At 40.9% G+C, this 55,372-nt stretch carries 68 protein-coding genes and 1 pseudogene (1 of these 69 cut by a window edge); 52 read left to right on the top strand and 17 right to left on the bottom strand.

What is annotated here, in order from left to right; genetic code table 11:
• The 7 genes from PCY07_RS08145 to PCY07_RS08115 form a co-directional block, all read right to left on the bottom strand.
• Positions 1-78: the 5' end (the start) of a site-specific integrase gene (locus PCY07_RS08145; RefSeq protein WP_301356139.1), read on the bottom strand. It extends 1,188 nt beyond the left edge of the window; 78 of the gene's 1,266 nt are visible here — the first part of the coding sequence; it begins with the start codon at positions 76-78; its stop codon lies beyond the left edge, outside the window.
• A gap of 86 nt (positions 79-164) precedes the next feature.
• Positions 165-416 carry a MerR family transcriptional regulator gene (locus tag PCY07_RS08140; RefSeq protein WP_301356137.1) on the bottom strand — a complete coding sequence of 84 codons (252 nt, stop codon included), beginning with the start codon at positions 414-416 and terminating at the stop codon, positions 165-167.
• Positions 403-1,017 carry a replication protein gene (locus PCY07_RS08135; RefSeq protein ID WP_301356136.1) on the bottom strand — a complete coding sequence of 205 codons (615 nt, stop codon included), beginning with the start codon at positions 1,015-1,017 and terminating at the stop codon, positions 403-405. The genes PCY07_RS08140 and PCY07_RS08135 overlap by 14 nt, the downstream gene beginning before the upstream one ends.
• 211 nt (positions 1,018-1,228) lie before the next feature.
• The gene (locus tag PCY07_RS08130) at positions 1,229-1,828 is read right to left on the bottom strand and encodes a hypothetical protein (RefSeq protein ID WP_301356135.1); all 600 of its coding nucleotides are present in this window, start codon (positions 1,826-1,828) and stop codon (positions 1,229-1,231) included.
• Positions 1,829-1,831: 3 nt separating this feature from the next.
• Positions 1,832-2,908: an AAA family ATPase gene (locus tag PCY07_RS08125; RefSeq protein WP_301356145.1), complete on the bottom strand. Its 1,077-nt coding sequence runs from the start codon at positions 2,906-2,908 to the stop codon at positions 1,832-1,834.
• Between the two features lie 11 nt (positions 2,909-2,919).
• Positions 2,920-3,234: a hypothetical protein gene (locus PCY07_RS08120; protein ID WP_187146213.1), complete on the bottom strand. Its 315-nt coding sequence runs from the start codon at positions 3,232-3,234 to the stop codon at positions 2,920-2,922.
• 263 nt (positions 3,235-3,497) lie between these two features.
• Positions 3,498-3,929, bottom strand: coding sequence for a hypothetical protein (locus PCY07_RS08115; protein WP_301356133.1), 432 nt, complete (start codon positions 3,927-3,929; stop codon positions 3,498-3,500).
• A 298-nt stretch (positions 3,930-4,227) separates the two neighbouring features.
• On the opposite strand from PCY07_RS08115, the gene PCY07_RS08110 reads away from it, so the two are divergent.
• Positions 4,228-5,382 carry a hypothetical protein gene (locus tag PCY07_RS08110; protein ID WP_301356131.1) on the top strand — a complete coding sequence of 385 codons (1,155 nt, stop codon included), beginning with the start codon at positions 4,228-4,230 and terminating at the stop codon, positions 5,380-5,382.
• Between the two features lie 98 nt (positions 5,383-5,480).
• Here PCY07_RS08110 and PCY07_RS08105 read toward each other — a convergent pair whose 3' ends face one another.
• Entirely contained in the window at positions 5,481-6,965 is a 1,485-nt protein-coding gene (locus PCY07_RS08105; protein WP_301356129.1) for an RNA-binding domain-containing protein, read from the bottom strand.
• Between the two features lie 707 nt (positions 6,966-7,672).
• On the bottom strand, positions 7,673-8,251 hold the full coding sequence (locus PCY07_RS08100; protein WP_301356128.1) for a TetR/AcrR family transcriptional regulator: 579 nt from the start codon (positions 8,249-8,251) through the stop codon (positions 7,673-7,675).
• A 229-nt stretch (positions 8,252-8,480) separates the two neighbouring features.
• Between PCY07_RS08100 and PCY07_RS08095 the strand changes: the two genes are divergently transcribed.
• Positions 8,481-9,215 (top strand): ABC transporter ATP-binding protein, encoded by a 735-nt coding sequence (locus tag PCY07_RS08095; RefSeq protein WP_301356127.1) that lies wholly within the window; start codon positions 8,481-8,483, stop codon positions 9,213-9,215.
• Positions 9,216-9,221: 6 nt separating this feature from the next.
• Entirely contained in the window at positions 9,222-10,568 is a 1,347-nt protein-coding gene (locus tag PCY07_RS08090) for a hypothetical protein (protein WP_301356125.1), read from the top strand.
• A gap of 411 nt (positions 10,569-10,979) precedes the next feature.
• Here PCY07_RS08090 and rpmG read toward each other — a convergent pair whose 3' ends face one another.
• The 4 genes from rpmG to PCY07_RS08070 form a co-directional block, all read right to left on the bottom strand.
• Positions 10,980-11,129 carry a 50S ribosomal protein L33 gene (gene rpmG, locus PCY07_RS08085; RefSeq protein WP_001265622.1) on the bottom strand — a complete coding sequence of 50 codons (150 nt, stop codon included), beginning with the start codon at positions 11,127-11,129 and terminating at the stop codon, positions 10,980-10,982.
• A gap of 15 nt (positions 11,130-11,144) precedes the next feature.
• The gene (gene rpmF / locus PCY07_RS08080) at positions 11,145-11,327 is read right to left on the bottom strand and encodes a 50S ribosomal protein L32 (RefSeq protein ID WP_003009516.1); all 183 of its coding nucleotides are present in this window, start codon (positions 11,325-11,327) and stop codon (positions 11,145-11,147) included.
• 150 nt (positions 11,328-11,477) lie between these two features.
• Complete coding sequence (locus PCY07_RS08075) at positions 11,478-11,678, bottom strand: PTS ascorbate transporter subunit IIC (protein WP_003011522.1); 201 nt, start codon at positions 11,676-11,678, stop codon at positions 11,478-11,480.
• A gap of 2 nt (positions 11,679-11,680) precedes the next feature.
• Complete coding sequence (locus PCY07_RS08070; protein ID WP_045764088.1) at positions 11,681-12,703, bottom strand: SPFH domain-containing protein; 1,023 nt, start codon at positions 12,701-12,703, stop codon at positions 11,681-11,683.
• A 187-nt stretch (positions 12,704-12,890) separates the two neighbouring features.
• Here PCY07_RS08070 and ilvD point away from each other — a divergent pair, with 187 nt between their 5' ends.
• Together ilvD and PCY07_RS08060 are read left to right on the top strand one after the other, a co-directional pair.
• The gene (gene ilvD / locus PCY07_RS08065; protein ID WP_301356123.1) at positions 12,891-14,594 is read left to right on the top strand and encodes a dihydroxy-acid dehydratase; all 1,704 of its coding nucleotides are present in this window, start codon (positions 12,891-12,893) and stop codon (positions 14,592-14,594) included.
• 586 nt (positions 14,595-15,180) lie between these two features.
• Entirely contained in the window at positions 15,181-16,455 is a 1,275-nt protein-coding gene (locus PCY07_RS08060; RefSeq protein WP_301356121.1) for a solute carrier family 23 protein, read from the top strand.
• Positions 16,456-16,618: 163 nt separating this feature from the next.
• On the opposite strand, the gene PCY07_RS08055 is transcribed toward PCY07_RS08060, so the two are convergent.
• Positions 16,619-16,960: a metal-sulfur cluster assembly factor gene (locus PCY07_RS08055; protein ID WP_013904437.1), complete on the bottom strand. Its 342-nt coding sequence runs from the start codon at positions 16,958-16,960 to the stop codon at positions 16,619-16,621.
• A gap of 170 nt (positions 16,961-17,130) precedes the next feature.
• Here PCY07_RS08055 and hisS point away from each other — a divergent pair, with 170 nt between their 5' ends.
• The 4 genes from hisS to PCY07_RS08035 all read left to right on the top strand — a co-directional run bounded on the left by hisS (position 17,131) and on the right by PCY07_RS08035 (position 22,036).
• The gene (gene hisS / locus PCY07_RS08050; protein WP_195228101.1) at positions 17,131-18,414 is read left to right on the top strand and encodes a histidine--tRNA ligase; all 1,284 of its coding nucleotides are present in this window, start codon (positions 17,131-17,133) and stop codon (positions 18,412-18,414) included.
• A 180-nt stretch (positions 18,415-18,594) separates the two neighbouring features.
• Entirely contained in the window at positions 18,595-20,079 is a 1,485-nt protein-coding gene (gene thrC / locus PCY07_RS08045; protein WP_014712664.1) for a threonine synthase, read from the top strand.
• A 50-nt stretch (positions 20,080-20,129) separates the two neighbouring features.
• On the top strand, positions 20,130-21,410 hold the full coding sequence (locus PCY07_RS08040) for an MATE family efflux transporter (protein WP_301356118.1): 1,281 nt from the start codon (positions 20,130-20,132) through the stop codon (positions 21,408-21,410).
• A complete protein-coding gene (locus PCY07_RS08035) occupies positions 21,407-22,036 on the top strand; it encodes an HAD-IA family hydrolase (protein ID WP_195228100.1) in 630 nt (209 codons plus the stop codon). Before PCY07_RS08040 ends, PCY07_RS08035 begins: the two co-directional genes overlap by 4 nt.
• A 241-nt stretch (positions 22,037-22,277) precedes the next feature.
• Here PCY07_RS08035 and PCY07_RS08030 read toward each other — a convergent pair whose 3' ends face one another.
• Both PCY07_RS08030 and PCY07_RS08025 read right to left on the bottom strand, forming a co-directional pair.
• The gene (locus PCY07_RS08030) at positions 22,278-22,706 is read right to left on the bottom strand and encodes a transposase (protein ID WP_301356143.1); all 429 of its coding nucleotides are present in this window, start codon (positions 22,704-22,706) and stop codon (positions 22,278-22,280) included.
• Positions 22,684-23,445, bottom strand: coding sequence for an IS110 family transposase (locus PCY07_RS08025; RefSeq protein WP_301356115.1), 762 nt, complete (start codon positions 23,443-23,445; stop codon positions 22,684-22,686). The genes PCY07_RS08030 and PCY07_RS08025 overlap by 23 nt, the downstream gene beginning before the upstream one ends.
• A 335-nt stretch (positions 23,446-23,780) precedes the next feature.
• On the opposite strand from PCY07_RS08025, the gene PCY07_RS08020 reads away from it, so the two are divergent.
• The 12 genes and pseudogenes from PCY07_RS08020 to PCY07_RS07965 all read left to right on the top strand — a co-directional run bounded on the left by PCY07_RS08020 (position 23,781) and on the right by PCY07_RS07965 (position 36,398).
• Positions 23,781-24,209: a MarR family winged helix-turn-helix transcriptional regulator gene (locus PCY07_RS08020; protein ID WP_003009542.1), complete on the top strand. Its 429-nt coding sequence runs from the start codon at positions 23,781-23,783 to the stop codon at positions 24,207-24,209.
• A 15-nt stretch (positions 24,210-24,224) separates the two neighbouring features.
• Entirely contained in the window at positions 24,225-24,587 is a 363-nt protein-coding gene (locus PCY07_RS08015) for a DUF1304 domain-containing protein (protein ID WP_049487568.1), read from the top strand.
• A 499-nt stretch (positions 24,588-25,086) separates the two neighbouring features.
• Positions 25,087-26,445 carry an anthranilate synthase component I gene (gene trpE / locus PCY07_RS08010; protein ID WP_195227903.1) on the top strand — a complete coding sequence of 453 codons (1,359 nt, stop codon included), beginning with the start codon at positions 25,087-25,089 and terminating at the stop codon, positions 26,443-26,445.
• Positions 26,442-27,002: pseudogene (locus PCY07_RS08005) on the top strand (aminodeoxychorismate/anthranilate synthase component II); the annotation flags it as partial. The gene trpE and the pseudogene PCY07_RS08005, both read left to right, overlap by 4 nt.
• A 9-nt stretch (positions 27,003-27,011) precedes the next feature.
• Positions 27,012-28,016, top strand: a complete 1,005-nt coding sequence (gene trpD, locus PCY07_RS08000; protein ID WP_301356142.1) for an anthranilate phosphoribosyltransferase — start codon at positions 27,012-27,014, stop codon at positions 28,014-28,016.
• Positions 28,013-28,780 (top strand): indole-3-glycerol phosphate synthase TrpC, encoded by a 768-nt coding sequence (trpC, locus tag PCY07_RS07995; RefSeq protein WP_156671963.1) that lies wholly within the window; start codon positions 28,013-28,015, stop codon positions 28,778-28,780. The genes trpD and trpC overlap by 4 nt, the downstream gene beginning before the upstream one ends.
• Complete coding sequence (locus tag PCY07_RS07990) at positions 28,767-29,354, top strand: phosphoribosylanthranilate isomerase (protein WP_301356114.1); 588 nt, start codon at positions 28,767-28,769, stop codon at positions 29,352-29,354. The genes trpC and PCY07_RS07990 overlap by 14 nt, the downstream gene beginning before the upstream one ends.
• On the top strand, positions 29,344-30,549 hold the full coding sequence (trpB, locus tag PCY07_RS07985; protein WP_156671965.1) for a tryptophan synthase subunit beta: 1,206 nt from the start codon (positions 29,344-29,346) through the stop codon (positions 30,547-30,549). Before PCY07_RS07990 ends, trpB begins: the two co-directional genes overlap by 11 nt.
• 1 nt (position 30,550) lies before the next feature.
• On the top strand, positions 30,551-31,327 hold the full coding sequence (trpA, locus tag PCY07_RS07980) for a tryptophan synthase subunit alpha (protein WP_156671966.1): 777 nt from the start codon (positions 30,551-30,553) through the stop codon (positions 31,325-31,327).
• A gap of 141 nt (positions 31,328-31,468) precedes the next feature.
• Complete coding sequence (locus tag PCY07_RS07975) at positions 31,469-32,932, top strand: alpha-L-fucosidase (protein WP_301356113.1); 1,464 nt, start codon at positions 31,469-31,471, stop codon at positions 32,930-32,932.
• Positions 32,933-33,189: 257 nt separating this feature from the next.
• Positions 33,190-35,835, top strand: a complete 2,646-nt coding sequence (gene polA, locus PCY07_RS07970; RefSeq protein WP_301356112.1) for a DNA polymerase I — start codon at positions 33,190-33,192, stop codon at positions 35,833-35,835.
• Positions 35,836-35,969: 134 nt separating this feature from the next.
• A complete protein-coding gene (locus PCY07_RS07965; RefSeq protein ID WP_195227895.1) occupies positions 35,970-36,398 on the top strand; it encodes a CoA-binding protein in 429 nt (142 codons plus the stop codon).
• Positions 36,399-36,491: 93 nt separating this feature from the next.
• Here the strand turns inward: PCY07_RS07965 and PCY07_RS07960 are convergent, their stop codons facing one another.
• Positions 36,492-37,361, bottom strand: coding sequence for a DUF975 family protein (locus PCY07_RS07960; RefSeq protein ID WP_003017057.1), 870 nt, complete (start codon positions 37,359-37,361; stop codon positions 36,492-36,494).
• A 150-nt stretch (positions 37,362-37,511) separates the two neighbouring features.
• Between PCY07_RS07960 and tgt the strand changes: the two genes are divergently transcribed.
• The 31 genes from tgt to PCY07_RS07805 all read left to right on the top strand — a co-directional run bounded on the left by tgt (position 37,512) and on the right by PCY07_RS07805 (position 55,152).
• A complete protein-coding gene (gene tgt, locus PCY07_RS07955; RefSeq protein ID WP_041826176.1) occupies positions 37,512-38,654 on the top strand; it encodes a tRNA guanosine(34) transglycosylase Tgt in 1,143 nt (380 codons plus the stop codon).
• A 430-nt stretch (positions 38,655-39,084) separates the two neighbouring features.
• On the top strand, positions 39,085-39,393 hold the full coding sequence (gene rpsJ, locus PCY07_RS07950) for a 30S ribosomal protein S10 (RefSeq protein ID WP_003009585.1): 309 nt from the start codon (positions 39,085-39,087) through the stop codon (positions 39,391-39,393).
• Between the two features lie 81 nt (positions 39,394-39,474).
• Entirely contained in the window at positions 39,475-40,101 is a 627-nt protein-coding gene (gene rplC, locus PCY07_RS07945; RefSeq protein ID WP_003010846.1) for a 50S ribosomal protein L3, read from the top strand.
• Positions 40,102-40,125: 24 nt separating this feature from the next.
• Positions 40,126-40,749 carry a 50S ribosomal protein L4 gene (gene rplD, locus PCY07_RS07940; RefSeq protein WP_003009591.1) on the top strand — a complete coding sequence of 208 codons (624 nt, stop codon included), beginning with the start codon at positions 40,126-40,128 and terminating at the stop codon, positions 40,747-40,749.
• On the top strand, positions 40,749-41,045 hold the full coding sequence (locus tag PCY07_RS07935; RefSeq protein WP_003009593.1) for a 50S ribosomal protein L23: 297 nt from the start codon (positions 40,749-40,751) through the stop codon (positions 41,043-41,045). The genes rplD and PCY07_RS07935 overlap by 1 nt, the downstream gene beginning before the upstream one ends.
• Positions 41,046-41,062: 17 nt before the next feature.
• Positions 41,063-41,896 (top strand): 50S ribosomal protein L2, encoded by an 834-nt coding sequence (gene rplB, locus PCY07_RS07930; RefSeq protein WP_000512900.1) that lies wholly within the window; start codon positions 41,063-41,065, stop codon positions 41,894-41,896.
• A gap of 96 nt (positions 41,897-41,992) precedes the next feature.
• A complete protein-coding gene (gene rpsS, locus PCY07_RS07925) occupies positions 41,993-42,274 on the top strand; it encodes a 30S ribosomal protein S19 (RefSeq protein WP_000533766.1) in 282 nt (93 codons plus the stop codon).
• A gap of 11 nt (positions 42,275-42,285) precedes the next feature.
• A complete protein-coding gene (gene rplV / locus PCY07_RS07920; protein WP_000818139.1) occupies positions 42,286-42,630 on the top strand; it encodes a 50S ribosomal protein L22 in 345 nt (114 codons plus the stop codon).
• Between the two features lie 12 nt (positions 42,631-42,642).
• Entirely contained in the window at positions 42,643-43,296 is a 654-nt protein-coding gene (gene rpsC / locus PCY07_RS07915; protein ID WP_003002336.1) for a 30S ribosomal protein S3, read from the top strand.
• A 3-nt stretch (positions 43,297-43,299) separates the two neighbouring features.
• Positions 43,300-43,713 (top strand): 50S ribosomal protein L16, encoded by a 414-nt coding sequence (gene rplP, locus PCY07_RS07910; protein WP_000960947.1) that lies wholly within the window; start codon positions 43,300-43,302, stop codon positions 43,711-43,713.
• Between the two features lie 9 nt (positions 43,714-43,722).
• A complete protein-coding gene (rpmC, locus tag PCY07_RS07905) occupies positions 43,723-43,929 on the top strand; it encodes a 50S ribosomal protein L29 (protein WP_003002350.1) in 207 nt (68 codons plus the stop codon).
• Between the two features lie 23 nt (positions 43,930-43,952).
• Positions 43,953-44,213, top strand: a complete 261-nt coding sequence (gene rpsQ / locus PCY07_RS07900) for a 30S ribosomal protein S17 (RefSeq protein ID WP_000440801.1) — start codon at positions 43,953-43,955, stop codon at positions 44,211-44,213.
• Between the two features lie 25 nt (positions 44,214-44,238).
• Complete coding sequence (gene rplN, locus PCY07_RS07895; RefSeq protein ID WP_003002384.1) at positions 44,239-44,607, top strand: 50S ribosomal protein L14; 369 nt, start codon at positions 44,239-44,241, stop codon at positions 44,605-44,607.
• 73 nt (positions 44,608-44,680) lie between these two features.
• Positions 44,681-44,986, top strand: coding sequence for a 50S ribosomal protein L24 (rplX, locus tag PCY07_RS07890; protein ID WP_003002315.1), 306 nt, complete (start codon positions 44,681-44,683; stop codon positions 44,984-44,986).
• Between the two features lie 23 nt (positions 44,987-45,009).
• The gene (gene rplE / locus PCY07_RS07885) at positions 45,010-45,552 is read left to right on the top strand and encodes a 50S ribosomal protein L5 (protein WP_003009606.1); all 543 of its coding nucleotides are present in this window, start codon (positions 45,010-45,012) and stop codon (positions 45,550-45,552) included.
• Positions 45,553-45,569: 17 nt separating this feature from the next.
• Positions 45,570-45,755: a type Z 30S ribosomal protein S14 gene (locus PCY07_RS07880; protein ID WP_001085699.1), complete on the top strand. Its 186-nt coding sequence runs from the start codon at positions 45,570-45,572 to the stop codon at positions 45,753-45,755.
• A 283-nt stretch (positions 45,756-46,038) separates the two neighbouring features.
• Positions 46,039-46,437 carry a 30S ribosomal protein S8 gene (gene rpsH / locus PCY07_RS07875; RefSeq protein ID WP_003010897.1) on the top strand — a complete coding sequence of 133 codons (399 nt, stop codon included), beginning with the start codon at positions 46,039-46,041 and terminating at the stop codon, positions 46,435-46,437.
• Positions 46,438-46,626: 189 nt separating this feature from the next.
• Positions 46,627-47,163, top strand: a complete 537-nt coding sequence (gene rplF / locus PCY07_RS07870) for a 50S ribosomal protein L6 (RefSeq protein WP_003017011.1) — start codon at positions 46,627-46,629, stop codon at positions 47,161-47,163.
• Between the two features lie 83 nt (positions 47,164-47,246).
• The gene (gene rplR / locus PCY07_RS07865) at positions 47,247-47,603 is read left to right on the top strand and encodes a 50S ribosomal protein L18 (RefSeq protein WP_003010871.1); all 357 of its coding nucleotides are present in this window, start codon (positions 47,247-47,249) and stop codon (positions 47,601-47,603) included.
• A gap of 17 nt (positions 47,604-47,620) precedes the next feature.
• Positions 47,621-48,115, top strand: a complete 495-nt coding sequence (gene rpsE, locus PCY07_RS07860; RefSeq protein ID WP_003016997.1) for a 30S ribosomal protein S5 — start codon at positions 47,621-47,623, stop codon at positions 48,113-48,115.
• Between the two features lie 14 nt (positions 48,116-48,129).
• Entirely contained in the window at positions 48,130-48,312 is a 183-nt protein-coding gene (rpmD, locus tag PCY07_RS07855; RefSeq protein WP_002894509.1) for a 50S ribosomal protein L30, read from the top strand.
• A 146-nt stretch (positions 48,313-48,458) separates the two neighbouring features.
• Complete coding sequence (rplO, locus tag PCY07_RS07850) at positions 48,459-48,899, top strand: 50S ribosomal protein L15 (protein ID WP_003002405.1); 441 nt, start codon at positions 48,459-48,461, stop codon at positions 48,897-48,899.
• A gap of 12 nt (positions 48,900-48,911) precedes the next feature.
• On the top strand, positions 48,912-50,222 hold the full coding sequence (gene secY, locus PCY07_RS07845; protein WP_003017005.1) for a preprotein translocase subunit SecY: 1,311 nt from the start codon (positions 48,912-48,914) through the stop codon (positions 50,220-50,222).
• Positions 50,223-50,318: 96 nt separating this feature from the next.
• Positions 50,319-50,975 (top strand): adenylate kinase, encoded by a 657-nt coding sequence (locus PCY07_RS07840; RefSeq protein WP_003017039.1) that lies wholly within the window; start codon positions 50,319-50,321, stop codon positions 50,973-50,975.
• 116 nt (positions 50,976-51,091) lie between these two features.
• Positions 51,092-51,310, top strand: coding sequence for a translation initiation factor IF-1 (infA, locus tag PCY07_RS07835; protein WP_001029883.1), 219 nt, complete (start codon positions 51,092-51,094; stop codon positions 51,308-51,310).
• Positions 51,311-51,333: 23 nt separating this feature from the next.
• On the top strand, positions 51,334-51,450 hold the full coding sequence (gene rpmJ / locus PCY07_RS07830) for a 50S ribosomal protein L36 (RefSeq protein ID WP_001808836.1): 117 nt from the start codon (positions 51,334-51,336) through the stop codon (positions 51,448-51,450).
• A 17-nt stretch (positions 51,451-51,467) separates the two neighbouring features.
• Positions 51,468-51,833 carry a 30S ribosomal protein S13 gene (rpsM, locus tag PCY07_RS07825; RefSeq protein ID WP_003009631.1) on the top strand — a complete coding sequence of 122 codons (366 nt, stop codon included), beginning with the start codon at positions 51,468-51,470 and terminating at the stop codon, positions 51,831-51,833.
• A gap of 23 nt (positions 51,834-51,856) precedes the next feature.
• Complete coding sequence (gene rpsK / locus PCY07_RS07820) at positions 51,857-52,240, top strand: 30S ribosomal protein S11 (RefSeq protein WP_003002390.1); 384 nt, start codon at positions 51,857-51,859, stop codon at positions 52,238-52,240.
• A 45-nt stretch (positions 52,241-52,285) separates the two neighbouring features.
• Complete coding sequence (locus PCY07_RS07815; protein ID WP_003009635.1) at positions 52,286-53,224, top strand: DNA-directed RNA polymerase subunit alpha; 939 nt, start codon at positions 52,286-52,288, stop codon at positions 53,222-53,224.
• 11 nt (positions 53,225-53,235) lie between these two features.
• Positions 53,236-53,622, top strand: coding sequence for a 50S ribosomal protein L17 (gene rplQ, locus PCY07_RS07810; protein WP_003002399.1), 387 nt, complete (start codon positions 53,236-53,238; stop codon positions 53,620-53,622).
• 258 nt (positions 53,623-53,880) lie between these two features.
• Positions 53,881-55,152: a gamma-glutamylcysteine synthetase gene (locus PCY07_RS07805; RefSeq protein ID WP_301356095.1), complete on the top strand. Its 1,272-nt coding sequence runs from the start codon at positions 53,881-53,883 to the stop codon at positions 55,150-55,152.
• Positions 55,153-55,372 lie beyond the last annotated feature (220 nt).

The following is a 55,372-nucleotide window of genomic DNA, read 5'->3' as shown; positions in this document are numbered from 1 at the left end:
GGAATAGCTGACATCACCATTTTGTTTGGTAACTTTTGTTATTTTTTTATTATTGTGTTGAATGATTTCTTTACTCATAGAGCCTCTTTCTTCGGACAATCAAAAGGCTAGAATAGAACCCTCACATTCTTTGTTTGATAATTCCATTCTATCACATTTTGGAGTTAAATAGTTAAAAATTCAATGACATCTTCCATCTTGTAATAAACAGTACGTGTTCCCTCTATTGGAGGTTCAAGACGTTTTAAACCTTTATTTTCCCATGATTTAAGTGTGTTTGGGGAAATTTGTAACAGTTTTAGAAGTTCTTTTTGCGTGATGATTCCATAAGAATTCTGTGTTTGTAATTCTTTCTGGATGATAGTAATAATTGTATTCAGTAATTCTTCAATTCGGTTTAATTTAATTGTCTCCATCAATATTTGCTCCTTGTTCTTTGATTGCTTTTTGTAGTCGCTTAGGGTTATGCCGACGGGAGTCCAGATAGCGAGAGAAAAAGTAGGTTCGTTCAATGATTAGTCCCAATAGAGCGGTGTCATTATCTCGCGCATACCATACAAGTTCCTCAAATTCTGTAATGTCATTTTGTTCAATGGTATCAATCACTTCTGTGATGAAGTCATCAGAGTTTTGCTGAACTAAAAATTGGGCAAGGTTAAACCCGCAGCCACATTCAATATCTTTAATATCGTAAGGGCTTTTCTCAGGATTCTCTGCATGAGTAAAATAGTCATACATTCCTTTCGGTGATATGACAGGTTCAACGTGGGCAGGACCGTTGAGTTTGTCTTTGATAAGTTCGGATACTTGCGCGTAACTTTTGAGGGAATCAAAATAGAATGCTCCATGCTTATGTGCTTTCTTAAACTCTCCTGTTTTTTTGTTTACGTCCTTATCATGCCACGGTGACAGAACAAATGGAACATGAATTTCTTCGAGAATTTCTAAATAGTTTTCGGGTGCACTTTCCTGATAGAATAGAAAAGCCCATTTATTTGAACGTTGTTCTTTTGCCATAGGTAAAATTCCTCGCTTTCAATTTTTTATTATTTCTATCTATTAGGAGATTGGAAGGGCATAAATCGGAGTTTTTGAGAAAATTTAATTTTTTTCTGATTATTGATTATTGGATTAAGTGGGGGTCGTAGTCACCCCACTTAATCCTAAACTTTGCAATTAAAAAACGGCGCTGTTTGGCTTCCACTACGTGGGCCACAGCGCCATTAAGCTATTCTCTCTTATTGCCAATAAGATAAGTCCATTTTTTTGCTGGTTTCTGAGGTGAAAAGAAATAGTCAGGGTTATATCTTGCCATTTCTTCTATAATCATCGTATCCATATCATTTAGGATCTTCTTGGCTTGTTGTGTCTTTGGGAGTCTAATCATCAAAATAACGTTATCTTCTCTAACATCTACAATAGATTGTCGTACTGCTCTATTGAAGTGTTTGTTAACGGGATTATATTGTTTCATTTTTGTTTGCTCAGTTGTAGCTAAGACTTCTGAGTGTTCACTTTGATGCAAAAAAATGCGGATAGCCAAAGTTTGCCTGATAGATTCCCATAGATTTGATAGATTATCTTCTTTTTGTCGCTTCTTAATTTCATAGCTAACGAGCAAGATGAAAATAATTGAACTGATAATTGAAATTGTTAAGCTAAGCCAGAAAATAATGCTAATAAAGCTAGTAACCACGGATAGATAGGTAAATTTTTGTAAGAAACCCACCATAAATCCTAAGAATACCGTACATAATGTACAGAGGATTACTGTAAGAAATACTGAAAAGCAGAAGTCGAAAAACTTCTGGAAATATGTTGTTTTCATAAGTTACAAGATTCCTTTCTTGGTATAGTATGTTGGACATAGTAGTGGCAAAACCTGATAAGGATGCTCGTTGTCAATGATTTGAATAAGCCCTGTTCCTTTTCCGATCGGAATAACAATACCTTCTGGATCTAGGTCTGGAAATAAGAACTGTACTGTTTTCTGGTTGATGTTACCAACCTGAAGCAATACATTAAATTGTTCACGGACTGATACAGGAATTGTACTATGATCAAAACGCTGACTTACAAGAAGCAAGTGAACCTTGGTTGATCGCCCTAATAAAGCAATTTGAGATAACAGAGAGAAGAAGGAATCTTTGATGTTTTTGTTAACTCCCTCAGACAAGGCGAGTACTTCGTCAATAACGATTGTCCGGTGTTTAAACTCATGACGTGGATTTTCAAAGAGAATTGCTTGACGTTTGTGAATAATAGTTAAACACTGACTTAAATTCTCGTTGACTTCTGATAAAAAGTCCGATTTAGAGCGGTTTTCATGTGGATGAATGACGGGGATTTGGTGTTTCCTTGCCCAGCGAGATGGTGTGTCAAATTTTGGGTCAACAATAATCAAGTCGGAAATGTTTTTCAGTATACTTAACAGATAAGTTAATGCATAGCTTTTACCACTACCTGAGTTCCCAGCAATAGCCATAGAAGTTACTTTATCATAGTTAATCATTAGATTTGCCATAATAGGGATATCATTACCTTTTAGCGATAATGTGAATTTTTCTAGGTCTGGAATGATTAGCCGCTCAGAAACACCTTTCTGCCAAGGAAAAAACAGCCCACGTTGAATATGAATATCGTCTGTTTTCAGTGCAATAAAGTAGGCAGAATTTTGTTTTAATAGCGTATATTGTGGGTAGAGAGACGCATTAGCGATTAAGAAAATCTTTCGGTACAGTTCGTCATCAATGATAAATCCTGATGGAAGACGAGGAATGAAGATAAATCCGTTTTCTTTGACAGAAATGTCAAAAGAGTTGGTATAAGAAGTTTCCCCTTGTAATACAGAGCCCAAAGCCATGTTCAGACTCTGTAATAGGTATTGTTCCAACTCTTTTTGTGTGATAGCTGGAACCATTATTTCACCTCTTTAAATCCATCAGCCTTGAAATAGACATTGTAGTTAACTTCACATGCTTGTAAATTCTCAAAAGAGATAAGTGAAAGATAGTCAGGAAGGTCAGGCTTTTCAAGGAATTTAACTTGGAATGGTGGTAATCCCTTTTGTCCAAACCAAGTTTTGTATGCGATAACTTCACCTGTCGGTTTTCCATCTTCATACTTTTGTTGTGCTTCAAGCTCATCACAAAGCAAGTAGATTGGATCCTGAAGGCTAACGTATTGTTCTGCTATTTGACTTGAATAACCGCCTTTACGGTATTGTGGTTTCATTTTCATAGATTAGATACCTCGTATATTCTATTTTGTGATAAAAAGTATTGGTGATATGCTCGGTTTGAGGTCATGAGCTGGACTTGTTGATTTTTTCCTTTCTATCTTATAGGAGATTCAGGAGGTGAATTTCGGAGAATTTTTTAAAAAAATTGAATTTTTTATTATTTTGACTCATACATAATGTCTAATGGAATTTAGAACATACAATTTATGGAGCTTTTTAAAAAAAACTGGCAATGATTGATTGCCAGTTTCGGAGACTACCTGTAGTCTTTTAACATATCTTGTAACACTTCTCGGTGTTTTTTGAAGCGACTTGTCACAGTTTTGTCACTACATTCTACAATTTTAGATAGTGCAGATGATGAGATTGGCCTATCTCTTAATTTTCCAACCATAATAATTTGGTCATTCGTAGAGAGGGCAGATATGTAATCATGCACAGTTCCTAATAGTTCGTTATAGATATAAGCTTGTTCAGCATCTAACGAATCACTAGCAATTAAATCATATCTATCTGTTTGACGGCCTTCGTTTGAGATATTTTCATCTAAACTTCCAAGTTTATGGTATCTATCTCTTCGTTTAGCATTTGCGAAAGACTTATCTTCATCTTTCAGTATCTTGTCCCATTTTTGGATATCTGTATAATCCTCTGGAGTGAGACGGTCTTCGAATGTTCTTATTGGCATAATAGCCTCTTTCTAAGTCCATTTCTAGGACGGAAAGAAACTTTTATGAGCTACACTGAATACCGATGTGTGCAAAAAGGCACACCAAAAAAACGGATAAACAGATATATGCAGAACTAGACCGTTATCGTCTAAGTTTTCATATTTGTTTCTATCCGTCCATTTGGTGCGCACCGGTTAGGACTGTAATTATATTTGTTGATAAGGTTTCCCTTACAAGACGATTTTATCTCAAAATAAAGGGGATTTTTGTTTATGCTCTTTGTAAGAAAATGTTAAAATGTGAATAGGAGGAGTTATGGGATTATCTGAGAAAGAAAAATTTGAGATAAGAAAAGTTATTAAGGCGAATAAATGGTATACGTTTGAAGAGGCTGAATCCGATTTAAGAAAACACTGGCAACCCGAAAATGATAAAAACGGGGACTATTTATCCATGAAACGTAGTCAAATTCAGAAAATTTTACGTTCGGATATTCTTGGCACTTACTTAGAAATTAACAAAAGAAAAAAAGACCAATCAGATGATGAATGGTTTATACAAACTATTTATGGATGGTCTAAAAAAGAGAAATTTTTTTTGGATTATAGCGATGATAGAGAAAAAGAATATAATGAAGAACTGCATGTGTTTCCAAAATATGATAAATTGTTTCCTGAATCTGAACTAGAGCAAAGTATTATTCTCTCTTCTTTTGATGAGTTATTAGGTGACACGGATAAAATGGAGATGAGGGAAATCTATGAAGAATTATATGGTGGAAGTGGTAAAGGGAAAACCCTTTATTTAATGACCGAGCCCTATCTTTTTGCGTTAAAACACGAGATAGAGAGGAGACAATATCCTACTAGTACGATTGGCATTTCCCCACATTCTCCTAAAGAAATACTTGCGAGAATATCAGAGGAAAATTTTTCCTACAATCTTCAAACGATTGTATATACTTTAATAGACGAGTTTATCTATTCAATCAATGATGAAGTGTTTAAACATCAAAAGGCAAGAAATGAAGAAAGACAACGGTTTCAGGAAATTGCTGATTTTTTAAAAAAATGGAAAACTATCTATTCTGAAGAAATCCAGAAATTAGAAAAAGTCTTGTCAAACGAGACACTTCTTGAAGAATTTTATGCAATATTGAATAAATTTAATCAGCCCTTTGAGTATCTTGTTGATGAGAAACTTATTAAAAATAAATTTGATGAGAAATATTTGCATGAAAATTTACAAATCTCTAGTGATGAATTAAAAAAGGCAGTAAAACAAACTATTTATTCAGTTGAAAAATATAATTTGGATAAACTTGCGAGTGCTTTGTCAGCAGATACAGAGTTTATAAGTAAATCAGCTATATTTAGGCATCAAATATCTAGCCGTATACATGAAATATTGCAAAATTTAAACGCAGATTCTCTTTTGTTTTCTTCACTTAGAAATGCAGGCATTGAATAAAGAAAAAATGCAGACTTGTTAAGTCTGCATTTTAGATTCTGAAAATTTTAGAAAAGTAAGATAAAGGATAAACATTAGTTTTTGAACAGGTCTAATGTTTAATACATAGTCATGAAATCTCCAAGATTTTTGATTTGTTGTTTAATAATATGGTATTGTTCGGTTGAACTTTTGGGGAGAACATATCTTGTAGAGCGTCCCTTACCTTCTATCTCAATATACTTTTTATTTTGTAGAGATTTCAGGTTTTCTCTAAATTTATATTCGGTCATTAAAGAATTTTCGAGGACATCATTTTTAGTAATGCTACCATTTTTTATGATATATTCAAGTATTATCTTTTCATTATCTGATATGTCTGAATAAGAAGATAATAAATCTACTTTCCAGATTGTAACAATAGTACTATCAAAGGTAGTGCTTACTTCAGGAATTTTTAGTTTATATTTTTCGGAAATATCAAAAATTTTCGGTCCGCCAGACCCAGCTTTTTCTGACATCCCAATTCTACGGAATAATGAAGAGATTGTACTGTTTCGCGTTTTGGAAGTTCCGCCATGTATAAATTCAGGAATAGAAATTTTCATCTTACCTGGATTTTTAAATTCATAGAAGTCTTGATAAGCCGTAATAACTACAGGAGAATCAAAATCATAGTAAGCATGCATTAAGCAATTTACTAAAGCTTCACGTATAGATTCAGATAGGTCTTTCTTGAATGGTAAACGATGAGCAGATTCGTTATTAAACTCAAATCTATCATTTGTTGTAGTAGTTAATTTCTTATATGCTAAATTGAAAAAGTCGAACATGTTTAAATCAGGGTACATCATATCACCTGTTGAAATTCTATCGTTCCACCTAGTTGAAAGAGAGGTATCTTTTTCAAAATAGTCTAGTTGAAATTTTGGATAACGAGAAATGATAGAGTTATACTTTCCAAAGAATATCAGTCCTCCTGCGGTTAATTTATATGTATTAATTGTTCTATCTTTTTTAAATACACCAATTTCGATTAGAAAATCTCTCAAAGAAATGCTATTATATTTTGTGTTGCCAGTAAGTTCAATTAATAACTTTTTGTAATGTTCTATTGTATCTAAATTTAGGTCGTTTTCGTCAAAATTATTAAGTAACTCACTATCAATATCATCATGAGAACTTGTCATCAGATACTTGAGCTCTTCTTTGTCAAGTCGAACATCACCTTCACCTAATCTTTTATATGATTCACGATAATCATTTTTTAGATGAACAGGTTTTTGGTCAGGGTTGGCTTCTCTTACAGTGACTACTATGAGTTGTTTATCTTTGTTTGGAATGTCAATGTATTCAATGTCATTATCAGTAAGTAGATTACAACTAACTTTTTGTTTGTTTGCAACCAAAGCAAATAAATTGTCTCGTATTTTTTGAGGATTATTGACTCCTTGGTAGGGGTCGATATTTTTTTCATCTATTCCGAGAATTATTTTTCCGCCATTGGTATTTGCAAATGCGGAGTAGGTTTCCCAGAAAGATTTTGGTAGACTATTTTCAGCTTTTTTGTATTCTAAATCAACCCCTTCAAAAATTAAGTTCATTTTTTCCCTTTCCTAAAATACAATATTTCTTAAAGTTTTTTACGATTATCACGCGAAAAAATAAATTTAATAGATAACTATTAATCCTTGATTTCATAGTCTTTCTAAGATGTCATCTTAAACCGTCATGCGAAAATCACGCGAAAATCACGCGAATATTTTCCATCAAAATTCGATTTAAAAGCTTGTAGGACTTTTAATTGTGAAAGATAAAATAGGCAGATTTAATTGGAACTTTTTGATGGAATTTTTAAAGCACTATTGCGTGAATATATAATTCACTCTATTATAACACAATGATAAGAATAAATAGATGTCGGAGTAAGCATAGAAAAAAGAGAAACCTCATCGTGAAGTTTCTCTTGCTTTTGATTGTTCAAATCAGTATCGTATTTCAAAAAAAGTAGTGATTTAGCTGATTTTTATTGCAATACATTGAAATTTTAAAATTCAAGAATCGCGTTAGATCAATTTTTTTCGTTTCTATTGAAGCGTAATTATCCGCTATTTTACCTCAGTAATAATCAATTTGTGAATCGTTTTGATAAGGGTTAATTAGAAGAATAGATAACCATCTTATTTTATTAGCTATATTTAATTGGCGATAGATGTTAATCTCTTTACTTTGTTCCTTGTAATAAATCTCTTTCAAGTAATGTTTCACAACTCTACTATAACGTGTTTCTTCCTTTTTGTGTTTACACAACTTATTTTACACTACCGTCATGTTTGATTGGACTTAAATGATTATTTAACGGAGTATTTATCAATTCAATAAACTGTTTTGAAAAGACTTCTGGCGGAGTGGGAAAAGGTTCTGTGATCCAAGTTTCTATAATACTTAATACACAATTTACAATATAATTTGATAAAGTATCATTTTGTAGGAACGAATGGTTTAAGTTAATAGGTGCGTTTAGTAGCCAGTTTGAATATTTTTCTCGTAAATAATTTCGCCAATTAGGGATAGCCGACGTAGAGTAGACACAGCGAAGCCAATCTCTATATTTATATAATTCTGGGATAATAATTTTTGAGAAAAAAACTTCAATTGAGAGATTGTGTTTTTCAAATAGTAAAAATTGTTCATTTATAGTAGTATCAATAGAATCCATGATGAAATCTACTATTTCTTCATAACTTTTAAAATGCTTTTGGTATATTGCTTGCCTCGAAATTTTTGCCTCGTTAGCGATTTCAGTTATACTGAAAGTTGAGCGTTCTGGATATCGTTCTGCTAGTTTAAAAAACGAATTAATAATCTTTTCTTGAGTTCCTTTTACCATATTAAATCCTAAAAAAATTTACAAACTGTCAAAATATTTATATATACGATATATTCTAAAGAGAATTTGTTTAATTTTCAAGTTTAAAAAGTTGATAATGTGTAAATTTTTTTCATATGAAGATATAAAACAACGATGGGTATTATCATGTATAATAGGATATGCAGTATATTAATCAAAACTGGTTACCATTTTAAAAATTATTCAGTAGTGATTCAGAAAGGAAAATATGAATACAGTTGCAGTAGGAGTAAAACATTTATCAAAGAAATTTCATATTGATAAAAATAAAGAGATTACGGTACTTAGAGATATCTCTTTCAGTGCTGGTTATGGTGAGTTTGTATCTATACTAGGAGTAAGTGGATCTGGTAAATCAACCTTGTTAAATTGCATATCGAGTTTATCAGGGCCAACCGAGGGAGTTGTCACAGTTAATGGTTGCAATCCATATCAATTAAAGAATAATAGATTATCACAATTTAGAAGAGAAGATATTAGTTTTATTTTTCAATCTTATAACCTACTTCCAGCTCTCCCAGCTTTAGAGAATGTTGCTTTGCCTCTGAGATTGTCCCATAAAAAAATAAGTAAAAACGACATTCAGGCCCTGTTAGATAAAATGAACTTTAAAGCTGAATTGATGTCCCCCGTTTCTTCATTATCTGGTGGAGAAAAACAAAAATTAGCTATCGCAAGAGCAATTCTTTCAAATACTCGTATTATATTTGCAGATGAGCCGACAGGTGCTTTGGATAGTACTTCAAGGAAGATTATTTTTGAAATGTTAGCTGATTTAGCACAAGAGGGAAGATGTGTCATTATGGTAACCCATGATATTGAATTAGCAAGTCAAACGGATAGAGCTCTAATCTTAAAAGATGGCAAAATCTATCAGGAATTGTTTACCCCCACTGCTGAAGCTCTTTATAAGGCGTTAGAAATAAAAGATAGCGGGGACTAACTTAAGATGTTTAAATTAATTTATTATCAATTTAAGTATTCAAAAAAACAGTGGCTAGGAATGTTTCCTCTATTTTTTGCTTCAAGTTTATTGGTTGGAATGTGTCTCTCTGTTGCTTTTAGTACTATAAAGTATCAGCGAGTGTTTCGAGATGTTGGGAGTCCCACCTTATTATTTGTAGGGCCAGTTCTTTTTGGTGGATTTACTTTATTGTTTCTAGTTTCCGGTCTAATTCGACTATTTTTGAATTTAGCAAAAGAGGACTATCGCCAATGGTCAATAAATGGCGGAAGCAGAGTTCAATTGTCATTGTTGATTAGTGGACAGCTTACTATTTTTGCATTTTTAATAAGTATAATAGGAAGCTTTTGCTCAATCTTTTTTGCAAGATTTTATTATAGTTATGCGCAATACTTGGGAGGAGAAAAATTATTACCAACTATACCGATTGATTTCAGCATGTCAGCATTTCTCTTGACCATCCTGATTATTTGCTTACTTGCTTTCATAGGTAGCTTCCTCTACTTATATAAGATCCTAGGTAATACCGTTTTGCTTGGAGATAGATTTGATTCCAAAAACTACTTTTTTATTAAGTTAATTAAAGTTTTAGGATTTGCTCTAAGTTTAGTCTTCTGGCTAAAATTGATTATTCCATTCTTCACTGTGTCTGTGAGCAAACCTAATGAAAAATTATTATTCAGATTGGATGACTCAATCTTACTAATTTTAGTTATGCATTTGTTCTTGTTAGCCTTCATTTCGCCACATATTCAAACTTTTCTAACTAAAATTTTATTAGGTTGGCGCTCGTCTTATGATTTTGTTATGGCAAAATGGATTATTCTGAAGGATCGAGAGTATTTGAAGTCATTAACAGTTTCTATTTCCATAATAGCAATCTTAATTTCAGAATTAATGATTTATTCTGATGTTGCCTACTCAAATTTAGCAAAAAAAACAGCATCAGTTGAAATAAATGCTGTTCTACTGTTTTTTGTAGTAGGGCCACTAATAGTTGTGATAGCTAATCTTATTTCTATCACTGTTCTTTCTTCAGTTAAAGAAAAAGAAGAGAAACCGCAATGGGAGAGAATTGGAATATCACATAAGCAGGCCGTGACCATAAGATCTGTACAAGCATTAACATATGCTGTTATTATGCTTACCTGCACAGTCTTTTTCAATATTATTTTCTTCGTATTAATGCATAAAGAAGCTCTGTTGTTAGGGATTAAACAGATGAATTATGGAACTATTATTTATTATCCAATAGCTATTTCTATAGTTATGTATTTGTTTATTTTTATTACCAAAATTTGGTTTGATATTAGAAATAAAACAAATTTATAGATTATAGAGGTGTCAAATTATTTCGTATGTATTGCACATAAAAAATTGTTCTATTAATGTTCATATTCATTCTTACACACTTTAATTTTATTTGACTAATAATGATTTAATTGCCTATTTATGAGATCTTTATTGCACTATATTTTACAATTTATCTATTTATAAATTACTTGAAACCAAACCGTTTCAACCCAGGTCTTACGATTTGTAAATAAAAGAACAATAACAAAAAGAGGAGCTTCATACTAAAGTTCCTCTGCTTTTTATCGTCCGAATCAATATTCTTATTTCAAAAAAGGTAGTGAAAAAGGTAGTGATTCGGTTGATTTTTATTGCAATGTAATGAAATTTTAAATTTCAAGAATCGCTTTAAATCAAGGCTTCTACCGTCTATTGACGTGTAGTGAATCCCTATTTCACCTCTGTAAACACAACGTGTTTGCGAAGTTTTGGTGAGTATTTCTTCAATTGAAGACGGTCTGGAGTGTTACGTTTGTTTTTAGAAGTAAGGTACAAGCGTTCACCAGATTCTTTGTGTTCAAGTGTAATATTTACGCGCATGGTATCTCCCTTCTATTATTCAGCTGATGCAGCTTTAGCAATCTTACGTCCTTTGTAGTATCCTTTAAGTGATACACGGTGTGAACGTGAGTAATCTCCAGTTGCTTCGTCAAAGTTTACAGATGGAGCTGTTACTTTGTAGTGCGTACGACGTTTGTTTTTCTTCGCTTTTGATGTGCGACGTGCAGGTACTGCCATTTCGTTTTTCTCCTTTTAAGATATAAATTCAATTAGGTTTGATTTTCATCAACTTTAACAGTATAACAAAACTTTTTTGTAAAGTAAAGTTACTTGACAAAAAATTGTTAAAAAAATCTCCCGCCCCATCAAATGGGACAGGAGTTTTCCTTAAAGGTCTATTTCAAATGGCTCATCAATCGTTTCCGAAACGTATTTGCCATCCTTTTTTCGTTGTTTGACACATTCTGTCAGCAGGTACTCGATCTGCCCATTGACCGATCGAAAGTCATCTTCTGCCCATGATGCGATAGCAGCATATAACTTGGCTGACAATCTAAGTGGAATCTGTTTTTTCTTTTGGTCAGCCATTCTTAATAGAGACTTCCCGTATTAACAATTGGTTGTGCATCATGATTGCCACAGAGAACGACAAGAAGGTTCGAAACCATGGCAGCCTTCCGTTCTTCGTCTAGCTCTACAATCTCTCCTTCGCTCAGGCGTTCAAGGGCCATTTCAACCATCCCAACTGCTCCGTCGACAATCATCTTCCGCGCATCGATAATGGCAGAAGCTTGTTGGCGTTGAAGCATGACAGCTGCGATTTCTGGAGCATAGGCCAAGTAGGTAATACGAGCTTCTAGAATTTCGAGTCCAGCATCTTTTACACGTGCTTGAATCTCTTCTCGAATACGACTGGCCACAATTTCACTGGAGCCTCTTAGGCTACCCTCATCTGCCTGGCCGTCTCCTGTCGTATCGACATTAGGAGCTACATCATAAGGATAGATACGGACAATATTACGAAGAGCACTATCACACTGCAATGAGAGATATTCTTTGTAGTTATCCACATTGAAGACTGCTTTAGCCGTATCCACTACACGCCAAGTGACTGCAATACCGATTTCTACAGGATTTCCCAAACAGTCATTAATCTTCTGACGAGAGTTGTTCAAGGTCATCACTTTTAAGGAAATATTCTTTTTACCTGTCTCGATAGAAATATTGTTACCTTCTGCTGTTTTACGGACAGACATGGGTGACTTGGTGGTGACATCACCACTTTGGCCCAAGCGGGTGTTATTGGCAGGATTGACAGCGACACAGAAGGGATTGACAAAGTAAATACCCGCTTCTCGAATGGTTCCAATATAGTTCCCAAACAAGGTCAAAACCAAGGCCTCTTGCGGTTTAATGATTTTGATCCCCGCATAGCACACCAGACTAGCAATAAAGAGAAAAATACAGGTAATAACTGCAATCGCAAGTGGAAAACCTTCTGGTAGACTAGCAATCGCACTAATAAATGCTAAAACTAAGACGAGATCCCCAACTAGCAAGCATATAAGGGCAGCTAAGCCGTTTTTCTTTTGGGTTAAAATTTTTTCTTCCATGGGACGAACCCTTCTTTCTTTATGATATCTAAATGATATCACTTTGCTAACAAAAGTCAAGATATAACTGTAAATTATTTTAGCAAGAAAGCGAGCAAGCTGAATTGTCTGAAAATTCAAGAATTTTCTTCTGTCGTTGGGCCGTAAATTGTGCTATAATAATAAAAATACGATGAGAGGGAATCAGATGACAGAATTAGATACACGCCATCGCAGTAGCGTCTACGACAGCATGGTCAAGTCCCCTAACCGGGCCATGCTTCGGGCAACTGGGATGACAGATGAAAACTTTGAAAAACCAATCGTAGGGGTGATTTCTACTTGGGCTGAAAACACGCCTTGTAACATCCACCTTCATGATTTTGGAAAATTGGCCAAAGAAGGTGTAAAAGATGCGGGAGCTTGGCCGGTTCAATTCGGAACCATTACGGTTGCCGATGGGATTGCTATGGGGACTCCAGGAATGCGCTTCTCCTTGACGTCACGTGATATCATTGCGGATTCTATCGAAGCTGCTATGGGCGGTCACAACGTAGATGCCTTTGTAGCCATCGGGGGCTGTGATAAGAACATGCCTGGTTCGATGATCGCCATTGCCAATATGGATATCCCAGCGATCTTTGCCTACGGAGGAACCATTGCACCGGGTAATCTGAACGGCAAGGATATCGACTTGGTTTCTGTTTTCGAAGGAATTGGGAAGTGGAATCACGGCGATATGACCGCTGAAGAAGTGAAGCAATTAGAGTGTAATGCCTGCCCTGGCCCTGGTGGCTGTGGTGGGATGTATACGGCCAATACCATGGCGACAGCGATCGAGGTCCTTGGTATGAGCTTACCAGGTTCATCTTCTCACCCTGCTGAATCAGCGGATAAGAAGGCCGATATCGAAGAAGCAGGTCGTGCTGTTGTCAAGATGCTGGAAATGGGACTCAAACCATCGGATATCTTGACCCGTGAAGCTTTTGAAGATGCGATTACAGTGACCATGGCGCTAGGTGGTTCCACCAATGCCACTCTTCACTTGCTTGCGATCGCTCACGCAGCTAACGTGGACTTGACGCTTGAAGACTTCAACGATTTCCAAGAGCGCGTGCCTCACTTGGCTGACTTGAAACCATCAGGTCAATACGTTTTCCAAGACCTTTACAATGTCGGTGGGGTGCCAGCCGTCATGAAATACCTTCTTAAGAATGGTTTTCTTCACGGAGATCGCATCACATGTACTGGTAAAACAGTAGCTGAGAATTTGGAAGCCTTTGCTGATTTGACACCAGGTCAAAAAGTTATCATGCCGCTTGAAAATCCTAAACGTGCTGATGGTCCATTGATCATCCTGAAAGGGAACTTGGCTCCAGAAGGGGCGGTTGCCAAAGTATCAGGTGTGAAGGTCCGTAACATCACGGGTCCTGCTAAGGTCTTTGACTCTGAAGAAGCTGCCATTGAAGCCGTTCTTTCAGACGAGATCGTGGATGGCGACGTTGTTGTTGTTCGTTTCGTAGGTCCTAAGGGTGGTCCTGGTATGCCGGAAATGCTGTCCTTGTCATCCATGATTGTTGGGAAAGGACAAGGAGACAAGGTGGCTCTCTTGACAGACGGACGCTTCTCAGGAGGTACTTACGGTCTCGTTGTTGGTCACATTGCGCCTGAAGCTCAGGTTGGTGGCCCAATCGCCTACCTCCATACTGGGGATCTGGTGACAGTTGATCAAGATACCAAAGAAATCACCATGCACGTCTCAGACGAAGAATTGGCGAAACGGAAGGCTGAAACAACCTTGCCACCACTGTATAGCCGTGGGGTTCTGGGTAAATACGCCCACATCGTTTCTTCAGCATCACGTGGTGCTGTAACCGACTTCTGGAATATGGAACAGTCTGGTAAACAATAATTGCAAGGACGACTTTGTCCAAAGAGAGAGTGGGACAGAAATCGGTAATTCGTTAGAATTCGATTTCGTCGTCCCACCTCCGCACAATTGAGTAGGGCTGTAAAAGCTGATGAAATCAGCGTAGTAGAGCCCACTCAACCACTGCGTCTTGCTCGACAATCCAAAAATAATTGAGAGGCTAGGACTTTTGTCCCAGCCTCTTTTTGGGCTCAAAGTCGCTATTTTTAACCCTGTCGCTGAAACGTATGAATATTACTTTTTGGGGGATTTGGGTATATCATCTGTCATTTTTCTTGTAAATCCGTCTATAATTTGCTATAATTGTGACTAATCGAATCAATCCTTTAATACTGTCCAGAGAGGCAGGCAAGGAGCTATGGAAATGAAAGGCCTGGGAAGACCAGCCTATATTTTGTGTATCTCCTTGTTGAGGGGGATTTTTTTGTATATTGAAAAGTGGTTTGATAAAAAAGAAATCGTCGATGATGGAAGCAGGGAGTGCATTCTTACGATTTGGTCATCGAAGGTAGACGTTTTTGTTCAGCCATAGCTTGTCGCATCTTAATTTTAGGAGGTTTTTACGATCGTGAATGACGTTAAATATGATGTGAATGATATGCCAAAACCAGGCTTGCTGGTTGGTTTATCTTTCCAGCATTTGTTTGCCATGTTTGGGGCGACAGTGCTGGTGCCGATTTTGGTTGGGATTGATCCTGCCATTGCTTTGTTCTCATCTGGTTTGGGGACCTTGGCTCACTTGACGGTGACCAAGTATAAGATTCCTGCCTACATGGGGTCTAGTTTTGCTTATATTGCTGCTATGCAGATGTTGATGAAGACAGATGGAATCGCAGCAGTTGCCCAAGGTGCCATGGCGGGTGGTTTGGTCTACCTCTTGGTGGCCTTGATTGTCAAGTTTGCTGGGAATGCCTGGATTGATAAAGTACTTCCACCGATTGTAGTGGGCCCAATTATCATTGTGATCGGCTTGAGCCTTGCCTCAACAGCTGTGAGCGATGCGACCATGATCGATGGAAAATACAGCGGTACGAGCCTGCTTATTTCAATGGTCACTCTTTTTGCTGTTATTCTCTTTAATATGTATGGCAAGAAAATTATCGGAGTGATTCCTATTTTGCTAGGGTTGATCGTAGGTTATCTCTTTTCTCTTATCTTAGGTCTGGTTACCGGCCAAGAGATTGTCCACTTTGCATCCGTTGCTTCAGCCAAATGGTTCCAAATTCCAAGCTTTGATATCCCATTTGTTAATTATGATTTTAAATTGTACCCAAGTGCCATTTTGACCATGGCTCCAATTGCTTTTGTGACGATGACAGAGCACTTTGGTCACGTGATGGTCTTGAATAGTCTGACAGGTCGAGATTTCTTCCAAGATCCTGGTTTGGACCATACTCTTACAGGAGATGGTTTGGCACAAATCATTGCAGGATTTTTCGGAGCTCCTCCGGTTACATCTTATGGTGAAAATATCGGGGTGATGGCCTTGAATAAGATCTATTCAGTATATGTTATCGCAGGTGCAGCAGTGATTGCGGTTGTCATGAGCTTTATTGGTAAAGTATCAGCTCTTTTGAATTCGATTCCGACCGCTGTTTTGGGTGGTATTTCGATCGCCCTCTTTGGAGTAATTGCGGCCAGCGGTTTGAAAATCTTAGTTGAAAACAAGATTAATTTTGATAATAAAAAGAATCTCTTGATTGCAAGTGTGATCCTAGTATCAGGAATCGGTGGTTTGGTTTTCCAAATTGGGGGACTTCAAATCACTGGTGTCGCAACGTCAACAATTCTTGGGATTGTGTTGTATCAAATCCTTCCAGAACCAAAAGTTGATGAGGCTTAGTCCATTCTGGTAGTGAACAAGTTTGAATGGATTCAAACATCATAAAAAACGAGGAACAAACTCTGATGGCAGAGCTGGTGTTCCTCGTTTATTTATTATGTATCGGATTTCCAAAGAGGTCTTCCTTCATTAGTTGACTGCGTTTCTTAAATGGTAATGATTGTTATCGTGGTGGAAGACCAAGGGCGATGCGCCCGTATCGGCTGATTCGTGTAATTTTCCAAGCGGGTGACCAGGTCACTTCGACCTTGACATCTTCGATCCCTTCGATCTCTTTTAGGCGAGCGACGATTTCGATCGGAAGGCTCTCAGCACAGCTACAAGCCGTATCGGTAAAGGTCATAACCACCTTGCAAGTGCCGGCTTCATCTAGATGGATCTCGTAGATCAGTCCCAGATTATAGACATCTAACTCAACATCGGTATCAAATACAAGCTCCAATTTTTCGATTAACGACTTCTCTAGTGCCAGGGCACGGTCATTGATTTTGATATCCTCTCTCATCGCAAGATCCTTTCAGTGTAGTATGGCTTCCATTTTCTCATAATTCGGCTGATAAGGCAAGAAGAGAAAGAGGATTTGAAGGTGTCGAACGAAGGAAATTCGGTCCAGTCTCCATTTCTCTTCGAATTTGTGGTAAAATAGAGGCAAAAGTAAGACAAAGGATGAAGGCTATGAAATTACAAAAACCAAAAGGGACCCAGGATATCCTTCCTGGCGATTCAGCGAAATGGCAATATATAGAAGGCTTTGCACGCAAGGTCTTTGCGCGATACCATTATGATGAAATCCGCACACCGATCTTCGAACATTATGAAGTCATCAGCCGTTCAGTAGGGGATACGACGGATATCGTTACCAAAGAAATGTATGACTTCTATGATAAGGGAGACCGTCATATCACGCTTCGTCCAGAAGGAACAGCTCCTGTTGTCCGCTCGTATGTAGAAAATAAACTCTTTGCGCCTGAGGTACAAAAACCAAGTAAGTTCTATTACATAGGCCCAATGTTCCGTTACGAACGTCCTCAAGCAGGTCGTTTGCGTCAATTCCACCAAATTGGGGTAGAATGCTTTGGATCGAGCAATCCTGCAACGGATGTCGAAACCATTGCCATGGCAGCGCAATTCCTGAAAGAACTAGGGATTGATAATGTGACCTTGCACTTGAACACCTTGGGAAGCCCTGCTAGTCGTCAGGCTTATCGTCAAGCCTTGATTGATTACCTCTTGCCAATGAAGGATCAATTGTCTAAGGACAGCCAACGTCGCTTAGAAGAAAATCCGCTTCGTGTCTTGGATTCAAAAGAAAAAGAAGACAAGGCGGCGGTTGAACAGGCTCCTTCCATCCTAGACTATCTAGATGAAGAAAGCCAAGCGCATTTTGATGCGGTTCGTCGGATGTTGGAAGACTTGGGAGTATCCTATGTCATTGATACCAACATGGTGCGTGGCTTGGATTACTACAACCACACGATTTTTGAGTTCATTACAGAAATTGAAGGCAATGAATTGACAGTCTGTGCAGGTGGTCGCTATGATGGTTTGGTTGAATACTTCGGTGGCCCTGCGACAGCTGGTTTTGGATTTGGTATCGGTGTGGAACGGATCCTTCTCGTTCTTGAAAAGAAAGGCATTGAATTACCGATCGAAACAGGCCTAGATGCCTATATTGCTGTCCTAGGAGATGAGGTCAATGAAGCAGCGCTTAGCTTGGTTCAGGCCCTTCGAATCCAAGGTTTCAAGGCGGAACGTGACTATCTTGGACGCAAGCTCAAGGCACAATTTAAGTCAGCGGATATCTTTGCGGCTAAAGCCTTGATTACCTTAGGAAGTAGTGAAGTTGAGAGCGGTCAAGTTACTGTGAAAAATAACCAAACTCGTCAAGAAGTAACGGTAGCTCTTGAAAGCTTGAAGAAAGACTTCCCATCTGTTTTAGCAGAGTTGGGATTGGCTTGATCAAGTCTTTCAGACACCTGTAAAACAGATTCGCATGGGAGTAGGAGCAAAGTCGTTGCGCCTGCTCTCTTTTATCTAGCTTCTGTTTGCCGACCTTTGCCAAGATTTGGCGAAAAGCCGTTAAATTTTCTGACATTTATGATATAATGAGAAGATAACAAGTAAAGGAATGAATCAGTCATGACATTAGTTTACCAATCAACACGAGATGAAAAAAATACTGTAACAGCTAGTCAAGCTATCCTTCAAGGATTGGCGACAGATGGCGGTTTGTTTACTCCAGTCTCTTATCCTCAAGTAGAGCTGGATTTTGATACCCTCAAAGACGCTTCTTACCAAGAAGTAGCCAAGCTTGTTTTGTCAGCCTTTTTGGATGACTTTACAGCAGAAGAGTTAGACTACTGTATTTCTCATGCTTATGACAGCAAGTTTGATACCCCAGCCATTGCTCCGCTTGTCAAACTCGATGGACAATACAACTTGGAGCTCTTCCACGGTTCCACCATTGCCTTTAAAGATATGGCTTTGTCGATCTTGCCTTACTTTATGACAACAGCAGCTAAAAAGCACGGTTTGGAAAATAAAATTGTCATCTTGACGGCGACTTCTGGAGATACAGGAAAAGCTGCTATGGCAGGTTTTGCCGATGTTCCAGGAACAGAGATCATTGTCTTTTATCCAAAAGATGGTGTCAGCAAGGTGCAAGAATTGCAAATGACGACTCAAACTGGGGACAATACCCATGTCATCGCCATCGATGGAAACTTTGACGATGCCCAAACCAATGTCAAACACATGTTCAATGATGTGGCGCTTCGTGAAAAATTAGCAGCCAACAAGATGCAATTTTCATCAGCTAACTCTATGAACATTGGTCGTTTGGTGCCTCAGGTTGTCTATTACGTATACGCCTATGCTCAATTGGTGAAGACAGGCCAAATCACAGCGGGAGAAAAAGTCAACTTTACCGTCCCAACAGGAAACTTTGGAAATATCTTGGCAGCTTTCTATGCCAAACAAATCGGTCTTCCAGTTGGAAAATTGATCTGTGCATCAAATGAAAACAATGTCTTGACAGACTTCTTCAAAACACATGTCTATGATAAGAAACGTGAGTTCAAGGTGACCACTAGTCCATCGATGGATATTTTGGTCTCTTCAAACTTGGAACGCTTGATTTTCCACTTGGTAGGCAATGATGCCACAAAGACCAAAGAATTGATGGAAAGCCTTGTTGCAACAGGTCAGTACCAGTTGTCCAACTTTGATGCAGATATCTTAGATTTGTTTGCGGCTGCATACGCAGATGAAGCAGAAACTGCTGCAGAGATCAAGCGGGTCTATGAAGCGTCTGATTACATCGAAGACCCTCATACAGCCGTAGCATCAGCCGTTTATCAAAAATACCGGACTCAAACAGGAGATACTGCTAAAACAGTTATTGCCTCTACAGCAAGTCCTTACAAATTCCCAGTTGTTGCAGTAGAAGCGGTGACAGGTGAGACAGGTCTAGGCGATTTCGAAGCCTTGGCTAAATTACACACACTCTCAGGTGTTCCTGTGCCACCGGCTGTAGACGGCCTTGAAACTGCACCGGTTCGCCATCGTACAAGCGTGGCAGCCAAAGACATGCAAGCAGCCGTAGAAGACTACTTGGGACTTTAATTCTCTGTATTAGAAAGATCAAAAGAGCCGTTTGGCTCTTTTATATACTCATGAATTCATACAAAAAAATCTTAAACATCGCCCTTCCTGCCATGGGTGAAAATTTCTTACAAATGCTGATGGGCATGGTGGACTCTTATTTAGTAGCTCACCTGGGCTTGTTTGCTATTTCAGGTGTTTCCGTCGCAGGGAATATCATCACGATCTATCAAGCCATCTTTTTGGCACTGGGTGCGGCAGTTGCCAGTGTCATGTCCAAAAGCTTGGGTGAAAAAAATCAAGAAAATATTGCCTACCATGCGACAGAGTCACTGAAGGTGACCTTACTGTTGAGTGCTCTCTTAGGAGGGGCTTCGCTGTTATTTGGACGCCAGATGATTTCGCTGTTAGGGACTGAAGCTGCAGTAGCCGAAAGCGGGGGGATTTACCTTTCCTTGGTCGGCGGGACCATAGTTCTCTTAGGATTGATGACGACCTTGGGCTCCTTGGTTCGGGTGGCCAACAATCCACGTATTCCTATGTATGTGAGCCTGTTGACCAATCTATTAAACGCTCTGTTCTCCTCTGTGGCTATTTTCCTTTTTGGTTGGGGCATTGTTGGCGCAGCTTTGGGGACGGTGCTGGCCCGTCTGGTGGGCGTCATCCTCTTGTGGCAAAAGGTTCAGCTACCCTTTGCACCCCTTCGTTGGGGATTGGATCGTAAGCTCTTGAACTTAGCACTTCCAGCTGCCGGGGAGCGGCTGATGATGCGGGCCGGAGATGTGGTAATCATTGCGATCGTGGTTGCTTTTGGGACCGAGGCAGTCGCAGGAAATGCTATCGGAGAGACCTTGACCCAGTTTAACTACATGCCTGTATTTGGAGTGGCCACGGCGACGGTTATGCTCGTAGCACGGAGTCTGGGTGAAGGTGATCTTGAGCAGCTTCACCGCCTTCGAAAGCAGTCTTACTGCTTGTCCTTCGTGTTAATGTTACCTATTGCCTTGGGAATCTTTTTTGGGGGCACCCTTCTGACCCATCTCTACACACAAGATACAAAAGCAGTAGAAGCTAGTTTATCGGTTGTCCTCTTTTCTTTGTTGGGAACGCTGTTTACAGCAGGAACGGTCATCTATACAGCTGTTTGGCAAGGCTTGGGAAATGGGAAACTTCCATTTTATGCAACGACGATTGGCATGTGGGTCATTCGAATTGGAGCCGGTTATCTGCTTGGAGTAACCCTTGGCTTTGGCCTTCCAGGGGTCTGGACTGGGACCTTGCTGGATAATGGCTTCCGTTGGCTATTTTTGAGTCAGCTTTATAGACGAAAAGTAGGAGAGAAGAAAAAATGACAAAACGAGCCTTTATTTGGGATTTGGATGGGACCTTGCTGGATTCCTATGATGCTATTTTAGCAGGACTTGAGGAGACCTATGCATCTTATCAGCTTCCGTTTGACCGAGCGAGGATCAAAGACTACATCTTGAAGCATTCGGTTCAAGATCTTTTAGTAGCGGTGGCGGAGGAGTATCATCTGGATGTGACCGACTTGAATCATCGCCGAGCAGAAAGTCTAGCGGAGAAAAATGCCCAGGTCCTTCTGATGGAGGGGGCGCGTGATGTCCTATCCTGGGGACAAGAAGCTGGAATTGAGCAGTTTGTCTATACCCATAAGGGAGAAAATGCCTTTGTCATCCTACGGGACTTGGGTTTGGATTCTTTTTTTACAGAGATTTTGACCAGTCAAAGTGGTTTTGCCCGCAAGCCTGACCCAGAAGCTGCCATGTATCTGATGGAGAAGTACGGGTTGGAGCCAGGAAAGACCTACTATATAGGGGATCGGAGCCTGGATATTGACTTTGCAAGAAATAGCCAGATTCAGAGTATCAATTTCTTGACGTCTGACTATGAAGGTAATCATCAGATGAACACCTTACTAGATATTCCAGGTATTTTAAACGCTGAAAAGAATCTGTAAAGAATTTGTTTTCATTTTGAAATAAAGTCGTAAGCTTTCTTTAAGAAATGTCCGCTATAATAGAAGCATAAACAAAGACCTCCTAACTTTGTTTAGAAAAATCCTAAAACTTTTCTTTTTCATAATAATCTCCCTAAGAGTCGCCAAATCAGGCGGCTTTTTATTTGAAAAAAAGCAGTAAAAAAGCGCAAAAAATCACTTCCTATGCTATACTGTAATTGAAAATTTTTTATTTTAAGCGTTAGAACTGTTTCCCCAGTCCTAGCGCCTTTTCTTTTTGATAAGTCTGTTTGGTGGAGAGTAGTTTGTAAATGATTCTAAGAATCTTATGAGCACAAGCAACGACGGCTTTCATCTTGCTTCCTCTTTGGGAAATTCGATTGTAAAAAGAAGAAAAAGCTGGATCCTTAGAATGTGCTGCAATTAATCCCGACGTGGTCAAAGCCTGTTTGATATATCGATTTCCTTGCGTGATATGTGAGGATTTTTTAATGCCAGCACTTTCATAAGACCCTGGGCAGAGTCCAGCCCATGATGCTAAATGTGCATCGGATGGAAAGGCTGTAATAGTTGGTCCAATCTCAGCTAGAATAGTGGCAGCACAGGTCTCACTCACACCAGGGATTGTTTGAAGTAATCTATTTTCTTCAGGGGAACTCCTTTTCGATATAAGCTATCATTTCACTCGTTAATTTATTCATGAGTTTTTGATACAATTGATATTCTTCTAGGCTTTGGGCCAAGAGAAATCGATCTTCCAGTGACAACTTCCCATTCATGGCCTCCATTAATTCTTCTGGACTTGCTTTGACATGCTTGTGAATACAAGCTATCACATTGTCGTAATCAATGAGTTCCCCATTGATAAAGAGCGTTAAAAGAGACTGTCCTGTCTTAGAGAAGATATCAGAAAGATAGCTGGTTAGTTTGATATTAGCACGTTGTAAGAGGTTATGAATCTCATTCTTTATTTGGGTTTGACGTTGTTTATAAGAACGTAGCCTACGAGTGAGTAAACGTAACTGCATCACTTCAGGGTTAGGAATGTAAGATGGCTCAATAAGTCCACACCGTCCGAGTTGTGCAATCCATTCTGCATCTTTCATGTCTGTTTTTCGACCAGGTACATTCTTGATATGTTGAGGGTTAGCTAATATCAAATTGAGTTCTGAGTCTGAAAATATATTAAAGAGAGGGAGCCAATATTGCCCAGTGCTTTCAAAAAAGACATGTGTGACATGATTTTCTAATATCCAAGCTAAGGCATTTTGAAGAGATACAGTAGTTGTCCCAAATTTTTTCTGAATTTTCTTTGGCTTATTGGTATCTAGTGGACCATCTAGAATACAACAAACGATAGACTTTTGATGGACATCAATTCCACAACAAGTTTCAATCATGACTTCCATTATAAAAACCTCCTGTTAACTATTTGAACAATAGAACAAGAGGCTATTAGTAATTTTATTTTCATGCTCAAGGCATATTCGAGTTATCTCATGACTCTTGTTCAACCAGTTTTTTGTACAGACTAGGAAAAGCCCTATTAAAGACCACGGATTTGTATTGTTCACCTTCATTATAAGCCGAACCTTCTTTTCTGTCATGAGTTAGCAGGCTCTGCCTGCTTAGAGTTTTTTGTGTAAAAAAACAGTGCAAGCTCTTTTCCTTGCAAGAGGATATGAAATATTTTATAATTGATTAGTCAATTATTGATTTATCAAAAATAATACGGAGAAGGAATATGGCAGAAATAAATGATTTGCTCTACCAACTACGTTTGGCAGATCAATCAACTACGCAACTTTTTGAAAAGCGCCTAGGGATTAGCTTAACACGTTATCAAATTTTGCAGGATTTATTAGAACAAGCGCCTTGCAATCAGATCGCGGTTCAGGAACGCTTGCAGATTGATCCAGCGGCTTTAACCCGGCATTTCAAAATATTGGAAAAGGAAGGATTTGTCCATCGGAGTCGAAATCCAAAAAACCAGCGGGAAATCTTAATTCATTTGACGGATACGGCCTATAATCGTTTGGTCAAACATCCCCCTCGCCATCATGTGGCGGTGAAAGAACAGATGAGTCGGATTTTGACTGCTCAAGAACAAGAGCAATTTTCTTACCTGCTGGACAAATTAGTATCTGGCATTGAACAAATAACAGTTGAATAAAAAGGAGAATCTACAATGTCATTACTGACGATAATTTTAGCAAGTCTTGCTGCACTGGAGCATTTATATATTTTTTATTTGGAGAGCATCAGAACCACATCTGATACCACAAGTCGGGTTTTCAACATGAATAAAGAAGAACTCGTCCGCCCATCTGTGACCTCTTTATTTAAGAATCAAGGAATATACAATGCCTTGATTGGTGTCTTCCTCTTGTATGGATTGTTTGTCTCTAAAAATAGTGAAGTTGTTACAATTTTTGTGCTTTTTATTATTGGAGCTGCGACCTACGGTGCGATGACAGCCAATAAAAAGATTATCTTGACCCAAGGTGGTCCTGCAATTTTAGCTTTATTGAGTATCCTATTGTTGGGATAAAAAGGACGTGCCGCTAGGAATCTTTGAGCTGATTTTATTAAATAAGTGTAGAAAAAAGTATAAAAAAAGACTAAAAATTTTATTGACTTTCGAAGAAAAAGGGTTATAATGGTAGCAACAGAAAAGTAATGAGTCGGCTATTTTCAGGGAGCTTGTGGGAATTGTGAACAAGCAATAGCGACTGATGAAAATTGGACTGTTATGATCAATGAATTCTAACCCATGTGAATTCGGTTGGCACCCCTTACCGTGCAACTCCTTGATAGAGGAGATAGAGATGTAGGGAAAGACCAGCTATTTTTCCCTATAAAAGAGGTGGCACCGCGGACACTACGCCCTCACACAGTTTTTGTGTGAGGGCTTTTCTATGTGCCTTAGCAAGCGAAGCGCGCTTAGGCACATTGATCCCAAAGCGCAAACAGAGCGATGGGATATCTTTGATAGCCTTAGCCAGTTGAATTCATTAGAATAAAAGAGTTCTAGAAGAGAGGTTTCTGATATGAAAAAAGTTTTATCTGCTGATGTGTTGAGTCCAATTTTGGCTTATATGCGTTTGGATGCGCCCCATAAAATGATCTTGGAGTCGATCCCTCGTGAAAAAGAGAATGCGCGTTTTTCAATTGTAGCCTATCGGCCAGTCAGTGAAGTCAAGTTTGAAAATGGCGTCCTCTATTACAATGATCAAATTGTCGAAGAGGATCCTTTGGACTTTTTGAATCGCATCACGGTCAAAAGGAAAACTTCAGAGGAACTCCCTTTTAACGGTGGGGCGATTGGATTTGTTGGCTATGACTTGATTGGCCTCTATGAGAACATTGGTTCTATTCCGGAAGATACGATCGGCACACCAGATCTTCACTTTTTCTTATATGAAAGCTATGTGATTTTTGATCACAAAAAGGAAAAGGTCTATGTGGTGGAAGAGAACCTCTATAGTGGACGGAGTGAAGCAGAGCAAGCGTCGAGCTTGGAGCAAGTGTTAGCACAATTGGCAAGACCTGCAAAAGAAGAGTTTCAGGACAAGGACCTGCATGCGCTTCATTTCCACAATCATTTGGAGCAAAAAGAGTTTGAGGAAATGGTGGCCCTAGCGCGGGACTATATTCGAAAAGGAGATATGTTCCAATGCGTGCTCAGTCAACGTTTTTCAGCTGATTTTTCAGGTAAACCATTGGATTATTACCGCAATTTGCGCGTGACCAACCCTTCGAATTATCTCTACTTTTATGATTTTGGGGAGTACCAAATTATCGGTGCCAGTCCAGAAAGTCTGGTGTCAGTCAAGGATCGAGTGGTGACGACCGATCCCATTGCTGGCACACGTCCCAGAGGGATCGATGAAGAGGCTGATCGGCAATTGGCAGCTGATTTGGCAGGGGATCCAAAAGAAGTCGCAGAACACCGGATGTTGGTGGATCTAGGGCGAAACGATATTGGTCGTATCGCTCAAAATGGGTCAGTTGAAGTGACCAAATATATGGAAGTGGAATTCTTTCGTTATGTGATGCACCTGACGAGTGTGGTCAAGGGGCAATTACTTCCTGGACTAGCCTCCATTGAGGCTCTGAAGGCGACTCTTCCAGCTGGGACCGTTTCGGGTGCTCCCAAGATTCGAGCCATGAAGCGGATCTATGAAGCAGAAAAAGAGAAACGCGGGGTCTATGCAGGTGCTATTGGCTATCTCTCTGTGACGGGGGATCTCGATTTTGCTATTGCGATTCGAACCATGATCCTCAAAAATAAGAAGGCTTATGTGCAGGCCGGAGCAGGAATCGTTTATGATTCAATTGCTGAAAATGAATACCAAGAAACCGTCAATAAGGCAAAATCGATGACTAGGATTGGAGAAGAAGGATGATTTTATTAGTAGATAATTACGATTCATTTACCTACAATTTAGCACAGTATATCGGCAAATTTGATGAGGTCCAGGTGCTTCGAAATGATGATCCGGATTTGTACCAAGTTGCCCAAGAAGCAAATGCCTTGGTCTTTTCTCCAGGTCCAGGTTGGCCAAAGGATGCGGGCAAGATGGAGGAGATGATCCGAGATTTTGCAGGGGTCAAACCAATCTTGGGGATTTGCTTGGGGCATCAAGCGATTGCGGAAGTTTTTGGAGGGCGCTTGGGATTGGCTCCACAGGTCATGCATGGCAAACAAAGCCAGATCCAGCTAGAAGCTCCCTCTCCGCTATACGCGGGTGTTGCAAAAGAAGTCCCAGTCATGCGCTACCATTCGCTGACGATTGAAGACATGCCAGAGGATTTTGTCATTACCTCTCGGACGACGGATGATCAAGCGATTATGGGAATTCAACACCGTAGCTTACCAATTTATGGTTTTCAATACCATCCAGAAAGTATCGGGACGCCAGATGGGCTCAAGACCATCGAAAATTTCGTCAAACTAGTCAAGGAGCGGAAGATGAAACAAGTGCTTGCAAAAATAGCGGAAGGAATGGATCTAACCAGTGCAGAGTTAGAAGCTGCTATGGAGGAAGTTGTTGCTGGTCGTGCTTCAGAAGCACAGGTGACGGCCCTTCTTCTAGGTCTCAAAATGAAGGGCGAAACGGTTGAAGAGCGGACGGCTATTGCAAAAGTGATGCAGGCCTATGCAGTCGCTATTCCTACAGAAGTTCAAGGAGCAATGGACAATTGTGGAACGGGGGGCGATCGTTCTTATAGTTTCAATATTTCAACAACAGCTGCCTTCGTCCTTGCTGGTGGTGGCATCAAGATGGCGAAACACGGAAATCGTTCGATCTCTTCTAAATCTGGTTCTGCGGATGTGCTAGAAGCTCTAGGGATTAACCTTGATTTGGGTCCAAAAGACTTGGGACGAGTGTTTGAAAAGGCGGGAATTGTCTTCCTATTTGCCAAAAATCTACATCCTGGCATGCGCTATATTATGCCCGCTCGCTTGGCATTAGGGGTTCCAACGGTGATGAACTTAACCGGTCCTCTTATCAATCCGATTCCTCTAGAAACCCAGCTATTGGGAACCAGTCGTCCGGATATGCTGGAAAGTACGGCGGAGATTCTAAAGAATTTGGGTCGGAAACGCGCAGTGGTGGTGAGTGGTCCACAAGGTTTGGACGAGGCAGGCCTTGATGGGGAAACCCAGCTCGCTATTCTGGAAAATGGGCAGGTTACCTTATCCAGTTTTCAACCAGAAGATATCGGAATGGAGCGCATCGAAATTGATCAAGTACGTGGTGGAGACGCCAAACGCAATGCGGAAATTTTGCTCAGCGTCTTGGAGAATGAAGCAAGTCCCTTCTTAGAGGTGACGGTCTTGAATGCTGGCCTTGGTTTTTATGCCAACGGCAAGGTAGATTCTATCAAAGAGGGGATTGCCTTGGCACGTGAAGTGATTGCCAGTGGGGCCGCCCTTGAGAAATTGAGATTATTACAGGAGTATCAAAAATGAGTCAAGAATTCTTGCCAAAGATTCTAAAGGAAAAGGCGCGTGAAGTGGCTGTGCTGAAAGAAGAGGAACTCCAACCTTTGCGCGAGACCTACCGCCTGTATGATTACCTAAAGAGTCATCCAGAAAAGCTTCAGGTTATTGCGGAAGTGAAAAAGGCTAGTCCGAGTCTGGGAGATATTCATGTTGATGTGGATATCGTCGCGCAGGCTAAGACTTACGAAGAAAATGGGGCCGTGATGATTTCTGTCTTGACCGATGAAGTGTTTTTCAAGGGTAGTATCGAGTATCTCCGGGAAATATCTAGTCAAGTACGTATCCCCACCCTCAACAAAGATTTTATTGTGGATGAAAAACAAGTGATTCGGGCGCGAAACGCAGGGGCGACCGTGATCTTGTTGATAGTTGCAGCCTTGCCAGAGGCTCGTCTGAAAGAACTCTATGAGTTTGCGACCCATCTTGGCCTGGAGGTCTTGGTGGAGACTCATAATCTGACAGAACTAGAGGTCGCTCACCGGATTGGGGCTCAGATCATCGGGGTGAATAATCGCAACTTGGTGACCTTTGAGACAGATCTTCATACTAGCCTTGAATTGGCGACCAGTTTTGAACAAAAACCGGTTTACATCTCTGAGTCTGCTATTTTCACAGCAGCAGATGCGCGTATGCTGGCTCCTTATTTTAATGGCATTCTCGTTGGGACAGCCCTCATGAAGGCAGACAATGTGGCTGAAAAAGTAAAGGAGTTGCAGATTGACAAAGGTTAAAATTTGCGGATTGTCCACTCCGGAAGCCGTCCAGACAGCTGTTGAAGCCGGTGCGGACTACATTGGTTTTGTCTTTGCACCGAGCAAACGGCAAGTCACGTTGGAGCAAGCTCGGCAGTTGGCTACAGGCATTCCAAAGGGGGTTCAAAAAGTCGGTGTTTTTGTATCACCACAAAGAGAAGAAGTGGAGCAAGCTTGTCAAGTTGTGGGCTTGGACCTGATACAAGTGCATGGGCCGATAGATGAAACCATCTTGCAAGACCTTCCCCAACAAACGATTCGCGCTGTTCAAGTGGGGAAAGACGCGGCTCTTCCTGAGACTGGTGCTGATTATCTGCTCTTTGATGCTCCTGTAGCAGGAAGTGGGCAGACCTTTAACTGGCAAGAACTCGAAACCCAAAATTTCACAAAGCCCTTCTTTATTGCAGGGGGCTTGACAGTAGATAATGTAGCAGATGCTATTCGCTTCTTTCATCCTTATGCGGTGGATGTATCCAGTGGGGTCGAGACAAATGGAATAAAAGATCAAGAAAAGATAAAACGATTTATAGAAAGGGTCAAGCATGGCATATAAACAACCAGATAAAAACGGATTTTACGGGCGGTTCGGGGGACGATTTGTCCCTGAAACCTTGATGACAGCAGTTTTAGAATTAGAAGAAGCCTATAGAGAAAGTCAAGCAGATCCTTCTTTTCAAGCAGAATTGGATCAGCTTCTGAAGCAATATGTCGGTCGGGAAACACCGCTCTATTACGCTAAAAATCTTACCAAGTATGTCGGTGGAGCCAAGATCTTTCTTAAAAGAGAAGACCTCAACCACACAGGGGCTCATAAAATTAATAATGCCCTAGGACAGGTTTTGTTGGCACACCGGATGGGCAAAAAGAAGATCATCGCAGAAACAGGGGCCGGACAGCACGGTGTTGCAACAGCAACAGCTGCTGCTTTATTTGATATGGAATGTACCATCTACATGGGGGAAGAAGATGTCAAACGCCAAGCCCTCAATGTCTTTCGGATGGAATTGTTGGGCGCCAAGGTTCAATCAGTAACAGATGGGTCACGGGTTCTCAAGGATGCGGTCAATGCTGCCCTTAGAGCCTGGGTAGCAAATGTGGAGGATACCCACTATATCATGGGGTCTGCTCTAGGGCCTCATCCATTCCCAGAGATTGTCCGTGATTTTCAAAGTGTCATCGGTCGAGAAGCCAAACGCCAATTTGCAGAGCAAAATGATGGTGCGCTACCAGATGCAGTCTTAGCCTGTGTAGGAGGCGGATCGAATGCCATTGGCCTCTTCTATCCTTTTGTTGAGGATACCTCTGTTGCCATGTATGGGGCAGAAGCTGCTGGGCTTGGAGTGGATACAGACCAGCACGCAGCAACCTTGACCAAGGGGCGTCCGGGAGTCCTTCACGGCGCCTTGATGGATGTTTTACAGGATGCCCATGGACAGATTTTAGAAGCCTTCTCGATTTCAGCAGGTCTCGATTACCCAGGGATTGGGCCAGAGCATTCTTATTTCCATGACATCAAGCGGGCAACCTATGTGCCAGTGACAGACAAAGAAGCCCTAGAAGCCTTTCAATTGCTTTCAAAAGTAGAAGGAATCATTCCAGCCCTGGAATCTAGCCACGCTATCGCCTATGCGGTGAAGTTGGCCAAGGAGATGGGGCCTGAAAAATCTATGATCGTTTGCTTATCAGGTCGTGGGGATAAAGATGTGGTACAAGTCAAAGACTGCCTAGAAAAAGAGAGAGGAGAGTAAGATGGGAAAGACCTTAACAGAGCATTTACAAAAGCTGAAAGACCAGCAGCAAGGGATCTTTGTTCCTTATATTATGGCAGGAGATCATGAAAAAGGCTTAGCAGGTTTGCAGGAAACCATCCAATTTTTGGAGGAACTTGGTGTCTCAGCTATTGAGGTTGGCATTCCTTTTTCGGATCCAGTGGCAGATGGTCCTGTGATTGAAGAGGCGGGACTACGAAGTTTAGCCCATGGGACGACGACAGAGGAACTGGTGCAAACGATCCAGTACTTAGAGACAAGTGTTCCTTTGGTCATCATGACCTATTTCAACCCCTTGTTCCAATATGGTCTAGAAAACTTTTTTAGAGATGTAGAAGGAACAGCAGTCAAAGGAGTGATTATTCCGGACCTCCCCCATGAGCATGCGAATTTGGTAGAGCCTCTATTAGCGGATAAAGACATCGCTTTGGTGCCACTAGTGAGCCTAACCACAGGAATCGAGCGCCAAAAGAAATTGATTCAAGATGCAGAAGGATTTATCTATGCCGTTGCTGTCAATGGAGTGACGGGGAAAGCTGGTAGCTATCGAGATGATTTGGATCACCACTTGGCCCAATTACACGAAATAGCATCCATTCCTGTTTTAACAGGTTTTGGAGTTTCCAGCATGGAGGATGTTCACCGTTTCAACAAGGTCTCAGATGGGGTTATTGTGGGGTCTAAAATCGTTAAGGCTCTCCACCAAGGGGAGACAGACGCCATCGCTCGTTTTATTTCTCAAGCAGTGAAGGGCTAGAAGGTTCATTCCATTCATCATCAGCTTGATTCTCCTAGATCAAGCTCTTTGTCTACTATTTTAAACATTCCCCTCGTTGGTCTTTACAAACGAGGCTTTCTCGTTACAATAGAGGTAGTAACAAGAAAAGAGGAGAAGAGAATGATAAGCCTTGAAGAGATTGATCAAGTTGTCCAGTCAGGTCCTTTTGAACCAAGCTGGGACTCTCTTAGCCATCAAGTCTGTCCAGATTGGTATCGAGATGCCAAATTTGGAATATTTATCCACTGGGGCGTCTACAGTGTACCTGCCTTTGGTTCGGAATGGTATTCGCGAAATATGTATATCCAAGGGAATCCTTGCTATGACTATCATCGAGAGCATTTTGGAGACCAGGCCAGCTTTGGCTATAAGGATCTCATTCCTCTTTTTACAGCCGATCGCTTTGATCCGGCATCTTGGCTGGATCTCTTTCAAAAAGCGGGAGCCCAGTATCTTTTTCCAGTTGCGGAGCACCACGATGGTTTTCAGATGTATGCCTCTACTCTCTCGCCTTATAATAGCTTAGAAATGGGGCCGAGACGAGATGTCTTAGGAGAGCTGAGGGAGGAAGCAGAAAAACGTGGCCTGCACTTCTGTACGTCCTCTCACCGGGCAGAACACCAGTTTTTCTTTTCACATGGCAAGGAATTCACTAGTGACATTCCGCAAGAAGTCCCAAGAGACAGCCTTTATTGGCCAGTGGAGCCAGAGCCCAAGGATCATTTTGATCTGACTTCCAAGCCTTATCCAAGCAAAGAATTCTTGGAAGATTGGCTTTTGCGAACCTGTGAACTGGTGCGGGACTACCAGCCAGAGCTCCTTTATTTTGACTGGTGGATCCAGCATGAGAGTTTCCGTCCCTACTTGATGCGCTTTTTGGCTTATTATTACAATCTAGCAGCACAAGAGGATCGCAAGGTGGCTGTTTGTTACAAACAGGACGCCCTCCCTTTCGGTTCAGGAATCGTTGAAATGGAGCGGGGAGGATACGGAGAGACGCAAGTCTTTCCGTGGCAAATGGATACCGCGATCGCCCGTAATTCTTGGTGCTATACCCAGGATCTAGCCTACAAGACCAGTAAGGAAGTGCTACAAAATTTAGTTGATGTTGTGGCAAAAAATGGCAATCTTCTGCTCAATATTGGACCCAAGGCAGATGGCACGATCCCTGAGCAAGACCAAGACATCCTCACAGAGATCGGGGACTGGCTGGTGGTAAATGGAGAAGCCATTTATCAGAGTCGGCCTTGGCGGGTGTCATCGGACGGACCGACCGAGGCCCAGGAAGGTTCCTTCTCAGATGGGCAAGCGCCACTCTATACTAGCCAAGATTTCCGCTATACCATGCGTGATGGCTTTCTTTATGCTATCCAGCTGGAACCAAGTGGAAGGACGGAAGGGTTGACCTTGCCGTCTCTCGCCTATGATCTCAAGCAACCGAGAATTCTTCATGCGCGCATTCAAAAGCTAGAGCTCCTTGGAGAAAGCCAGCCCCTTTCTTGGAGCCAAGATGAGACAGGGCTCCATCTTCAGTTACCAGCTTGTAGCAAAAAACAACCGCGTGTTTTGCGCCTCAGCTTTTAGTTTTCTTGAAGCTTTCTATAAGGAATTGTTTAGGTTTCTCTTGTATACTGTACTCATTCAATAAGAAATGAGGTACAGAAAATGAAAATCTCAGTTAATTATCCAAAACGCTTTAAGAAATTGCCACAACAAGGTTCTTGTTACGGCGAATAAACACTTCTCTTCATTTTTCATAAGAAACTCCTAAAGAAGGCTCTACCCGGAAGGGTAGAGTTTTTATGTACCAGAGACCTTGTGATTCGTGGTATAATAAGCCTATGGAAAAAAAGAACAAATTACTACTCATCGACGGGTCTTCCGTCGCTTTTCGTGCCTTTTTCGCACTCTATCATCAAATTGATCGCTTCAAAAATGCCAATGGGTTACATACCAATGCGGTCTATGGCTTTAACCTCATGTTGAGCCATCTCTTGGAGCGCATCCAACCGACCCATGTCCTCGTTGCTTTTGATGCAGGCAAGACGACTTTTCGGACGGAGATGTATGCCGACTACAAAGGAGGCCGGGCAAAAACACCAGATGAATTCCGTGAGCAGTTTCCTTTTATTCGCGAGCAACTGGATCATTTGGGAATCCGCCATTATGAGCTGGCCCAGTATGAGGCGGATGATATTATTGGAACGCTTGATAAGATGGCAGAAGCGACCTCAGTACCCTTTGAAGTCACCATTGTCTCTGGGGACAAGGATTTGATCCAGCTGACGGATGACAATACGGTGGTGGAAATCTCCAAAAAAGGGGTGGCAGAGTTTGAAGAATTCACTCCAGTCTATCTGAAAGAAAAGATGGGGCTGACACCAGAGCAGTTTATTGACCTCAAGGCCTTGATGGGAGATAAGTCGGATAATATCCCGGGTGTCACCAAGATTGGAGAAAAGACCGGGATCAAACTACTCCTAGAATACGGCTCTCTCGATGGCATTTACGAGCATATCGATGAGATGAAGGCTTCTAAGATGAAGGAAAACCTCATCAATGACAAGGAACAGGCCTATCTGTCCAAGACCCTTGCGACCATCGATACCAATGCGCCCATTGAAATTGGGCTTGACGACATCACCTATACGGGCCCCCATCTAGAAAATCTCGCCAAGTTTTATGAGGAGATGGGCTTCAAGCAACTCCGTCAGGCCTTGGATCTCAGTGGAGAAGAGGCGGCTCCTGTAGCCATTGACTATACAGAAGTCGAGCAAGTCACTCCAGATATGCTTACGGAAGATAGTTTCTTCCATTTCGAGATTTTTGGAGACAATTACCATACGGAACCCATTATCGGCTTTGCATGGGGGACCAAAGGTCAGCTCTACGCGAGTACAGATACTGGTCTTTTACAAACACCGATTTTCAAAGAATTTCTCGAAAAAACGCCCCTCAAGGTCTATGACTTCAAGCGGGCCAAGGTCTTGCTCAGCCACTTGGGTATTACCCTTCAAAAGCCGGCATTTGACAGTCGATTGGCCAAGTATCTCTTGTCGACCGTAGAGGACAATGAAATTTCAACCATTGCGAGTCTCTATAGTCAGATTGCGCTACCGCTGGACGAAGTCGTTTATGGCAAGGGAGCCAAAAAAGCTATTCCAGAAAAGGCAGTCCTATTAGAGCATTTGGCACGGAAAGTCGCTGTTCTACTGGATACAGAAGAGCCTATGATGGAGCAGTTGCAAGCCCATGACCAGCTAGATTTGCTCTATGATATGGAGCAACCACTAGCAGCTGTTTTGGCCAAGATGGAAATCGCGGGGATCAAGGTAGAGCGCCAGACCCTAGAAGATATGCAGGTGGAAAATGAAGTAGTCTTGGAGCGCTTGACTCAAGAAATCTACGAGCTTGCAGGCGAAGAATTTAACATCAATTCTCCAAAACAATTGGGGGTCATTCTCTTTGAAAAATTGGAACTCCCTCTTGAATATACGAAGAAGACCAAAACCGGCTATTCAACAGCCGTCGATGTCTTGGAACGCCTAGCTCCAATTGCACCGATTGTATCTAAGATTCTTGAATACCGCCAAATCGCAAAAATCCAGTCTACCTATGTGGTGGGCTTGCAAGAGGCTATCCTAGAGGATGGAAAAATCCATACCCGCTATGTGCAGGATTTGACGCAGACAGGCCGTTTGTCCAGCGTGGATCCCAATCTGCAAAACATCCCTGTCCGTTTGGAACAAGGCCGTCTTATTCGCAAGGCCTTTGTCCCAGAAGAGGAAAACAGTGTCTTGCTCAGTTCGGACTATTCACAGATCGAATTGCGCGTCTTGGCCCATATTTCAGGAGATGAGCATTTGATTGATGCCTTTAAGCATGGGGCAGATATCCATACATCGACTGCTATGCGGGTCTTCAATATTGAAAAACCAGAAGATGTGACGCCGAATGACCGGCGCAATGCAAAAGCGGTAAACTTCGGTGTGGTTTATGGAATTTCCGACTTTGGACTGTCTAATAATCTAGGGATCAGTCGAAAAGAAGCCAAGGCCTATATTGAAACCTACTTCGAACGCTACCCTGGCATCAAGAACTATATGGAAAGAGTGGTACGGGAAGCGCGTGATAAAGGCTACGTAGAAACTCTCTTCAAGCGTCGTCGGGAGATTCCAGATATCAATTCTCGCAACTTCAATGTTCGAGGCTTTGCGGAGCGGACAGCTATTAACTCACCTATCCAAGGATCGGCAGCAGACATCTTGAAAATTGCCATGATCCACTTGGACCAAGCGCTAGAAAGAGGAGCATACAAGACCAAGATGCTCCTTCAGGTGCACGATGAAATCGTTCTGCAAGTACCAAGTGATGAACTTGCAGCGATCAAAGAACTCGTCAAAGAGACCATGGAATCCGCTATCGAACTTGCAGTACCACTGGAAGCCGATGAAAATGAAGGCAAAACATGGTATGAAGCCAAATAAAATTGAGTTTGTTCAAAACAGAAAGCGGTAGGAGACTTTTCAGTTTCCTACCGCTTTTAACGACAAACACTTGCAATGCCTTCCGTATTGTTATACTATTTAAAGAAAGGAAACGCATACAAAAGGAGATTCTTATGGCTTATTCATTTCGCAATCCTAGTGATGGCATTATCAAACATTACCTAGAAACCAGCAAGATCATTGCTGTAGTTGGATTATCTGACCGTGAAGAGACGACTAGTCATCGTGTCAGCAAGGAGATGCAAGAGCGGGGCTACCGGATTATTCCCGTTAATCCTCGTGCAGCCGGTGGCCAAATCCTTGGAGAAACGGTGTACGCTAGCCTGCAGGAAATTCCTTTCCCAGTAGATATCGTCGATGTTTACCGTCGCAGTGAATTTTTGCCAGATGTAGCGCGTGACTTTATCGAGTCGGATGCGAAGATTTTCTGGGCGCAACTAGAGCTGGAAAATCAAGAAGCAGAAGAAATCCTTCGTGGAGCTGGACGAGAAGATATTGTCATGAACCGCTGTATCAAACGGGAACACACCCGACTGATCTGAGGAGACTCCCTATACGGTTTATAAATGACAAGAAATTAACAGTAGGGCTATAGAAGAAAACCCCAGCAGGAAACTGGGGTTTTCTTCTTACTCTTATTCAGTTTCATGGCTTGGATGGTCTGTGAAATGGCGCGGCCCTTGTTTAATCTGCTTGATTTGATCATAAAATGCAATTTGGCAGTTGATAAAGTAAGGCATGGTATAGAAGCCGATGACATCGCGCGTGAAGTAATTCAAGAAGTACCAACCAATCAAGGTTAGATCGAGCACCAAGCGATTGCTGCGGAACCCTTTCATGGTTTCACGACTTTGGCGAAGCACTCCAAAGGCTCCCTTGTAGTCGCCGTCTCGTAATTGCTCATAGAGGATCAATTCGACCAAGCTGAGACTGTAGTATTGTGGCAGGTAAAAGAGTAGGCCGAGTAGGCCCAGCACGACACCGGTAGTCATCAGAGGCATTTGTTGCATGAGAGATTGGAATTCAGGACTGGAAGCACTCAGAGTGCTAGGGTTGCTCACCTTGTCGTAAATCGCCAAAAATCGAATGCTGGCGTAGGTGCTGATGAGACTCCCCACATAGAGGATGAGTCCCCATAAAAAGAGGACGGCTTGCTTCAAGATCAAGGTGGCAAATACAGAGGTAAAGCGATCTTGTTTAAAGATATCTAAGACGCGTGTTCGGTGTTCGATCTTGGGATTAATCGTATCTAAATAGCTAAAAGTCGCACCGACCACTAAAATGGAGATGACAAAGGAGACGACAGAAGGAAAGAGCTGCCGCTGGATCATGTAGATACCTGCTTGCTGCAAGGTCATATCCGGTAGTAGATCGATCAGATCTTGCCCACTTAAGAGAAAGTTAGCAAGAATGGTCAACAGGACCGGAAGAGCAAAAAGGATAGCTAAGCCCGGTTGCTGGACTTGCATGGTACGTGCCCGGAGGCGAATCAGTTTAAGGTTCATAGATGACACTCTCTTCATAGTAGTACTTTTTATTATAACATAAGTCCGTGACAGAGCCGGTAAAATTTGGTACAATCGTACAGGTGCTCACAGGAAAACTGTGACAGGAATAAGAAGGCTGGGACTGTTTTTCCCAGTACGGAGGTAACCATGACAGATTCACCGATTCAATATCGATTAATCAAAAAAGAAAAGCATACAGGTGCTCGTCTGGGAGAAATTATTACCCCTCACGGGACCTTCCCGACCCCAATGTTTATGCCTGTAGGGACTCAGGCAACCGTTAAGACCCAATCGCCAGAAGAACTCAAGGAAATGGGTTCCGGAATTATCTTGGCCAACACCTACCATCTCTGGCTTCGTCCGGGGGACGACTTGGTCGCAAAAGCAGGAGGACTGCACCAGTTCATGAACTGGGACCAGCCCATTTTGACAGATAGTGGAGGCTTCCAGGTCTATTCATTGGCGGATACCCGCAACATCACCGAAGAAGGGGTAACCTTTAAAAATCACCTCAACGGCTCGAAGATGTTCCTCTCTCCAGAAAAGGCCATCTCCATCCAAAACAATCTAGGAAGCGACATCATGATGTCCTTTGATGAATGCCCTCAGTTCTATCAGCCTTATGATTATGTGAAAAAATCGATCGAACGGACCAGTCGTTGGGCAGAACGTGGGCTTAAGGCTCACCGTCGCCCTCATGATCAAGGTCTTTTCGGGATTGTCCAAGGGGCTGGATTTGAAGACTTGCGCCGTCAGTCTGTTCAAGATCTGGTCAGCATGGACTTCCCAGGCTATTCTATCGGTGGCTTAGCTGTTGGGGAAAGCCATGAAGAGATGAATGCCGTGCTGGATTTCACAACTCCACTCTTACCAGAGAACAAGCCACGCTATCTCATGGGAGTAGGAGCTCCAGACAGTCTGATCGATGGCGTTATTCGTGGAGTGGACATGTTTGACTGTGTCTTGCCGACGCGGATTGCGCGAAATGGTACCTGTATGACCAGCCAAGGACGCCTAGTGGTGAAAAATGCGCAATTTGCAGAAGACTTTACACCGCTGGATCCTGAATGTGATTGCTACACTTGTAAGAATTACACCCGAGCTTATCTTCGCCACCTCCTCAAGGCAGATGAAACCTTCGGCATTCGCTTGACCAGCTACCACAACCTGTACTTCTTGATCAACCTCATGAAGCAGGTCCGTCAAGCCATCATGGATGACAATCTTTTAGAATTCCGTGAGCATTTCGTCGAAAAATATGGCTATAATAAATCAGGACGGAATTTCTAGGAAAAGCTAAATAGGAAGAAAAAAGACTACAGCCATCTGAGAATAATAGGAATAACTGCTAGACGCAGTGGTTGATTGGTATCTTTGGAGCTTGTTAAGCTCCAAAGATAACCTAATCAACTGTGCGGGGGCGAGGCGACGAACAAATTGGATATAAATTTGTTCTGTCTCGCTCCCTTTTCCTATATAATAGCAACTTTTTTAGCACTCTATTTCTTCCGAAAACACTTTCATCAAAAAAACGAAAAAAATCTTCTCAAATCCCTTGCATTGGGCCTTTGTTTGTGTTAAACTACTATGGTGCTGTGAAAAACAGCTATTAGCTTTGATGCAAGAGGTTGCGACACGCTCGGTTGCATTGCCACGCAACGCGCGTCGGTTTTCTTGTGGAGCTAGCCTATTATCTTAAATAGACGAAAAGGAGAAAAAGATGGCAAACAAAAAAATCCGCATCCGTTTGAAAGCGTACGAACACCGTACACTCGACACAGCGGCTGCAAAAATCGTAGAATCAGCTACTCGTACAGGTGCACAAGTTGCGGGTCCAATCCCACTTCCAACTGAGCGTAGCCTCTACACAATCATTCGTGCGACTCACAAATACAAAGATTCTCGCGAACAATTTGAAATGCGTACACACAAACGTTTGATCGACATCATCAACCCAACTCAAAAAACAGTTGACGCTTTGATGAAATTGGATCTTCCAAGTGGTGTAAACGTAGAAATCAAACTTTAATCTAAAGGTTGATCCAGAGCATGAAAAACGCTCGTTAAAAACTTTTTGAATAAAAAACTATAGAAAAGGAACTATTTTCTCATGACAAAAGGAATCTTAGGGAAAAAAGTGGGAATGACTCAAATCTTCACTGAAGCTGGCGAATTGATCCCTGTAACAGTTATCGAAGCAACTCCAAACGTTGTTCTTCAAGTTAAAACTGTTGAAACAGATGGTTACAACGCTATCCAAGTTGGTTTCGATGACAAACGCGAAGTATTGAGCAACAAACCTGCTAAAGGACATGTAGCAAAAGCTAACACGGCTCCTAAGCGCTTCATTCGTGAATTCAAAAACGTTGAAGGCTTGGAAGTTGGTGCTGAAATCACAGTTGACACTTTCGAAGCTGGAGACATTGTTGATGTAACTGGTACTTCTAAAGGTAAAGGTTTCCAAGGTGTTATCAAACGCCACGGACAATCACGTGGACCTATGGCTCACGGTTCTCGTTACCACCGTCGTCCAGGTTCTATGGGACCTGTTGCACCTAACCGCGTATTCAAAGGTAAAAACCTTGCAGGACGCATGGGTGGCGATCGTGTAACGATTCAAAACCTTGAAGTTGTACAAGTTGTTCCAGAAAAGAACGTTATCCTTATCAAAGGTAACGTACCAGGTGCTAAGAAATCTCTTATCACTATCAAGTCAGCAGTTAAAGCTGGTAAATAATAAGGAAAGGGGAATACAGTCAAAATGGCAAATGTAACATTATTCGACCAAACTGGTAAACAAGCTGGCGAAGTTGTTCTTAACGATGCGATCTTTGGTATCGAACCAAATCAAGCAGTTGTGTTTGATGTCATCATCAGCCAACGTGCTAGCCTTCGTCAAGGAACTCACGCAGTTAAAAACCGTTCAGCTGTTTCAGGTGGCGGACGCAAACCATGGCGTCAAAAAGGAACTGGACGTGCTCGTCAAGGTTCTATCCGCTCTCCACAATGGCGTGGTGGTGGAATCGTCTTCGGACCAACTCCACGTAGCTATGCGTACAAACTTCCTCAAAAAGTTCGTCGCCTTGCACTTAAATCTGTTTACTCAGAAAAAGTTGCTGAAAACAAATTTGTAGCCGTTGATTCTCTTGAATTTACAGCTCCAAAAACTGCTGAATTTGCAAAAGTTCTTGCAGCTTTGAGCATCGATTCTAAAGTCCTTGTTATTCTTGAAGAAGGAAATGAATTCGCAGCTCTTTCAGCTCGTAACCTTCCAAACGTGAAAGTTGCGACTGCTACAACTGCAAGTGTTCTTGACATCGCAAATAGTGACAAACTTCTTGTTACTCAAGCAGCTATCTCTAAAATCGAGGAGGTTCTTGCATAATGAATTTGTATGATGTTATCAAAAAACCTGTTATCACTGAAAAGTCAATGGCTCAACTTGAAGCAGGCAAATATGTATTCGAAGTTGACACTCGCGCTCACAAACTTTTGATCAAACAAGCTGTTGAAGCTGCCTTTGAAGGTGTAAAAGTTGCGAATGTGAACACTGTAAACGTAAAACCTAAAGCAAAACGCGTTGGACGTTACACTGGTTTTACTTCAAAAACTAAAAAAGCTATCATCACGCTTGCAGCTGATTCTAAAGCAATCGAGTTGTTTGCTACTGAAGCTGAATAATCTAAGGAGGAAATATCGTGGGAATTCGTGTTTATAAACCAACAACAAACGGTCGCCGTAATATGACTTCTTTGGATTTCGCTGAAATCACAACAAACACACCTGAGAAAACTTTGCTTGTTTCTCTTAAAAACAAAGCAGGTCGTAACAACAACGGTCGTATCACTGTTCGTCACCAAGGTGGTGGACACAAACGTCATTACCGTTTGATCGATTTCAAACGTAACAAAGATGGAGTTGAAGCAGTCGTTAAAACAATCGAATACGATCCAAACCGCTCAGCTAACATCGCGCTTGTACACTACACTGACGGTGTGAAAGCTTACATCATCGCCCCTAAAGGTCTTGAAGTAGGTCAACGCATCGTATCAGGACCAGAAGCAGATATCAAAGTCGGAAATGCTCTTCCACTTGCTAACATCCCAGTTGGTACTTTGATCCACAACATCGAATTGAAACCTGGTAAAGGTGGAGAATTGGTACGTGCTGCTGGAGCTTCTGCTCAAGTATTGGGTTCTGAAGGTAAATATGTACTTGTTCGTCTTCAATCAGGCGAAGTTCGTATGATTCTTGGAACTTGCCGTGCTACAGTTGGTGTTGTCGGAAACGAACAACATGGACTTGTAAACCTTGGTAAAGCGGGACGTAACCGCTGGAAAGGTGTTCGCCCTACAGTTCGTGGTTCTGTAATGAACCCGAATGATCACCCACACGGTGGTGGTGAAGGTAAGGCACCAGTTGGACGTAAAGCGCCATCTACTCCTTGGGGTAAACCTGCGCTTGGTCTTAAAACTCGTAACAAGAAAGCGAAATCTGACAAACTTATCGTTCGTCGTCGCAACCAAAAATAATCATAAGCAACTAGCTTACACTTTCCGCCAGCTCGGTAGCGCTGCATAGCAGCGCAAGCCGCTGTGGTACTAATTTTTAAAGGAGAAAATTACAAAATGGGACGTAGTCTTAAAAAAGGACCTTTCGTCGATGAGCATTTGATGAAAAAAGTTGAAGCTCAAGCAAACGACGAAAAGAAAAAAGTAATTAAAACTTGGTCACGTCGTTCAACGATCTTCCCAAGTTTCATCGGATACACTATCGCAGTTTATGATGGACGTAAACATGTACCTGTTTACATCCAAGAAGACATGGTAGGTCACAAGCTTGGTGAATTTGCACCAACTCGTACTTACAAAGGTCACGCGGCAGACGACAAGAAGACACGTAGAAAATAAGGAGAACATAAATGGCAGAAATTACTTCAGCTAAAGCAATGGCTCGTACAGTGCGTGTTTCACCTCGTAAATCACGTCTTGTTCTTGACAACATCCGTGGTAAAAGCGTAGCCGATGCCATCGCTATTTTAACATTCACACCAAACAAAGCTGCAGGGATCATCCTTAAAGTGTTGAACTCAGCAGTAGCAAACGCTGAAAACAACTTTGGTTTGGAAAAAGCTAACTTGGTAGTATCTGAAGCATTCGCAAATGAAGGACCAACAATGAAACGTTTCCGTCCACGTGCGAAAGGTTCAGCTTCACCAATCAACAAACGTACAGCTCACATCACAGTAGCTGTTGCAGAAAAATAAGGAGGTAAACTCGTGGGTCAAAAAGTACATCCAATTGGTATGCGTGTTGGTATCATCCGTGATTGGGATGCCAAATGGTATGCTGAAAAAGAATACGCGGATTACCTTCATGAAGATCTTGCAATCCGTAAATTCATTCAAAAAGAATTGGCTGACGCAGCCGTTTCAACTATTGAAATCGAACGCGCAGTAAACAAAGTTAACGTTTCTCTTCACACTGCTAAACCAGGTATGGTTATCGGTAAAGGTGGAGCAAACGTTGATGCACTTCGTGCAGCTCTTAACAAATTGACTGGTAAACAAGTACACATCAACATCATTGAGATCAAACGTCCTGACTTGGATGCTCACCTTGTTGGTGAAGGAATTGCTCGTCAATTGGAACAACGTGTTGCTTTCCGTCGTGCACAAAAACAAGCAATCCAACGTGCTATGCGTGCTGGAGCTAAAGGAATCAAAACTCAAGTATCAGGTCGTTTGAACGGTGCAGATATTGCCCGTGCAGAAGGATACTCTGAAGGAACTGTTCCACTCCATACACTTCGCGCTGATATCGATTACGCTTGGGAAGAAGCAGACACTACTTACGGTAAACTTGGTGTTAAAGTATGGATCTACCGTGGTGAAGTTCTTCCAGCTCGTAAAGACGCTAAAGGAGGTAAATAACCAATGTTAGTACCTAAACGTGTAAAACACCGTCGCGAATTCCGTGGTAAAATGCGCGGTGAAGCAAAAGGTGGAAAAGAAGTAGCATTCGGTGAATACGGTCTTCAAGCTACAACTAGCCACTGGATCACAAACCGTCAAATCGAAGCTGCTCGTATCGCAATGACTCGTTACATGAAACGTGGTGGTAAAGTTTGGATTAAGATTTTCCCACACAAATCATACACCGCTAAAGCTATCGGGGTACGTATGGGATCTGGTAAAGGGGCTCCTGAAGGTTGGGTAGCACCAGTTAAACGTGGTAAAGTGATGTTCGAAATCGCTGGTGTATCTGAAGAGATCGCACGCGAAGCGCTTCGTCTTGCTAGCCACAAATTGCCAGTTAAAACTAAATTTGTGAAACGTGAAGCAGAATAAGGAGAGGTCATGAAACTTACAGAAGTAAAAGAATTTGTTAAAGAACTTCGTGGTCTTTCTCAAGAAGAACTCGCGAAGCGTGAAAATGAATTGAAGAAAGAATTGTTTGAACTTCGTTTCCAAGCGGCTGCTGGTCAATTGGAACAAACTGGACGTTTGAAAGAAGTGAAAAAACAAATCGCTCGTATCAAAACTGTTCAATCAGAAGCTAAATAATAGACTAGGGAAGGAGAATTTCAATGGAACGCAATAATCGTAAAGTTCTTGTTGGACGTGTTGTGTCTGACAAAATGGACAAAACAATCACAGTTGTAGTTGAAACTAAACGTAACCACCCAGTCTATGGTAAACGTATCAACTATTCTAAAAAATACAAAGCTCATGATGAAAACAATGTTGCTAAAGAAGGCGATATCGTTCGTATCATGGAAACTCGTCCGCTTTCAGCTACAAAACGCTTCCGTCTTGTAGAAGTCGTTGAAGAAGCGGTCATCATCTAATCATACCTGAAAGGAGAAAACGTAAATGATTCAAACAGAAACTCGTTTGAAAGTCGCTGACAACAGTGGCGCACGCGAAATCTTGACAATCAAAGTTCTTGGTGGTTCAAAACGTAAATTCGCGAGCATCGGTGATGTAATCGTTGCATCTGTAAAACAAGCTACTCCTGGTGGTGCGGTTAAGAAAGGTGACGTTGTAAAAGCTGTTATCGTTCGTACTAAATCAGGTGCTCGTCGTAAAGATGGTTCATACATCAAGTTTGACGAAAATGCAGCAGTGATCATCCGTGACGACAAAACTCCTCGCGGAACTCGTATCTTTGGCCCAGTTGCACGTGAATTGCGTGACGGTGGTTTCATGAAGATCGTATCACTTGCTCCAGAAGTACTTTAATCAATAAAAAACAAACACAGTCCCCTGGCTTAGCCAGGGTGCCCATCGGGCGTAAGAATAAAAGGAGAATAAAATGTTTGTAAAAAAAGGCGACAAAGTTCGCGTTATCGCTGGTAAAGACAAAGGCGTAGAAGCTGTTGTTCTTACTGCTCTTCCAAAAGTAAATAAAGTTGTTGTAGAAGGTGTAAACATCATCAAGAAACACCAACGTCCAAATAACGAAAACCCTCAAGGCGCAATCGTTGAAAAAGAAGCTCCAATCCATGCTTCTAACGTTCAAGTTTTGGACAAAAACGGTGTTGCTGGACGTGTTGGCTACAAATTTGTAGACGGCAAAAAAGTTCGCTACAACAAAAAATCAGGCGAAGTGCTTGACTAATCACGAAGGAAAGGAGAAGTATAATGGCTAATCGTTTAAAAGAAAAATACCTTAATGAAGTAGTACCATCATTGACTGAACAGTTCAACTATTCATCAGTTATGGCTGTGCCAAAAGTTGATAAAATCGTTTTGAACATGGGTGTTGGTGATGCAGTATCAAATGCTAAAAACCTTGAAAAAGCTGCTGAAGAGCTTGCTTTGATCTCAGGTCAAAAACCATTGATCACTAAGGCTAAAAAATCAATCGCCGGCTTCCGTCTTCGTGAAGGTGTTGCGATCGGTGCAAAAGTTACCCTTCGTGGTGAACGCATGTACGAATTCTTGGATAAATTGGTAACTGTTTCACTTCCACGTGTACGTGACTTCCATGGTGTTCCAACAAAATCATTTGATGGACGCGGGAACTACACACTTGGTGTGAAAGAACAATTGATCTTCCCAGAAATCAACTTTGATGATGTTGATAAAACTCGTGGTTTGGATATCGTAATCGTAACTACAGCGAACACAGACGAAGAATCACGTGCATTGCTTACTGGCCTCGGTATGCCGTTTGCAAAATAATATAGGAGGTAAAACTAATGGCTAAAAAATCTATGATTGCTAAGAACAAACGCCCAGCGAAGTTCTCTACTCAAGCATACACTCGCTGTGAACGTTGTGGACGTCCACACTCAGTTTACCGCAAGTTTAAACTTTGCCGTGTTTGCTTCCGTGAATTGGCATACAAAGGTCAAATCCCAGGTGTAACAAAAGCATCTTGGTAATTTAAGATATCAAGGGCGTTAAAACTCCAAGTGAAAATAGGAAACTTGACGAAGAAACTTTAGTTTCTAGGAAAGTTTATCTTTTTCACACAGAGTTTAGCCCGGGTTCAGTTGGGCTTGCCAATTTGAACACGAGCTACAGCTTTGGCAAAAAAGACCAATTTTCTTTGGAGCATCGCTCCTGTATCAAATTGCCTATTTTTGCTCTCGCTGTTACGCTCTCTGTATCATGTATTAACTAGCAAGTGCAACTTGCAAACTACTAGTAAGAGGAGAAATTATAATGGTTATGACTGACCCAATCGCAGACTTCCTTACACGTATTCGTAACGCTAACCAAGCAAAACACGAAGTACTTGAAGTACCTGCATCAAACATCAAAAAAGGAATTGCTGAAATCCTTAAACGCGAAGGTTTTGTAAAAAACGTTGAATTCATCGAAGATGACAAACAAGGCATCATCCGTGTATTCTTGAAATACGGACAAAACGGTGAAAAAGTTATCACAAACTTGAAACGTGTATCTAAACCAGGTTTGCGTGTTTACAAAAAACGTGAAGATCTTCCAAAAGTTCTTAACGGACTTGGAATTGCTATCCTCTCAACTTCTGAAGGTCTGCTTACTGATAAAGAAGCACGCCAAAAGAATGTTGGTGGAGAAGTTATCGCTTACGTTTGGTAATATTTAGCTCCCAATTTCGTTGTGACTCTTCGTTATTGTCTCTTGTCTAACCCAAAGTTATGTCTGCGAGACAATGCCTCGATTCACTTAGAAATTGAGACCTAAACATTAACTTTTAAATCAAAAAGATTTAAACCCCGTGAAAACTGGCCCGCAAAGGCCTGACAATTTAACAGGAGAATAAAAAACATGTCACGTATTGGTAATAAAGTTATCGTGTTGCCTGCTGGTGTTGAACTCACTAACAATGACAACGTTGTAACTGTAAAAGGACCTAAAGGAGAACTTACTCGTGAGTTCTCAAAAGATATTGAAATCCGTGTGGAAGGTACTGAAGTAACACTTCACCGTCCAAACGATTCAAAAGAAATGAAAACAATCCACGGAACAACTCGTGCCCTTTTGAACAACATGGTTACTGGTGTATCAGAAGGATTCAAGAAAGAACTTGAAATGCGCGGGGTTGGATACCGTGCACAACTTCAAGGATCAAAACTTGTTTTGGCTGTTGGTAAATCACACCCAGACGAAGTTGAAGCTCCGGAAGGAATTACTTTTGAACTTCCAAACCCAACAACAATCGTTGTTAGCGGAATTTCAAAAGAAGTAGTTGGTCAAACAGCTGCTTACGTACGTAGCCTTCGTTCACCAGAACCTTATAAAGGTAAAGGGATCCGTTACGTTGGTGAATTCGTTCGCCGTAAGGAAGGTAAAACAGGTAAATAATGTAGTTTGGTTGTTTTTCAACCAATCTTCATCTTACCAACTCAGTGCTTAGCACATGATTTTAAAATTAAGAGGTGAAAATTGTGATTTCGAAACCAGATAAAAATAAAATCCGTCAAAAACGCCACCGTCGCGTTCGCGGAAAACTCTCTGGAACTGCTGATCGCCCACGTTTGAACGTATTCCGTTCTAATACAGGCATCTACGCTCAAGTAATTGATGACGTAGCGGGTGTAACGCTCGCAAGCGCTTCAACTCTTGACAAAGAAGTTTCAAAAGGAACTAAAACTGAACAAGCCGTTGTTGTCGGCAAACTTGTTGCTGAACGTGCAGTTGCTAAAGGTATTTCTGAAGTGGTGTTCGACCGCGGTGGATATCTATATCACGGACGTGTTAAAGCTTTGGCTGATGCAGCTCGTGAAAACGGATTGAAATTCTAATAGGAGGACACTAGAAAATGGCATTTAAAGATAATGCAGTTGAACTTGAAGAACGCGTAGTTGCCATCAACCGTGTAACAAAAGTTGTTAAAGGTGGACGTCGTCTTCGTTTCGCAGCTCTTGTAGTTGTTGGTGACCGTAATGGCCGTGTTGGATTTGGTACTGGTAAAGCTCAAGAAGTTCCAGAAGCAATCCGTAAGGCTGTTGAAGATGCTAAGAAAAACTTGATTGAAGTTCCTATGGTTGGAACAACAATTCCACACGAAGTAACATCAGTATTTGGTGGAGCTCGCGTATTGTTGAAACCAGCTATCGAAGGGGCTGGAGTTGCTGCAGGTGGTGCAGTTCGTGCCGTTGTTGAATTGGCAGGAATCGCAGATGTGACATCAAAATCACTTGGATCAAACACTCCAATCAACATCGTTCGTGCGACTGTTAATGGTTTGGCACAATTGAAACGTGCTGATGAAGTTGCTGCTCTTCGTGGTATTCCAGTTTCTGACTTGGCTTAAGAAAGGAGATTCAAATGGCTCAAATTAAAATTACTTTGACTAAGTCTCCAATCGGACGCATCCCGTCACAACGTAAAACTGTTGTAGCACTTGGACTTGGCAAATTGAACAGCTCAGTCATCAAAGAAGATAATCCTGCAGTCCGTGGTATGATTACTGCAGTATCTCACTTGGTAACTGTTGAAGAAGTTAAGTAATTAAACTTAATTATAAGTGTTTTAGGGGTTATGAGATTTATTCTCAGCCCCTAAAACTAAATTTATTCGTATAGGCGAGTTTGTAGTTGGGACACCTTTTCCTGATTACATGCGTTAGCAATTTACAAAAGAGGAGAAAATATATAATGAAACTTCATGAATTACAACCTGCTACAGGTTCACGTAAAGTCCGCAACCGTGTTGGTCGTGGTACATCATCTGGTAATGGTAAAACTTCTGGCCGTGGTCAAAAAGGTCAAAAAGCTCGTAGCGGTGGCGGTGTTCGTCTTGGTTTTGAAGGTGGACAAACTCCATTGTTCCGTCGTCTTCCAAAACGTGGATTTACAAACATCAATGCTAAAGAGTATGCTATTGTGAACCTTGATCAATTGAACGCCTTTGAAGATGGTGCTGAAGTAACTCCAGTAGTACTTGTAGAATCAGGAATTGTAAAAGCTGAAAAATCAGGTATCAAAATTCTTGGTAACGGAGAATTGACTAAAAAATTAACTGTGAAAGCAGCAAAATTCTCCAAATCAGCTGAAGAAGCTATCACTGCTAAAGGTGGTTCAGTTGAAGTCATCTAAGTGAGGTGACCTATGTTTTTTAAATTATTAAAAGATGCGTTTAAGGTAAAACAAGTACGATCAAAGATTTTATTTACGATTTTTATCATTCTTGTTTTCCGCATTGGAACCACGATTACGGTGCCAGGTGTAAATGCGAAAATTCTGAACAACCTTCAAGATGTGTCCTTCTTGAACATGCTCAGTTTAGTTTCGGGAAATGCTATGAGGAACTTCTCGGTTTTCGCTCTAGGGGTTAGCCCATACATCACAGCTTCGATCGTCGTGCAACTTTTGCAGATGGATCTGTTACCTAAGTTTGTTGAATGGGGCAAACAAGGGGAAGTTGGTCGAAGAAAGCTCAATCAAGCGACACGCTATATTTCTTTGGTTTTGGCCTTTGTCCAATCCATTGGGATTACAGCCACCTTCCACACCTTGTCTCAGGCGAAATTAGTCGCTACTCCAAATGCCAAAACTTATCTGTTAATCGGTGCGATTCTGACGACCGGTTCCATGATTGTCACTTGGCTTGGAGAACAAATTACAGATAAAGGGTACGGAAATGGTGTTTCAATGATTATCTTTGCAGGGATTGTGTCATCAATTCCTGAGATGATTAAAGAAATCTATGAAAATGCATTTGTGAACGTTCGCTCTGGTCAAATGACCAATTCCCTCATTTTTGTTGGAGTTTTAATTCTTGCAGTTATGGTTATCGTTTACTTTACAACCTTTGTAGAGCAAGCACAATACAAGATTCCAGTCCAATATACAAAGATTGCTCAAGGAGCTCCATCAAGTTCTTACCTTCCTTTGAAAGTGAACCCAGCAGGAGTTATTCCTGTCATCTTCGCTAGTTCGATTACAGCAGCGCCTGCTGCAATTTTCCAAGTGATTAGCGCTATGGGTTACAATGCAGGATGGGTGAAAACAGCTCAAGCCATGTTGGCAACAAATACACCAACTGGTGTAGCGATGTACGCCTTATTGATCATTCTCTTCACCTTCTTCTACACGTTTGTTCAGATTAATCCTGAAAAAACGGCAGAAAACCTTCAAAAGAGTGGCGCCTATATTCCGGGCGTTCGCCCTGGTAAGGGAACAGAAGAGTTCATGTCTCGTTTGCTACGTCGTTTAGCAAGTGTGGGATCAGTATTCCTTGGCTTTATTACCATTATTCCAATCCTAGCTCGAGATTTATTTGGTTTGACAGACGCTGTTGCTCTTGGAGGAACTAGTTTGTTAATCATTATTTCAACAGGTATTGAGGGAATGAAACAATTAGAAGGCTACTTATTAAAACGTAAGTATGTCGGATTTATGGACACAACAACAGAATAGATTAAGGTTGACTTTGTCAGCCTTCTATTTTGTTTTTAAATGGAAATAGGAATTAATTCCTGCTTCCATTTAAAAACAAAATAAGGAGAATTCATCATGAATCTTTTAATAATGGGGTTGCCTGGAGCGGGTAAAGGAACTCAAGCAGCTAAAATCGTTGAAGAGTTTCACGTAGCGCACATCTCTACTGGCGATATGTTCCGAGCAGCGATGGCTAACCAAACTGAAATGGGTGTACTTGCAAAGTCATACATTGATAAAGGTGAGTTGGTACCAGATGAAGTTACCAATGGGATTGTCAAAGAACGCCTTGCTCAAGATGATATCAAAGAAACAGGTTTCCTTTTGGATGGGTATCCACGTACAATTGAACAAGCTCATGCTTTGGATCAAACTTTATCAGATCTTGGCATCACATTGGAAGGTGTCATTAACATCGAAGTAAATCCAGAAAGTTTGTTAGAACGCTTGAGTGGCCGTTTCATCTGTCGTACTTGTGGTGCAACTTACCACAAAGTATTTAATCCAACAAAAGTTGAGGGAACTTGTGATAACTGTCAAGGTCATGATTTCTACCAACGTGAAGATGATAAACCAGAAACGGTTAAACGTCGTTTGGATGTCAATATTGCACAAGGAGAACCTATCATTGAGTTTTATCGTTCAAAAGGACTCGTACATGACATCCAAGGAAACCAAGATATCAATGATGTATTTTCAGACATTGAAAAAGTCTTGTCCAATTTGAAATAAAAGCGTTTTTCATGCTTGCAATATTGGACAACTAGTGTTACAATTAGTTAGTCTGACTTATAATTGTTACCTCTGTGCTCAGAGGAATGAATCGAAATTTATGGAGGTACTTTTGCGTGGCAAAAGACGATGTGATTGAAGTAGAAGGTAAAGTAGTTGATACTATGCCGAATGCTATGTTTACGGTTGAACTTGAAAATGGACATCAGATTTTAGCAACAGTTTCTGGTAAAATTCGTAAAAACTATATTCGTATTTTAGCGGGAGATCGTGTTACAGTGGAAATGAGTCCGTACGATTTGACACGTGGACGTATCACATACCGCTTTAAATAATCGAAAAACTTGGAGGGATAAAAATGAAAGTAAGACCATCGGTCAAACCAATTTGCGAATACTGTAAAGTAATTCGTCGTAATGGTCGTGTTATGGTAATTTGCCCAGCAAATCCAAAACACAAACAACGTCAAGGATAAAATAGAAAGGAGAAAACATGGCTCGTATTGCTGGAGTTGACATTCCAAATGACAAACGTGTAGTAATTTCATTGACTTATGTGTACGGTATCGGACTTCCAACATCTAAGAAGATCCTTGCTGCTGCAGGTGTTTCTGAAGATATTCGTGTTCGTGATCTTACACCAGATCAAGAAGATGCTATCCGTCGTGAAGTTGACGCAATCAAAGTTGAAGGTGACCTTCGTCGTGAAGTAAACTTGAACATCAAACGTTTGATGGAAATCGGTTCATACCGTGGTATCCGTCACCGTCGTGGACTTCCAGTTCGTGGACAAAACACTAAAAACAATGCTCGCACTCGTAAAGGTAAAGCTGTTGCGATTGCAGGTAAGAAAAAATAAAATAAAATAAGGAGGTAAAAATCTTGGCTAAACCAACACGTAAACGTCGTGTGAAAAAGAATATCGAATCTGGTATTGCTCATATTCACGCTACATTTAACAACACAATTGTTATGATTACTGATGTGCATGGTAACGCAATCGCTTGGTCATCTGCAGGTGCACTTGGATTTAAAGGTTCTCGTAAATCTACACCATTTGCTGCTCAAATGGCATCAGAAGCTGCTGCAAAAGCTGCTCAAGAACACGGACTTAAATCTGTTGAAGTAACTGTTAAAGGTCCTGGTTCAGGTCGTGAGTCTGCTATTCGTGCACTTGCTGCTGCTGGTCTTGAAGTAACTGCAATCCGCGATGTAACTCCTGTACCACACAATGGTGCTCGTCCTCCAAAACGTCGCCGTGTATAATCATCAACAATTACACAGCTTTTCGTTTAAGAGGGAGTATAGCAAATGATTGAGTTTGAAAAACCAAATATAACAAAAATTGATGAAAACAAAGATTATGGCGTGTTTGTCGTAGAACCACTTGAACGTGGTTATGGTACAACACTTGGAAACTCACTTCGTCGTGTACTTCTGGCTTCACTTCCAGGTGCAGCTGTCACTTCAATCAACATTGAAGGTGTACTCCACGAATTTGATACCGTTCCAGGAGTCCGTGAAGACGTTATGCAAATTATTCTTAACGTTAAAGGAATCGCCGTTAAATCTTACGTCCAAGACGAAAAGATTATTGAACTTGATGTAGAAGGACCTGCAGAAGTAACTGCTGGAGATATTCTTACTGATAGTGACATCGAAATTGTAAACCCTGATCATTATCTATTTACAATCGGAGAAGGAGCATCTTTGAAAGCAACGCTTACTGTAAACAGTGGACGTGGCTATGTTCCAGCTGATCAAAACAAAAAAGATGATGCACCAGTGGGAACACTTGCTGTAGATTCAATCTATACGCCAGTGACAAAAGTCAATTACCAAGTTGAACCAGCTCGCGTTGGTAGCAACGATGGATTTGACAAGCTAACCCTTGAAATTTTGACAAATGGGACAATTATTCCAGAAGATGCCTTAGGTTTGTCTGCCCGTATTTTGACAGAACACCTAAATCTATTCACAAACTTAACTGAAATTGCTATTGCGACAGATGTTATGAAGGAAGTAGATACAACTTCTGATGATCGCATTTTAGAACGTACGATCGAAGAATTAGATCTTTCAGTTCGTTCATATAACTGTTTGAAACGTGCTGGCATTAATACTGTTTACGATTTGACTGAAAAATCAGAAGCAGAAATGATGAAAGTTCGTAACTTGGGACGTAAGAGTCTAGAAGAAGTTAAAATCAAACTTGCCGACTTAGGCCTTGGGTTAAAAAACGATAAATAGAGGAGGAATACATGGCTTACCGTAAACTAGGACGCACTAGCTCACAACGTAAAGCGATGCTTCGCGATTTGACTACAGATCTTATCATCAATGAAGCAATTGTAACAACTGAAGCACGTGCGAAAGAAATCCGTAAATCAGTTGAAAAAATGATTACTTTGGGTAAACGTGGTGATTTGCATGCACGTCGTCAAGCTGCTGCATTCGTACGTAACGAAGTTGCATCACAAAACTTTGATGAAGAAACAGGTAAATACTCAGAAACAACTGCACTTCAAAAATTGTTCTCTGAATTAGCACCTCGTTATGCTGAGCGCAATGGTGGATATACTCGTATCCTTAAAACTGAACCACGTCGTGGTGATGCTGCGCCAATGGCTATCATCGAATTGGTATAATATCATCAATTTTGTTGAGTGTTATGATGATGGAATACACTGTTATTCTTAGTCTAGCTCTGGTCTACCGCTGGGGATTTTCCCCAGCGGGAACACTCATCATATTGAATGAATGGTAGACGCTTGTTTACGAAATTGCTTTAACTTAAAACAATTTCGTAAGCAGGCGTTTTGTCTTGCTTTTCATGATGAGTAGTCGAGAATAGCAAAAAATGATATAATGGAACCCATATCTCCAATTGAAGAAAAAAGGATTTAATGACAAAACAACAAGCAATTAAATTACTAAAAGAGAAGTACCTTAGTAAAATGAAAGAGGATTCGGAACTCTTTGTCGGAGTTGAATTAGAGTTTCCGATTGTAGAAACAAATGGAAATAAAACAAATATAGAGGTGACGAAAAATCTTTTTCGAACCTTAGCAAACTTATCAGATTTTGAAGTCGAAAAAAGGGATGACGATCAAAATCCAATTCAATTGGTTCACTGCTCTTCTAAAGATCGTATTCTATTCGAGTTGAGTTACAATACAATTGAATTTGCATTTGAGAGAGCTCATTCTATAGATGAGGTAGCCAAACGTTTTGAGGCCTATTTGAAGATCATTCAACCGATTTTGCAAGAAAATAATCACGAAATTCAAGGGCATGGAATCCATCCTCTATGGAAAGAAAATGATAATAGCCCGGTGAAAATCGAACGATACAAGATGTTAATGGCTTTCCTTGCAATGAATGGTACAGGGATGAAAACACACCCCTATCCTTCGTACGGAGCATTTATATGCGGAAACCAAGTTCAATTGGATGTAAGGCGCGATAACTATATTCGCATCATTAATGCATTTAATAAAATTGAAGCAGCAAAAGCATATTTGTTTTCTAACTCAGAATTTTCATCAGAGGCTTGGGATACAAAAATTGCAAGAGATATCTTTTGGGAAGAATCCTTACATGGTTATTATAGGGAGAATGTAGGAATTTTTCCTAAGGACTACCAAAGCGAAGAAGAGTTTTTTAATAATCTTGCTAGAACGGCTATTTTTACAGTAACTAGAGAAGGTAAATCTTATTATTTTAAACCAATTCGAGTGGAGGACTATCTAGATCAAAAAGAAATTATAGCCTATACGACTGATGGAAAAGAGAAAAACATTAACCCTGTAAAAGAAGACCTAAAACAACATCGAAGTTACCAATTTCAAGATCTAACCGCCCGTGGTACAGTGGAATTTAGAAGTGTTTGTACACAACCATTAGAAACAACCTTTGCCCCGATAGCATTTGAGCTAGGCTTATTTGTACAGTTAGAAAAACTAGAAAACTATTTAGAACATTGTTCATTCTTAAGAAATGAAAAACAGGACTATAGGAACCTCAGAAAGAAATATTCAAAGAAAATTCTAAGCAAAAAAGAAAAAGAAAAAATAAAAACCTTTTCAAAGGAACTTCTAGAAATATCTAAGTCAGGATTGCTTGAAAGAGGCTATGAAGAGGAAAAATATTTAATCATTGATAAAGAATTAGACTAAGAGAAAAGCCTTTATTGTAGGCTTTTTTCGATTTTTTTAAAAAAATCTTAAAAAAAATAAAATTTTTTTAAAAAAAGTGTTGACAGTAAGAGTAGGTCATGATATACTAATATAGTTGTCGCGAGAGAGCGACAAAGACCTTTGAAAACTGAACAAGACGAACCAATGTGCAGGGCACTACAACTGAAGTTGTAGTAACTGAACAATAAAAAACAATAAA

Origin of the sequence: Streptococcus sp. SP1 (genome assembly GCF_030440005.1) — a bacterium.
GTDB lineage: Bacteria > Bacillota > Bacilli > Lactobacillales > Streptococcaceae > Streptococcus > Streptococcus parasanguinis.
The sequence above is the reverse complement of the archived record's forward strand: the minus strand, read 5'-3'. Positions and strand labels throughout refer to the sequence as shown.

Excerpts from the sequence above, each read along its gene's own strand:
- PCY07_RS08140 (WP_301356137.1), bottom strand. The coding sequence starts at position 416 with ATGGAGACAATTAAATTAAACCGAATTGAAGAATTACTGAATACAATT.
- PCY07_RS08135 (WP_301356136.1), bottom strand. The coding sequence starts at position 1,017 with ATGGCAAAAGAACAACGTTCAAATAAATGGGCTTTTCTATTCTATCAG.
- PCY07_RS08130 (WP_301356135.1), bottom strand. The coding sequence starts at position 1,828 with ATGAAAACAACATATTTCCAGAAGTTTTTCGACTTCTGCTTTTCAGTA.
- PCY07_RS08120 (WP_187146213.1), bottom strand. The coding sequence starts at position 3,234 with ATGAAACCACAATACCGTAAAGGCGGTTATTCAAGTCAAATAGCAGAA.
- PCY07_RS08115 (WP_301356133.1), bottom strand. The coding sequence starts at position 3,929 with ATGCCAATAAGAACATTCGAAGACCGTCTCACTCCAGAGGATTATACA.
- PCY07_RS08110 (WP_301356131.1), top strand. The coding sequence starts at position 4,228 with ATGGGATTATCTGAGAAAGAAAAATTTGAGATAAGAAAAGTTATTAAG.
- PCY07_RS08105 (WP_301356129.1), bottom strand. The coding sequence starts at position 6,965 with ATGAACTTAATTTTTGAAGGGGTTGATTTAGAATACAAAAAAGCTGAA.
- PCY07_RS08100 (WP_301356128.1), bottom strand. The coding sequence starts at position 8,251 with ATGGTAAAAGGAACTCAAGAAAAGATTATTAATTCGTTTTTTAAACTA.
- PCY07_RS08095 (WP_301356127.1), top strand. The coding sequence starts at position 8,481 with ATGAATACAGTTGCAGTAGGAGTAAAACATTTATCAAAGAAATTTCAT.
- PCY07_RS08090 (WP_301356125.1), top strand. The coding sequence starts at position 9,222 with ATGTTTAAATTAATTTATTATCAATTTAAGTATTCAAAAAAACAGTGG.
- rpmG (WP_001265622.1), bottom strand. The coding sequence starts at position 11,129 with ATGCGCGTAAATATTACACTTGAACACAAAGAATCTGGTGAACGCTTG.
- rpmF (WP_003009516.1), bottom strand. The coding sequence starts at position 11,327 with ATGGCAGTACCTGCACGTCGCACATCAAAAGCGAAGAAAAACAAACGT.
- PCY07_RS08075 (WP_003011522.1), bottom strand. The coding sequence starts at position 11,678 with ATGGCTGACCAAAAGAAAAAACAGATTCCACTTAGATTGTCAGCCAAG.
- PCY07_RS08070 (WP_045764088.1), bottom strand. The coding sequence starts at position 12,703 with ATGGAAGAAAAAATTTTAACCCAAAAGAAAAACGGCTTAGCTGCCCTT.
- ilvD (WP_301356123.1), top strand. The coding sequence starts at position 12,891 with ATGACAGAATTAGATACACGCCATCGCAGTAGCGTCTACGACAGCATG.
- PCY07_RS08055 (WP_013904437.1), bottom strand. The coding sequence starts at position 16,960 with ATGAGAGAGGATATCAAAATCAATGACCGTGCCCTGGCACTAGAGAAG.
- hisS (WP_195228101.1), top strand. The coding sequence starts at position 17,131 with ATGAAATTACAAAAACCAAAAGGGACCCAGGATATCCTTCCTGGCGAT.
- thrC (WP_014712664.1), top strand. The coding sequence starts at position 18,595 with ATGACATTAGTTTACCAATCAACACGAGATGAAAAAAATACTGTAACA.
- PCY07_RS08040 (WP_301356118.1), top strand. The coding sequence starts at position 20,130 with ATGAATTCATACAAAAAAATCTTAAACATCGCCCTTCCTGCCATGGGT.
- PCY07_RS08035 (WP_195228100.1), top strand. The coding sequence starts at position 21,407 with ATGACAAAACGAGCCTTTATTTGGGATTTGGATGGGACCTTGCTGGAT.
- PCY07_RS08025 (WP_301356115.1), bottom strand. The coding sequence starts at position 23,445 with ATGGAAGTCATGATTGAAACTTGTTGTGGAATTGATGTCCATCAAAAG.
- PCY07_RS08020 (WP_003009542.1), top strand. The coding sequence starts at position 23,781 with ATGGCAGAAATAAATGATTTGCTCTACCAACTACGTTTGGCAGATCAA.
- PCY07_RS08015 (WP_049487568.1), top strand. The coding sequence starts at position 24,225 with ATGTCATTACTGACGATAATTTTAGCAAGTCTTGCTGCACTGGAGCAT.
- trpE (WP_195227903.1), top strand. The coding sequence starts at position 25,087 with ATGAAAAAAGTTTTATCTGCTGATGTGTTGAGTCCAATTTTGGCTTAT.
- trpD (WP_301356142.1), top strand. The coding sequence starts at position 27,012 with ATGAAACAAGTGCTTGCAAAAATAGCGGAAGGAATGGATCTAACCAGT.
- trpC (WP_156671963.1), top strand. The coding sequence starts at position 28,013 with ATGAGTCAAGAATTCTTGCCAAAGATTCTAAAGGAAAAGGCGCGTGAA.
- trpB (WP_156671965.1), top strand. The coding sequence starts at position 29,344 with ATGGCATATAAACAACCAGATAAAAACGGATTTTACGGGCGGTTCGGG.
- trpA (WP_156671966.1), top strand. The coding sequence starts at position 30,551 with ATGGGAAAGACCTTAACAGAGCATTTACAAAAGCTGAAAGACCAGCAG.
- PCY07_RS07975 (WP_301356113.1), top strand. The coding sequence starts at position 31,469 with ATGATAAGCCTTGAAGAGATTGATCAAGTTGTCCAGTCAGGTCCTTTT.
- polA (WP_301356112.1), top strand. The coding sequence starts at position 33,190 with ATGGAAAAAAAGAACAAATTACTACTCATCGACGGGTCTTCCGTCGCT.
- PCY07_RS07965 (WP_195227895.1), top strand. The coding sequence starts at position 35,970 with ATGGCTTATTCATTTCGCAATCCTAGTGATGGCATTATCAAACATTAC.
- PCY07_RS07960 (WP_003017057.1), bottom strand. The coding sequence starts at position 37,361 with ATGAACCTTAAACTGATTCGCCTCCGGGCACGTACCATGCAAGTCCAG.
- tgt (WP_041826176.1), top strand. The coding sequence starts at position 37,512 with ATGACAGATTCACCGATTCAATATCGATTAATCAAAAAAGAAAAGCAT.
- rpsJ (WP_003009585.1), top strand. The coding sequence starts at position 39,085 with ATGGCAAACAAAAAAATCCGCATCCGTTTGAAAGCGTACGAACACCGT.
- rplC (WP_003010846.1), top strand. The coding sequence starts at position 39,475 with ATGACAAAAGGAATCTTAGGGAAAAAAGTGGGAATGACTCAAATCTTC.
- rplD (WP_003009591.1), top strand. The coding sequence starts at position 40,126 with ATGGCAAATGTAACATTATTCGACCAAACTGGTAAACAAGCTGGCGAA.
- PCY07_RS07935 (WP_003009593.1), top strand. The coding sequence starts at position 40,749 with ATGAATTTGTATGATGTTATCAAAAAACCTGTTATCACTGAAAAGTCA.
- rpsS (WP_000533766.1), top strand. The coding sequence starts at position 41,993 with ATGGGACGTAGTCTTAAAAAAGGACCTTTCGTCGATGAGCATTTGATG.
- rplV (WP_000818139.1), top strand. The coding sequence starts at position 42,286 with ATGGCAGAAATTACTTCAGCTAAAGCAATGGCTCGTACAGTGCGTGTT.
- rplP (WP_000960947.1), top strand. The coding sequence starts at position 43,300 with ATGTTAGTACCTAAACGTGTAAAACACCGTCGCGAATTCCGTGGTAAA.
- rpmC (WP_003002350.1), top strand. The coding sequence starts at position 43,723 with ATGAAACTTACAGAAGTAAAAGAATTTGTTAAAGAACTTCGTGGTCTT.
- rpsQ (WP_000440801.1), top strand. The coding sequence starts at position 43,953 with ATGGAACGCAATAATCGTAAAGTTCTTGTTGGACGTGTTGTGTCTGAC.
- rplN (WP_003002384.1), top strand. The coding sequence starts at position 44,239 with ATGATTCAAACAGAAACTCGTTTGAAAGTCGCTGACAACAGTGGCGCA.
- rplX (WP_003002315.1), top strand. The coding sequence starts at position 44,681 with ATGTTTGTAAAAAAAGGCGACAAAGTTCGCGTTATCGCTGGTAAAGAC.
- rplE (WP_003009606.1), top strand. The coding sequence starts at position 45,010 with ATGGCTAATCGTTTAAAAGAAAAATACCTTAATGAAGTAGTACCATCA.
- PCY07_RS07880 (WP_001085699.1), top strand. The coding sequence starts at position 45,570 with ATGGCTAAAAAATCTATGATTGCTAAGAACAAACGCCCAGCGAAGTTC.
- rpsH (WP_003010897.1), top strand. The coding sequence starts at position 46,039 with ATGGTTATGACTGACCCAATCGCAGACTTCCTTACACGTATTCGTAAC.
- rplF (WP_003017011.1), top strand. The coding sequence starts at position 46,627 with ATGTCACGTATTGGTAATAAAGTTATCGTGTTGCCTGCTGGTGTTGAA.
- rpsE (WP_003016997.1), top strand. The coding sequence starts at position 47,621 with ATGGCATTTAAAGATAATGCAGTTGAACTTGAAGAACGCGTAGTTGCC.
- rpmD (WP_002894509.1), top strand. The coding sequence starts at position 48,130 with ATGGCTCAAATTAAAATTACTTTGACTAAGTCTCCAATCGGACGCATC.
- rplO (WP_003002405.1), top strand. The coding sequence starts at position 48,459 with ATGAAACTTCATGAATTACAACCTGCTACAGGTTCACGTAAAGTCCGC.
- secY (WP_003017005.1), top strand. The coding sequence starts at position 48,912 with ATGTTTTTTAAATTATTAAAAGATGCGTTTAAGGTAAAACAAGTACGA.
- PCY07_RS07840 (WP_003017039.1), top strand. The coding sequence starts at position 50,319 with ATGAATCTTTTAATAATGGGGTTGCCTGGAGCGGGTAAAGGAACTCAA.
- rpmJ (WP_001808836.1), top strand. The coding sequence starts at position 51,334 with ATGAAAGTAAGACCATCGGTCAAACCAATTTGCGAATACTGTAAAGTA.
- rpsM (WP_003009631.1), top strand. The coding sequence starts at position 51,468 with ATGGCTCGTATTGCTGGAGTTGACATTCCAAATGACAAACGTGTAGTA.
- PCY07_RS07815 (WP_003009635.1), top strand. The coding sequence starts at position 52,286 with ATGATTGAGTTTGAAAAACCAAATATAACAAAAATTGATGAAAACAAA.
- rplQ (WP_003002399.1), top strand. The coding sequence starts at position 53,236 with ATGGCTTACCGTAAACTAGGACGCACTAGCTCACAACGTAAAGCGATG.
- PCY07_RS07805 (WP_301356095.1), top strand. The coding sequence starts at position 53,881 with ATGACAAAACAACAAGCAATTAAATTACTAAAAGAGAAGTACCTTAGT.